This window comes from Pseudomonas sp. AA-38, from assembly GCF_029457475.1.
Taxonomy (GTDB): domain Bacteria; phylum Pseudomonadota; class Gammaproteobacteria; order Pseudomonadales; family Pseudomonadaceae; genus Aquipseudomonas.
The window spans coordinates 5,408,829-5,466,499 of record NZ_CP120359.1 but is presented as its reverse complement, the minus strand read 5'-3'; the positions used below and the strand labels follow the sequence as shown (position 1 = coordinate 5,466,499).

Here is a 57,671-nt window from a genome sequence, read left to right as displayed (position 1 = left end):
TCACCTCCAGTACCGAGGTGATGGCGGCCGAACTCTGTTCGAGGTCGGCGGAGCGGTTCAGCGCCAGTTCGATATCACTCACCAGCCGCTCGATGGCCTGGTTGGACTGGGTCACGGCGTTAGCGCCCTGGTTGGTCAGCTCACTGGAGTGGCTGGCTTCATGCACGGCGCTCTTGGCCAGTTCTGCCATCTGCTGGTTGGACACGTTCATCTGCGTCGCGGCACTGACCATGGACTCCGAGGCATTGACCAAGCCCTCGCTGATGCGCCCGGCCTGCTCGGAAACGGTATTGAGTTGTACGGTCATATCACCCAACGCGCCGGACTGGTTCTTGATGACGCTGATGATGCGTTGCAGGTGTTCGAGGAAACTGTCGAACTCGTTGGCCAGATCGCCTAGCTCATTGCGTGAGGTGGACTGGATGCGCTGGGTGAGATCACCGTCGCCATCGGCTATCTCACGGATGCGGCGGGCGATGTGGCGTACATCGCGGGTCAGTTTCAGGGGCATGTAATAGCCCACTGCCAAGGCGATGACGAAGGCGACGCCGATGACTATCAGCGCGAGCTTCTGGTAGTCGGCGACCCACTCCCTGACGGCGTCTTTCTGCTGGCGGGCATGTGCTTCGACAGTTTCTCCCGCCTTGTCCAGCATGTCGCGCACGGCATCGAAGTATTCGTCCACCTTGACCTTGGTTTGTGGAATCGAGGCCAGGCTCGTCTTCTGGGACGCATCGATGAGGCTCTGACTGCTCTGCACCCAGGCATTGAACAGCGTATCGAAGCGCTCGTAGGGTTGAGTCAGTTGCGGTTCGCGAATCAGATAGCTGCGGTAATCGTGGAAGCGTTGCAGGGCCTGCTGCGTATTTCCCTCGAAAGCGGCGCGGTTATCCTCGAGGTTGCCGTAGCCTGTAGTGATGCGTTGCAGCGCCAACAGTGCCTGATAGAGGTCGCGATCCGCGTTGAGGATCACCGACAGGGCCTCGACGTAAAGCTGCAGGTCGGCGTCGTCCGCCGCTTCGTTCTTGCGCTGCTGGGTATGCTGGCGAAGCTGCTCGCCGGCTTGATCCAGCAGTGCGCGCATGGCCTGGAACTCGTCATCCTGTTGCAAGGTTGTGGAGGTAGCGGACTCCTTGACGCTGGCATTCAGGCTGTTGCTCACATCCAGCCATTGCTTGTAGAGCGACTCGAAATCGGCGAAAGGCTGAGTGACTTCGGGCTCTTCGGCGAGCAGTTCGCGAAACTGCTTGAAGCGATCCCACACCTGCTGGGCATTCTCGGCGAAATCCTTGGCGTTCTCGCTGGCATTGCCCTTGCCCCCGATCAGGTGCTCCTGCGCGATCAGGGCCTGGTAGATGTCACGATCAGCGTTGAGGATCAAGGCCACGGCCTCGAAGTAATTCTCCGCCTGCCGGCGCATGGCGTCCTGCTGCACCTTGCTCATCAGTAGCATCAGCAGCAGCAAACCGACCAGGATCAGCGCCAGCAGGGCTATGGGCAGAATCATCTGTACGCGAATCGAGTGAAGGCGCATCCCGGGCTCCTTGTCCAAATAGAACTGATGGCAGAACGATACCGAGTGAGTCTAGGTAACAGAGTACGAACGTGCTAATCGAGTGCGGAAAGTTCTACATAGACGCTTTCACGCCGCGCTGCGCGGGCTCTGGAGTGTGGGGTGCTCGGACGCGGAGCGTCCTGGGCTGCATTCCCACGCGGAGCGCAGGAACGATCGAACAGGGTAGGGCTCAGCTCCAGACCGCCCCCACCGGCGTATGCGCCGGGTAGTGCGTGGCCACCTGCGCTTGCAGCAGCTCGCCGCAGGCCAGGGCGTCGGTCAGGGCATGGTGCGCGGAGTACAGTGGCAGGCCGTAGCGCAGGCGGCTATCGGCCAGGCGGATGGAGATGCGCTCGCGGCCACGCAGGCGATCCCACCAACTGACACTGCGTTTGGGATGCACCCGGGCTTCCAGCTCCATGGTGTCGATGATGGGGAAGATCAGCCCTTCGCCCAGGTGCTGGCGCAGGGCCTGGTCGAGGAAGTTGCGCTCGATGTTGCGGTAGTGCGCCACCACCACTTTGCCGGCCAGGGCTTCGAGCAGTTCATCCAGCACATGGGCCAGGCGCGGGGCGTGGCGGATGTCGGAATGGGTGATGTGGTGGAAGGTGACCGATTCGGCGCTCAGCTCGCTGGTGGGTTTGACCACCCAGTAACGGGCATCGCTGCAGCGGATGCGTTGCAGGTTCATCGGCACCAGGCCGAGGCTGACGATGGCGTGTTCACGAGGGTCGAGGCCGGTGGTTTCCACGTCCAGCGCCACCAGCGGCACGTCGGCCAGCGGCGTGTCGGCGGCGATGCAGCCGGCGCCGTAGTAGGCGCGCAGCCGTTCGTCCTGGCTGCTGGCAGCCAGCTCGTCGAACAGTTGCGGCCAGTCCTGGTTCTGGTACGCCGTCATTGTGGCCGGGCGAGTGGCTGGGCCGGATAGCGGAAGCGCAGGAACTTCTGCGCGTTGCTCACCACCTGGAAGGCTTCCTTGAGGTGGTGACGCTCGCTGGAGCTGAATTTCTCCGGCTCGACGTAATTGTCCGGCGGGTTGCCGGCTTCCACCTCGCGGGCCTGGTGGCGGATGCGCACCAGGCTGAGGAACTCGAAGGCATAGCGCAGGTGATCCAGGGCCTCCTGGGGCAGCAGCTTGGTGGCGGCGATGGCATCGAGGCGCTCCAGCGAGTTCTGCGCCTTGGAGCCGCAGGCCAGGGCGTGCACGCGGATCAGGTCGGTCAAGGGCGCGGTGCCGCGGCCCTTGAGGTTGATGATGTTCTTCTGGCGGCCGTCGGTTTCCATCACGAAGGTGCGGAAGAAGCCCAGTGGCGGTGTGCGGTTGAGCGCGTTGCGCGCCAGCGCGGCGAGGAAGGCCGGCGTGGCACTGGCTTTCTCTGCCAGCATTTCCTTGAGGTTCTCCACCAGCGCGGTCTTGCCGTACACGCCGTCGAGGTCGAAGAAGATGCTGCTGTTGAGCAGAGTCTCCGGGTTGGGCCGTTCGATCCACTCGCTGAAGTACTGCCGCCACACCTTCAGGGGTTGGCGCCATTTCGGGTTGCTGGCCATGATTCCGCCCTTGCAGTAGGCGTAGCCGCAGGCGGACAGGCCGTTGCTGACGAACTGCGCCATTTCGGCGAAGTAGGGGTCGTGCAGTTCCGGGTTGAAGCTGTCGTCGAGCACCAGGGCATTGTCCTGGTCGGTCAGCAGCAGTTGTTCGTCACGGGCCATCGAGCCGGCGATCATGAAGCAGTAAGGCACTGGCGGCGGGCCGAGCTTTTCCTCGGCGAGAATCAGCAGGCGGCGGGTGAAGGCGCGACCGATGCTGCTCATGGCGCGGCCGACCATGTGTGCGCTGGCGTCGTCGGCGACCATGCGCACGAAGGTGGCGTGCAGATCCGGCAGCAGGCTCTTGAGGCCTTCCACCGAGGTCTTGTTGAAGATGCTGTTGACCAGATAGAGGCTGCTGCGTGACTCGTAGCGAATGACGTCGGCAAGGGAAATCATGCCTACCGGACGGCGCCGCTGCAGCACGGGCAGGTGGTGGATGTTGTTGCGCAGCATGCACAGCATGGCCTCGAACACCGACTCGTCGGCCTGTACGGTCACCGGGCCGGGCGTCATCACCTGGCTCACTGGCGTGTCGCCGGGCAGCCCTTCGGCCAGCACACGGGTGCGCAGATCGCGGTCGGTAAGGATGCCGGCCATCACCTGGTTCTGCTGATCGGCCACCTGTACCTGCGCGGGGTTGGGCCAGCGCCTGGCGGGGTTGACGATGATGACCGAGGACACGCTCTGCTCGCTCATCACCTTGGCCACCTGTTGCACGGGCATGTCCAGCGGCACGCTGACCGGCGAACGGCTGATCAGCTTGCGCACCTTAATCTTCATCAGCTCGCTGGCCTTGCCATGACTGTCCTCCAGGGCCGACTTCAGGCGTGACTGGCCTTCGGCTTCGACGAAGTCGGCGAAGCTGTCGAACTGGTCGCAGAGCTGTTGGAACAGCGGGCCGGGGATGAAGTAGATCAGGCTGTCTTCCAGCGCCCTGGCGCCCAGGCGCACCTTGTTGCCGCGCAGCAGGCCGGCCTGGCCGAAGATGTCGCCTTCGGTCAGGCGGTTGTGCAGCTCGCCGCCGCGGCGATGGATTTCCACCGCGCCGCTGCGCACGTAGTGCAGTTCGTGGATCGGTGCGCCGGCAGCGAGAATTTCGCTGCCGGCCTTGAAGTAGCCCACTTGCACCTGGCGGGCGATCTCGTCGAGGGTCTGTTCCGGCAGGTTGTCGAAGGGGGCGAAGCGATTCAGGTGATCGCGAATCTCGATCAGCTCGATCTGCATGGTGGACCTCGCTGGCAGGTTGATATTCAAGGATAAGGGCATAACGATGGGATGTCCTCCTGCAGTGTCGCGATGAGGACAATGCCTGTCAGTACAGACCAAACAAGGAGGGTATATGCAGCATGCGGGCTTCTGGTTGTGCCTGGGGGCGCTGTTATTGCTTGGCGGCGCCACGGTCTTTTACTACAACCGCCTGGTATTCAACCGCCATCGCGTAGCCGAGGCTGCCAGTGGTATCGACGTACAGCTCAAGCGCCGTTCCAGCCTGATTCCGGCACTGGTGGAGTGCGTGCGCCAATACATGAGTTACGAGCAGGGTACGCTGCAGGCGCTGGTGCAGGAGCGTTCACGCGCGGTGCAACTGGCCGACTCGCCGCTGGGCGAGCGCGCGCCGGTCGAGGCGCAACTGAGTAACCAGTTGCGCCAGTTGTTCGCCCTGGTCGAGGCCTATCCCGAGCTCAAGGCCGATGAGCAGTTTCGCGAGTTGCAGGGCAACATCAGCGAGGTCGAAAACCATATCCAGATGGCGCGGCGCTACTACAACGGTGCGGTGCGCGAACTCAACGTGCTGATCGAGTCGGTGCCGAGCAACCTGGTGGCCCGCCTGTTCACTTTCACTCAGGCCGACTACTTCACGCTGGATGACCCGCGTGACGGTCAGTCGCCGAAGCTGGCGTTCTGAGCGGCGCCCTGGCCGCCGGCCTTGCCAGCGCCACGGCTTTTGCCTCTTCACCACCCTCGAGCAGCTCTTCGGGCGGCGGCGGTTCGTCCGGCGGGGGCTGGTAAAGATCCTCTGACGAATGTCGCGGATGTGCGGCGTTCGCTTTTTCTGTCGAGCCTATTGGAGTAGGGTGCCGCCTCGATTCGCCCAGGCGGATGATTGCGAGTGCCAAGGAGAGTGTCATGTCAGGAAGACTGCGAATTCTGCTGTTGCTGTGCTGCTTCTGCGCCTTCAGTGCGCAGGCCGAAGAGGCCATCCAGAGCTATGACGTGCGTCTGCAGGTCGAGCCCAGTGGCGAGGTGCTGGTGACCGAGCGTATCGCCGTCATCGCCGAAGGGCAGCAGATATCGCGTGGCATCTATCGCGACATCCCTACACGCTACAGCCTGGGCAATGGCTTGCTGCGCAGCACGCCATTGACGCTGATTTCGGCCACGCGTGACGGTCAGCCGGAAACCGTCACGCAACAGGCACTGGAGCATGGCGTGCGTCTGCGCCTTGGGCGCGCCGATATCAGGCTGAACCCTGGCGCTTATGTCTACGAACTGACCTACCGCATGGATGCGCAACTGCAGTTTCACGCCCGCGTCGATGAGCTTTACTGGAACGTCACCGGCAACGACTGGCTGCTGCCGATTCGCCGAGCCAGCGTCGAAGTGGTGCTGCCGGAGGGCGCGCAGATCGAGGCCGCTCATGCCTACACCGGCTACCGGGGTTCGCGTGAAGGGGCCTATGAAGTGCTCGAGCAGCAGGACAATCGCCTGCGGCTGGTGACCACGCGCGAGCTGAAGGTGCGTGAAGGTTTCACCGTCGCCACCGCCTGGCAGGCCGGGTTGGTGAGCAGGCCGAGCTGGTGGCAGAACCTGCTCCGGCTGGTCATCGACAACCTGCGCGACATCCTCTCGCTACTGGCGTCCGTTGGCCTGTTTGGGTTCTACGTCGTGCTCTGGTGGAAGCTTGGCAGAGGCCCACGCAAAGGGCTGGTGATTCCGCTGTTCGAGTTGCCCCGCGGCATCAGCCCGGCCATGGCCGGCTACGTCTGGCATCGCGGCCTGGCGGGCGACACGCGTGGGGTGCGGGCGCTGAGCATCATGCTCACCGATCTGGCCATTCGCGGCTGGCTGCGTTTGCAGCGCAACAGCGAAGGCCTGCTGCTGACCCGAGCAGAGGCGCCAGGGGATGCCATTCGTGAAGACGAGCGGCAGGTACTCAATGCGCTCATCACCAGCGAGGATGGCTCGTTGACCCTGGGTAACCGTTATGAACCACGGCTGACCGCGGCCCTCGACGGCTTGCTGCGCAGCTTCGAGGTGATCGAGCAGAACAACTTCGACCGCCATACTGGCGAGTGGCTGGTCGGTGTGTGCTTCGCCTTCATCGCCGGTTTCATCTCACTGGTGACCGCACCTGCGGATTCCGCTGCGACGAGCAATGCATTCTGGTTGATGGTGGTGGGTGTAGCGTTGGGCGCGTGGGGGGTGTCGTTGCTCCGTTCCGCTCCGGCCGGGGCGGGCATATTGCTCGTGCTCCTCATGCTGGTTTTGGCGATCTGCGCCGCGAGCCAGGTGGGTGGCCCGGCCGTGCTGCTGTGCCTGATTCTCTTCGTCATCGTTATGGTGGCGCGCAAGCTCCTGCGCGCGCCCAGCATCGCCGGGCGGCGTCTGCTCGACGAGCTGGAAGGGTATCGCGAGTACCTGAGCCTGGCCGAACAGGACGTGCTGGATAAAGCCGGCCAGGCGCCGGTCATGAGCATCGCGCACTATGAGCGGCACCTGCCTTACGCCATGGCGCTGGGCGTCGAACGGCAGTGGACCGAGCGCTTCACCCACGAGCTGCGCAAGGGCACCCTTGCACCAGTGGAGGTGGACTATGAGCCACAGGCCTTCACACAGATGATGACCTCAGGCGCGGCGCACGGCCTTGCCTGGAATCTGGACAGGGTGCTGATGAGTTCGTCGACGCCACCGCAGGCGCCGCGCTCCTCCGATGACTTTTCTCATTCTGGTGGCGGCGGCTCTGGCTCCGGCTCGTCCGCATCCCGTGGCGGCGGCTCGTCGGGCGGCGGAGCGGGTGGCGGCGGTGGAGGCGGCTGGTAGCCCTTCAGCTCCAGTTCCAGCGGCTTTCCGCTACCGCATCGTGGGCGTGCAGGCTCTCGGCATGCGCGACCTTGAGGCGGAAGCCGCTGGCCTGCGGCAACTGGCGCAGGGCGCGATGCAGGCGGCGTGCGGCGTCTTCGCAGAACATCAGGTTCTGCCCGTTGGCCAGGGCGAAGGCCTGTTCGTCGGCGCGTTTCACTGCGGTCTGCACGGGGGTGCCGAGCGCCTGTTCGGCGCTGTCGACCAGCGCCAGCAGAGGCAGGTCGTTGCACTCCGGGTTCAGGCGCAGGCGCAGCGTCGCCGTGCTGCGCTGGCTGTGCGGCGTGGCGACGATGCCCTGGGTCGAGCCGAGCCAGTCGAGCACCTCCAGATAATCCAGTGGCTGCTGCGCGAAGCTTTCGGCGAAACGCTGCTGGATCAACTGTCGCGCCAGCGCCGCCGAACAGGGGCAGGTGGACGAGTAGGTGACCTCCACCTGCAACTCGATGCTCACACCACGGCCGTCCTGGCGTGCGTGAAGCTCGAATGGATAGGTCTTCCAGCCATGCAGCGGGCTGACCAGTGCCGGACGCTTGAGCGGCACCTCACCGCGCAGGGTCAGCGAGGCACTGTCGGACAACGCCTGGTGGCTGCCCAGGCAGTCGTCCAGCACTTGCAGCAGCGCTGACACCTTCAGTTCCTGATGCTCCAGACGCTGCGCCGCCAGATACAGGCGCGACATGTGGATGCCACGCGCGCCGGCATCGTCGAGGCTGACGCCGATATCCAGGCTGGCCACCACGGCCTCGCCGGCCAGGCGAACGGGCAGGGCGATGCCGGCCATGCCGACCCAGTCCAGGGCCAGGTCGTGATGGGTGGGTTGAGCGGCGATATCGGGCAAGGTCTGTTCGTTCATCGCAAATCCGTGGGTTGTTCTCAGGATTAAATGTTATGTTATAACAATTGAAACAAGCCAGCCGATTTGCCATGACTCTGATGACCGGGCTTACCCAAGCCGAGCTGCTGGCCCAGCCAGCCGATGACTATATGAACGATGCCCAGCAGCGCTTCTTCCGCGAGCTGCTGCTGGCCCAGCGTGCCGAATTGCAGGCACGCATCGATGACGAGTTCACCCAACTGCGCGAACCCGACAACAGCAGCGACGTGGCCGATATCGGTGCTGCCGAGGAACAACGGCAATGGCAGCTACGCCTGCTGGAGCGGGAAAAGAAGCTGCTGGACAAGATCGACCAGGCGCTCGAACGCCTGGCGCGTGGCGAATATGGCTGGTGTGCCGAAACCGGCGAAGCCATCGGCCTGAAACGCCTGCTGCTGCGCCCGACCGCGACCCTGTGCATCGAAGCCAAGGAGCGCCAGGAGCAGCGCGAAAAACATCAGCGTGACCGTGACTGAACGAGGAATCTCCCCATGAACCCGCGTCTACCCGTAACCGTGCTCTCCGGCTTTCTCGGCGCCGGCAAGAGCACTCTACTCAACCATGTGCTGAAGAACCGCGAAGGCCTCAAGGTCGCGGTGATCGTCAACGACATGAGCGAAATCAACATCGACGGCAGCGAAGTGCAGCGTGACGTCAGCCTCAACCGCGCCGAAGAGAAGCTGGTGGAGATGAGCAACGGCTGCATCTGCTGCACCCTGCGTGAAGACCTGCTCGAGGAGGTCGCGCGCCTGGCCAGCGACGGCCGCTTCGACTACCTGCTGATCGAATCCACCGGCATCAGCGAGCCGCTGCCGGTGGCCGAGACCTTCACCTTCCGTGACGAGCAGGGCCGCAGCCTGTCCGACCTGGCGCGGCTGGACACCATGGTCACCGTGGTCGACGGGGTGAACTTCCTGCGCGACTTCCATGCCGCCGACAGCCTGGCCAGCCGTGGCGAGACCCTGGGCGAGGAGGACGAACGCTCGATCACCGACCTGCTGATCGAGCAGGTGGAATTCGCCGACGTCATCCTCATCAGCAAGATCGACCTGATCAGTCAGGCCGAGCGTGAGGAGCTGATGGCCATTCTGCGTGGGCTCAACACCCACGCCGACATCCAGGCCATGAGCATGGGCCAGATCGCCCTGGACAAGATCCTCGACACCGGCCGCTTCGACTTCGAGCGCGCCTCGCAGGCGCCCGGCTGGCTCAAGGAACTGCGCGGCGAGCACGTGCCGGAAACCGAGGAATACGGCATCGCCTCCAGCGCCTACCGCGCGCGCCGGCCCTTCCATCCGCAGCGCTTCTTCGACTTCCTCTCGCAGGAATGGAGCAATGGTCGCCTGCTGCGCTCCAAGGGCTTCTTCTGGCTGGCCAGCAAATACCAGGAAGCCGGTAGCTGGTCGCAGGCCGGTGGGCTGATGCGCCATGGCCTGGCCGGGCGCTGGTGGCGCTTCGTGCCCAAGCAGCACTGGCCGCAGGACGAGGAAGGCCTGCAGGCGATCATGCAGCACTGGAGCAAAGAGGTCGGTGATTGCCGCCAGGAGCTGGTATTCATCGGCCAGAACATCGACTTCGCCCGGCTCAGCCGCGAGCTGGACGACTGTCTGCTGAGCGATGCGGAAATGGCCGGCGGCCCGGATGCCTGGCGCCTGCTCGCCGACCCCTTCGGCCCCTGGCAGCAGGAGGCGGCCTGATGCACGCGCTGAAACTGCCGCCAGCGCCGCGCCAGGTGCTGGCCGAGGATATCCAGGTGCTCGGCGAGGTGCTGCAAGACGGCGTCAACCTGGCCGTCTGGCAGCGCCGCCTGCCGGCACAGATCGCCGACTTTGCCGAGGCGCTGCTGGCCCAGGGTGAGCCGCTGGCGCAGTCCATGACCCTGGAGCTGGCGCAGGCCGACAGTGAGCCGAACCTGCCCGGCCTGGTGGCGCAATACGCCGATCTGCCGGGCCAGGCGGCCTTTCTCGACGATGTTGCCTGGCTGGTGCGCGCCTATGCCTGCCTGCTCGACGCCCGGCGCATCGGCCTGCGCCTGCGCGCACTGGACAAGGCCATGTGCCCGCGTTTCCACGTCGACCATGTGCCGCTCAGGCTGATCACCAGCTACGCCGGTGTTGGCAGCCACTGGCTGGCGGAGGGCGCCATGCCGCGTAGCGGGCTCGGCCAGGCGGCCGCCGAGCCGCAGGACGCGCGCCTGATCCAGCGCCTGGAGGCCGGACATGTGGCATTGGCCAAGGGCGAGAAATGGCAGGGCAACGAAGGGCGCGGGCTGATTCACCGCTCGCCGCAGCCGCCGGCGGGCGAGCGGCGTTTGCTGCTGACTCTGGACTGGCTGGCCTGAGCGACATCTCTGTCGACGGCGCTCCGTAGGGTGTCGCGGGGCCGCCTAGGCTGTGTGCACCGAGCAACCGTCGTGGTGGTGCGCACGGCGCACCCTACATCTCGTCCGCAGCTTGGATGCCGGGCAAAAAAATAGGCCGGAGCAACTGCCCCGGCCTTAAGCACCAAGAGATCATGCCGACGCGTGACTCGGCACGAGGGTTACATGAGGTACCCGACCGTCATTAGGCGCTCTTTGGGTGACACTTTGATGTCAGGGCTCGATCCATTTGCCCTGGTACTGGTTGGTGCAGGCCGGTTGCAGGTACGCCGCATCGCTGGCCACGCCGTAGTAGTGGATGTCCTGGCGGTACAGCCCGCTGCCAGCCTGGGCTTCCTGGCAGATGCCGTAGGCCCCTTCTGGGCAATGCTCGACAAACTCCACCTCGACCTTCTGGCCCTGTAACTGTGGTTGGCAGAAGCCTTCGCGGAACAGCGTGGCGGGGATGTTGCGGTTCTCCTGGCAGACCTTCACGTCCAGGCGCTCGGCCTGGCTGTGCACCACGCAGGCGTCGGCCAGGGCCAGGCCTGGCAGGAGAGAGAACAGCAACAGCCATGCACGCATCGTATGAGCTTCCTCGAAAATTTCCGGCGAATCTAGCATGCCGCCCCGTTGCAGTCTGTGCATTGAAGCGCCGACCATAGCGGCATGCTCAGCCAAATCCCCACCCATCTGATTGCCGGCCCCTTGGGCGCCGGCAAGACCAGCCTGATCCGTCACCTGCTGGCGCAGAAGCCAGCAGGCGAGCGTTGGGCGGTGCTGATCAACGAATTCGGTCAGATCGGCCTGGACGCTGCCTTGCTGGAGCAAGGCGATGACGGCATCACCCTGGCCGAGGTGGCCGGTGGCTGCCTGTGCTGCGTCAATGGTGCGCCGTTTCAGGTTGGCCTCGGCCGTCTGCTGCGCAAGGCCAGGCCTGATCGATTGCTGATCGAGCCCTCCGGCCTGGGCCATCCGGCGCAGTTGCTGGCGCAGTTGCGTCAGCCCCCCTGGCTCGGGGTGCTGGCCGTGCAACCGGCGTTGATGGTGCTGGACGCCGCTGCGCTGGCGGCCGGTGAGTCATTGCCCGATGTGCAGCAGCAGGCGTTGGGGGAAGTGGGCCTGTTGCTGTTGAACAAGAGCGCAGGCGTGGACGAGGCGACGCGGGCGCGGATTGCTGCGCAACTGCCGCCCGTGCCGCTGTGCTGGTGCGAGCACGGCCAGCTCGACCTGGCCGCGTTGCCGGGGCTGGCGGCGCAGGCTTCGCCCGTCGCGGTGAAGGCCGAGTTACCCAGCGCCGCGCCGGGCCTGGCGCAGATCTGGCGCAACGCCGCCGAGCCGATCTGCCAGGTGCAGGCCCAGGCCGAGGGCTGGAGCATCGGCTGGCGCTGGCACCCGAGCCAGCGCTTCGACCTCGGGCAGGCCAGTCAGTGGCTGCAGACCCTGCCCTGGCGCCGGGCCAAGGCGGTGCTGCAAGGTGCCGACGGCTGGCGCTCGCTCAATGCCGTACAGGGGCAGGCGCTGCAGGGCTGGAGCCCGAGCGAATGGCGCAAGGATTCGCGGCTGGAATTGATCTTCGATCAGGCGCAGGACGCCGAAGCGCTCAGCGCCTCGTTCGCCGCCTGCCGAATTGCCGCGACTGGCTGATACACTCGCCGCGCGTTCGTCGTTGTGGATACCCTTCATGCAACTGTTGCCCTGGTCTCACGCCACCTCTGCCGGTTTCACCCTGCGTGGCTGGCATACGCCGCCCTCGGGCAGGCCGCTGCTGCATTTCCTGCACGGTAACGGCTATTGCGGGCGGGTCTACACACCGATGCTGGCGCTGCTGGCCGAGGATTTCGACCTCTGGCTGTGTGATGTGCAGGGCCATGGTGACAGCGATCACGGCGGCCGCTTTCACGGCTGGAACCGCAGTGCCGAGCTGGCGGTGGAGGCCTTCGAGGCGTTGCGCGGGCCATTCGGCGCGGTGCCGCGTTTCGCTCTGGGCCACAGTTTCGGTGGGGTGCTGACCAGCCTGATCCTGGCGCGCCACCCCAAGCTGTTCCAGCGCACCGTGCTGCTCGACCCGGTGCTGTTCAGCCCGGCCATGATCGGCGTGATGGCGCTCTCGGACGTGACCGGCCTGGCGCAGCGCACGGGCCTGGCGAAGAAGGCGCGCAAACGTCGGCGGCAGTGGCCGGATCGCGCCAGCGCGCATGCCGCGCTGCACGGTCGGGGCATGTTCAAGGGCTGGGACGAGGCGGCGTTCGCTGCCTATATCGAGCACGCCTTGAAGGAGGTCGACGGTGGCGTCGAGCTCAAGTGCCGGCCGAGCCGCGAAGCGGAGATCTTCGGCTCCTTCCCGCGTCGCCTGTGGCCGTCGCTGGCCAAGGTGCGCACGCCCACCGAGGTCATTCACGGTGCGCATACTTATCCTTTCGTCGCCCGTTCGGTGGCGCGCTGGTGTGCGAGCAATCCACAGGTGCGCGGGCAGGTGGTGCCGGGTGGACATTGCTTCATGCAGGAACGGCCGGGCGACAGCGCCGAGCGCGTGGCCAACTTTCTGCTGCAGCGCGGCTGACGTTCTACTGTGCCTTGCGCCGCCAGTCCTCCAGGCGGATGACGTTGCCCTGGGGCTGCACCGATACCGGCTCGGGCTGCGGTTGCAGCACCGGGTGCGGTTCCAGCTCGATACGCCCGAAATGCGCGCCGAACATGCTGATCTGCCCACGCAGCCGCTGCTCGCCGGTGACGGTGAACTCGAAGTCGTAAAGCCGCGCCAGGCGCCGATGCCCCTTGGCGTCGCGCTCGATGGCCAGGCGGCGCAGGGCCACGGCACCGTCGAGCAGTTCCACGTCGAGCTTGGCGCAGTGCTGCTTGGCGAAGGCCAGGGCCCGCTCGCGAATGCCATGGCCGCGCCACAACCAGGCGCAGGCGGCGGCGAAGAGCATCAACAGGAAGACATCGAACAGGCTGATCATGGTGACTCCGGCTCCGGGAGGCAGAGCTTAGCCTATCTGCCTCACAGTTCTCAGCATAGCCACTTGCCCGGCCGTCGGCTCTGCACTAGCGTTTGCACACTCAACACTGAAAAGGATGTCAGCATCATGCATTGCCCCGCCTGCCGTACCACGCGCCTGCAACCGGCCAAGCTCGAAGATGGCCTGCTCGGCCATGGTTGCCCGCAATGCGCAGGTACCCTGGTCAGCCTGCTGCATTACCGCGACTGGGCCGAACGCCAGCCCGAACAGGAAAACCCGTCGGCGTTGACGGCCGAGGAGGTCGTCAGCGAAACCAGCCATGCCCTGAGCTGCCCCAAGTGTGCCAAGCTGATGAGCAAGTTCCAGATCAGCGGCACCCGCGCCAACCGCCTCGATCTGTGCGGTAGCTGCGACGAGGCCTGGCTGGACAGTGGTGAGTGGCAACTGCTCAAGGCCCTGGAGCTGAGCCAGCGCATGCCGGCGATCTTCACCGAGGCCTGGCAGCGCCAGGTGCGTCAGCAGGCCAGCGAACAGGCACGGCGTGAGCGTTTCAGCCGCATCGCCGGCGAAGAGGCCATCGCCCGCGCCGACGACATTCGCGCCTGGCTCAAGGATCATCCGCAGCGGCGCGAGCTGCTGTTCTACATCGGTCACGACTGAGGGCGTTTCATCCGCGCCGCCTCAGGTCGCGCGCATCAGACCATCGCGGCCCGCGACCTTGGCGGTGCAGAGCGCCGCGCTGCAGCAACTGCTCCAGGGTTTCGCCGGGCGCCACTCGGCCAGGCCGATGCGGGCGAACAGTTAGGTCGCGTGCGCCTGCTGCCTGCAGAGCTGGCTGAATTCGCGCAGTACCGCGTCGCCAGTGGTATGACCGTGGTGGTCGTTGATCTGTTTGAAGTGATCCAGATCGAGCATCGCCAGGCACAGTGGCAGGGCGATCCCGGCATTTTTTGCCGGCGCCCTGCAGTGCTGTCTCGATGGTCAGCCTTTTTCCTCGCTCAGCGCCTGATCAGGCTGCGCTCAGAACGCTCGCACCACCTGCGCCCAGACCCGTGGCGTGCGTGACACGTCGCTTTCGGCATCGGCATTGCCGAGACGCCAGGCGGCGACGGTGCTGATCTGCCAGCCGTTGCTCGCCCACTGGGCACCGAGGCCGGCCCCCGAAAGGCTGCGGTGGTTGTCATCCACAGTCCAGGCGTCCTTGTTCAGGCGCACCTCGCCGTGGTCGACGAAGGTGGATAGCTGCCAGGCCGCGGTGAGGGCGTAGCGCAGCTCGACGTTGGCCAGCCAGCCCTGGTCACCGGAGGCCTCGCCCTGAGGATAGGCGCGCACACCGTAGGCGCCGCCCAGATAGAGTTTTTCCGCGCTGTCCAGGTTGCCATCGGCCCACTGGCCCTGGAGTTGGGTGTAGAGACTGAAGCGATCGCTCAGGCGTTGCAGGCGTACCAGGCTCGGATTGAGCTTGTGAAAGCGGCCGCGGGTGCCGGCAGTGGCGTCGTCGGTGCGTTGGGCCTGGGCGCCGTCGAGGGTCAGGCTGCCCTGGCTCCAGCCGAGGGCGAAGCTGTTGAGCCCGCCGCCGAGCAGGTCGTCACGGCTGTTGCCGTTGAGGGTGAGGGTCACGACGCGGGCATGCTTGTCGCTCTTCTCGCCGAACAGGTCGATATCGTCCTTCAGGCGTTTGTCGTCGTACTGCAGTTGGCCGAACAGGCTGAAGTTGCGCGAGCGCACCAGCGGTTGGATGGCGTAGACGCTGGCGATACGTGCATTGCCGTGCGCGCGTAGATCCTCGAAGTCCTGGCCCAGCTCGTAGTCCATGTCCGAATAGGCGGCGCCGAACTGGGTGGACCAGGGGCCGAGCGGCAACTGGTAGGCCACGCGGCCATAGCGCTGATCCTCGTCGCTGCCCATCGCGCGCAGGCTGAGGCGGTCGCCGAGGTTGAGCGGGTTGTTCAGGTTCAGCGTGCCACCCAGACGGTACTGGCCGACGAAGCGGTTGCCGTAGTTGTCCATGTCCACCGATCCGCTGACCAGCGGAGCCCGTTGCAGATCCACCAGCAGGTCGGTGGTGCCGGTGCTGGCACCGGGGCGCAGGGTCGATTTGACCTCCACGCCGGGCGTGTCGCGTAGCAGGAGCAGGCTGCGTTCCAGCGGCTGGCTTTGCACGGCGTCGCCGCGCTGCAGTGCCGACAACGGCGCTAGGGCGCTGCCACCCAGGCCGAGGGTGTTATCGACGTGGATCTCCCCGTAGCGCCCTTCCAGCACGCTAATCTTCACCACTCCGCCTTCGATCTCCTGGGCGGGCAGGTAGGCGCGTGCCAGCGGATAGCCCTGTTCGCGGTAACGGCGGGTGATGCGGTTGGCGGCTGCCTGCAACTGGCCAACGCTCAGTTCCTGGCCCGGCAGATCGGCCAGCAGGCCCAGCAGCTCCTCGCTGCTCAGCGCACTGTTGCCTTCCAGGATGAAGCCATTGACCTGCAGGCGTGGGCCGGCGTCGGCCGCCGGGTCGGCGGGTGTGTCCGGCAGGTTGAGTGGCAGGGACTGTCGAGGTTCGAGCTGCAGGGGCTGCCGGTCGAGGCCCTGTTGCACCTGACCGGCATCCGGTGCGGTGGCGGCAGCGACGGACAGGCTCAGCAGGGAGGCGGCGAGGCCGCCCAGCACTGGGATCGAACGCATCTTCAGATTCCTTCGGGAAGACGAATGCCGTCATTGAGAATATTGAGCTGTGGAGCGTAAGTGGCCGGTGCGAAGAGTGCCGGTGTCACCATCACCAGCGGCCTGTCGTTATCGCTGGCGGACTGCTTGGCGGCCAACTGTGCAGAAGCCACGCGCGGATCGATGGTATTGCTGCTGTTGTTGGGCAAGGTGCCGATAACGCTGAGCTGGCCATCGACGTAGGTGATGTCGTAGTTGCTCAGGCCGCTGCCTTGGGCGTTGCTGGCGACGATGGCATAGCTACCGGCTGTGGCCTCGGCAGCGGCGCCGCTGCTGGCCAGGTTGACGTTGCTGACCTGGTCGCCCGCCACCAGCCCGGCGGTGCTGAAGCCGCTGAGAATCGCCACTTGGCCGGCGGTCTTGCTGGCATTGCTGGCGGTGATGGTCAGGGCTGCCTTGTCGATGGTCAGGGTGCCGTTGCCGTAAGTGATGTCATAGTTGCCCAGCCCGCTGCCTTGGGCGTTGCTGGCAACGATGGCGTAGTCACCCACGCTGGCATTGAATACCGAGCCCTGGCTGGCGAGATCCACGCCGCTGACCTGGTCGCCTGCAATCAGGCCCGAGGAGGTGAAGCCGCCCAGCGAAGCGGTCTGGCCGTAGGTCTTGCTGGCATTGCTGGCGGTGATGGTCAGGGCTGCCTTGTCGATGGTCAGGGTGCCGTTGCCGTAGGTGATGTCGTAGTTGCCCAGCCCGCTGCCTTGGGCGTTGCTGGCAACGATGGCGTAGTCACCCACGCTGGCATTGAAGACCGTGCCCTGGCTGGTGAGATCCAGGCTGCTGACCTGGTCGCCTGCAATCAGGCCCGAGGAGGTGAAGCCGCCCAGTGAAGCGGTCTGGCCGTAGGTCTTGCTGGCATTGCTGGCGGTGATGGTCAGGGCTGCCTTGTCGATGGTCAGGGTGCCGTTGCCGTAAGTGATGTCATAGTTGCCCAGCCCGCTGCCTTGGGCGTTGCTGGCAACGATGGCGTAGTCACCCACGCTGGCATTGAATACCGAGCCCTGGCTGGCGAGATCCACGCCGCTGACCTGGTCGCCTGCAATCAGGCCCGAGGAGGTGAAGCCGCCCAGCGAAGCGGTCTGGCCGTAGGTCTTGCTGGCATTGCTGGCGGTGATGGTCAGGGCTGCCTTGTCGATGGTCAGGGTGCCGTTGCCGTAGGTGATGTCGTAGTTGCCCAGCCCGCTGCCTTGGGCGTTGCTGGCAACGATGGCGTAGTCACCCACGCTGGCATTGAAGACCGTGCCCTGGCTGGTGAGATCCACGCCGCTGACCTGGTCGCCTGCAATCAGGCCCGAGGAGGTGAAGCCGCCCAGTGAAGCGGTCTGGCCGTAGGTCTTGCTGGCATTGCTGGCGGTGATGGTCAGGGCTGCCTTGTCAATGGTCAGGGTGCCGGCGAGCATCTCGATGTCATAGCCGAACTGGCTGGAATACAGGCCCCCGAGGCGCAAGTTATTTCCACTGTAGGTACCGGCGTTGGCACTGTTGGCGGTGTAGACGGCGCTGCCGGAAACCAGGGCCGGGTCGTAGCCGATGGGGAACACCAGGGTACCGGTGCTGCTGGTGGCGGTGCCGTCGTAGGTCTTGCTGGCGTTGCCAGCACTGACGCTGAGGGCGGTCATGAAGCTGCGCAGCAGCGGCGCACTGTGCCCCTCGTACATCCGCCAGGTGGCGCCGGTGCCGCCAGCGTCGTCGATGCTCCAGCCTGCTGCCACGAAGGGCGCCAGGCTGGTGAGCTGGGCGCTGGTCAGCCCCGACACGCCCGTGGCGTTGCCGGCCCCGACGCCCTGGGCCAGGCCGCTGGTGGTGGTGTTCCAGAAGCTGCCGGTGGCGGTGCCGACATTACTGCCCACCAGGCCGCCGACCGCGCCGACGCTGGAACTGGCCGTGCCCGTGGAGTAGACACGCAGCAGGCTGCCGTCGTTGAACCCCACCAGGCCGCCCGCCGTGGCGCTGCCCTGGGCGCTGCCGGTGGCGTAGCTGTCGCGGATGGTGCCGGTGCTGGCGTTGCTGCCGGCCAGGCCGCCGCCATTGAGGCCGCCACTGGCGCTGCCTGTGGTCAGGGACTCGCTGAGGATCCCGGCGTTGGTGCCGACCAGGGCGCCGACATTGCCCGTGCCGGTGACGCTGGTGTCGCTGCTGACCCGCTCGACCACCCCGGTGGCGGCGTTGTAGCCCGCCAGGGCACCAGCGTAGGTGCCACCGGCCACGCTGCCACCTACGAGGTTGAGGTTGCCGACGTAGCCGGCGTTGTAGCCGAACAGGCCGCTGTAGGTACTGCCGGGGCGGTTGATGGCCAGGCCGCTGATGCGGTGCCCCTGCCCGTCGAGCCGGCCGGTGAAGGGGTTGGCGAGGCTGCCGATGGAGAGGAAACCGGTGCCGCTGTTCCACAACGCGCTGCTGGAGGCGTCGATGTCGCTCGCCAGGACGAAGCGGCTGCCCGCCAGGCTGGTGGAAGCCAGACCCTGCAGGCCGTAGACATCGGCGATGCGGTACGGCATGGCGACACTGCCGTCGCCGCCCAGGGCGCGTACGAAGGTGGCGCTGGGGCTGAGGCGGAAGTCGCTGACGCTGAAGCTGGGCAGACTGGCGCCTACCTGGCTCCAGGTGCCGCCAGTGAAATTCAGCACGCCGAGGTTGATGCCGCCGTTGCTGGTCACGGTGCCGGCGGCGGACAGGGTCAGGCTGCCGTTGGCAGCGCCTATGCCATTCCCCAGTACGACGTTGCCGCCATTGCTGGTGCTGAGGGTCAGCCCGGCGGCATCGCCCCAGGTCAGGCGGTCGGCCACGTCGAGGTTGCCACCCGCCGATAGCTGACGGGTGCCGCTGACACTGAAGGCGCCGCCACTGTCGAGGCTCAGCAGGCCGCCGGAACCGAGCTCGGTGTCCAGGCTGTAACTGGCGGCGCTGGCGGCCAGATAGAGGCCGTAGGCGCTGCTGGTGAGGGTGGCGAAGTCGCTGGACGAGAGGAAGGCGAGGTCGGTGTCGGCGTAGCTACCCCGGGCGGCCAGATAGCGGTTGCGGGTTGCCGAGAGGCTGCCTTGGCCGGTGACCAGACGGGCTGCGGAGCCATAGACATCCAGCCCCTGGACGCCGTTGGTGCCGATCACGTCGCCAAAGGCGGCACCGGTGTCGGCGTTGCCGTCCAGGTAGACGATGGCGCCGTTCCCATCCAGGCCGCTGGCGTCGCTGAGGATGTAGTAGTAGCCGTCCGCCCCACTGCTGCCGCTGCCGATGGCCACGCCGCCGGACACGGCAGTCAGGGTTGCGCCGGCCAGGGAGGTGCTGCCGGCATTGCTGAAGGCCTTGCCGCTGATGGCGATGGGCGTGGTGTTGTAGCGCCAGGTGAAGTACGGGTAGAGGTTGGTGCCGGTGCCCCAGAGGGGCGACGAGAAACCGGAAGGCAGCCCGCCCTGGAGCTGTGCGGTGGTGCGCCCGGTCATGCCGCCCGCCAACCCGCCTGCAGTGCCTTGAAGCTGGCCACTGGTCTGGGTGTTCCAGTAGACGTTGCTGATGGCGCCATTGGCGCCGTTGTTGTAGCCGACGAACCCGCCTGTCTGGCTGCCACCGGCGACGTAGCCGGTGGAGTAGCTGTTGGCGATGGTGCCGTTGACGAAATTGACCCCGGCGAAGCCGCCGATGTTGCTGGCGGAGCCCTGGCCGATCACCGCGCCGATGGCGTAGGAGTCGGTGATGCTGCCTTCGTTGTGGCCGACGAAGCCGCCGACCGGCCCCGACGACGCCCTCACCGTGCCGGTGGCGTAGGACTGGCTGATGGAGCCGCCATCGCCGCTGTAGCCGTTGGCGCCCACCAGGCCGCCGACATAGCCGAGGTTTGCGCTCGTGTTGGTGCCGGTGACGTTACCGGTGGCATAGGAGCGGGTGATGCTGCCGCCGTTGACGTTGAAGCCGACCAGGCCACCGACCTGGTAGCCGGCTCCGGTGACATTGCCGGTGGCGGAGGCATCGGCGATGGCGCCGCCGTCGTTGGTGCCCACCAGCCCGCCGGTGTTGGCTTCGCTGGTACTGGTGCCGCTGACCGTGGTGCTGGCCGATGCGTTGCCGAGGGTGCCGCCCAGCATGTAGCCGACCAGGGCGCCGACGCCGTCGTTGCCGGTGACGCTGCCGCCCAGCAGTTTCACGTTGGCCAGGGTCGCATTGGCGGTGTAGCCGAACAGGCCGACATAGTTAGTGGCCGTCCGGTTGATGGCCAGGCCGCTGATACTGTGGCCCTGCCCATTGAAGCTGCCGGTGAACTGCTGTGCGTTGTTGCCGATCGGGCGCAAGCCCGACGCGCCCCACACTTCACCGTAGTAGCCGCCGCTGGCAGCCATGACACTGGCCAGGCTCAGGTCGGTGCCCAGGCGGTAATTGGCTGTCAGGTCCAGCCCCATCAGTTGCAGGGCGTGGGGGGTGAAGAGGGTCGTGGAGTATTCGTTGCGCAGCATCGGCCGGGTATCGCCTTCGAACATCACCCACATGTTGGTGAAGTCGAAGCCGGTGTAGGCCGACTGGTTGCGCACGGCGCTGGTCAGGCCGGTACCGCCACCCAGGGAGCTGGACTGGCCGGTGCTGTTGATGTCCCAGTAGCTGGTGTTGACGGTGATGGTGGGCAGGTAGCCGCCACCGATCAGGCCGCCCGTGGTGGTGTAGCCGGTGACCTTGCCGCTGGCGTAGGTGTTGGTCAGCGTCGCGCTGGAGATCACCTCGCCCAGCAGCCCACCCGCAAACGCACTGGTGTTGCTGACCGTGGCGGTGACCGAGCCGGTGGCATAGGAGTCGGCCATGGCAATGCTCTGCACGCTGCCCGCCAGCCCGCCCACCACGGTCAGGCCAGTCACGTCGGCGGCTGAGGACGAGTAGCGGATGATGCCGTTGTTCACCGTGCCGGCCAGGCCGCCGACGAAGGCCCCGGAGCCGGACACGCTGCCGGTCATGTGGACGTTGCTGAGGGTGCCGCCAAGGGTGGCGGCGATACCGCCGACGTTCATCTGGCCGGTGATGCGGGCATTCGACAGGGTCAGGTCACGGACGTTGCCGCTCACGGTGCGGAACAGCCCGACGTCGCTCTCCGACCCGCGGTTGATGGTCAGCTTGTCGATGCTGTGGCCAAGGCCGGCGAAGTTGGTGCTCGCCCCGTCCAGCGGGTTGAAGCCGGCGCCACCGTTCCAGCCCGCGGTGGCGCTGGCGTCGATGTCGTTGCCCAGGGCGTAGAAGCCCGTGCTGGTGATGTTCTGCAACGCGCCGATGTCATGGATCAGGACGTAGCCGGTGCCCGCCAGGCTGAGGCTGGCGTTGCTGCCGGACAGGGTCACGCGGGCGCCCTTGTTCAGGCTGTAGCTGCCGCTGTAGGACATGGACAGCCCGGCGTTGTTGCCGGTGGCGGTGATGTCCTTGTTGATGATGATGCTGCCGGCGGCGTTGAGCGCCAGCACGGTGTTGGCGTTCCAGCTGATGGGCGCGTCCACGGTGATGTTGCCGGCCTGGCTGCCGCCGACGCCGGTGGTCACCGTCACCCCGGTGCTGGCCAGGGCGTTGGTGAGGGTGGTGACGTTGAGCACGCTGTCGTTGGCGTTGCCGTTGAAGCCGCCCATGCCGGAGCTGGTGGCGTTGGAAATGGTCACGTTGTAGGGGTCGATCAGCCACTCGCCGGTCTTGCCCTTGGGCGCCAGGGTGGTGACCTTCACGTCGTCGGCGATCTGCACGTGCGCACCGCTGGTTTCGATGAAACCGCCGTTGCCACCGTTGGGGGCACTGGCATCGAGGGTGCCGGCCACCTTGACCACGCCACCGTCGAAGTCGCCCATGAGCATGATCTTGCCGTCCTTCTGGCCCAGGGTGCGGGCCTCGATGACGCCGGTGTTGTTGACCACGGTCTTGAGCAGCGCATCGCCTGCGTCGGCGGTGAGCAGCACCTTGCCGCCATCGGCGCGGATCAGCTTGTGGTTCTCCACCAGCGCATCCGCCGCCGCCTCGTCCACCTGCACCTTGAGCAGGCCATCGCCGGCGAAGTCCAGGGTCATGGCATTGCCGGCCGCCAGGGTGACCGAGCCCTGGTTGGCGACGACCACGCCATTGTTGCTTACCGTGCCGCCGAGCAGCGCCACTGCACCCCCGTCGGCCTGGATGCTGCCCTCATTGACCACGGCGGCAGGGCTGCCGTCACCCTTGAAGCGGTAATGGCCCCGGTCGAAGTCCTCGACCGCAATATCCAGGCTCGACGCGACCAGACCACCGACGTTGACGCTGGCGCTCTCGCCGAACAGCACGCCGTTGGGGTTGACCAGGAACACGCGGCCGTTGGCATCGAGCTGGCCCATGATCTTCGAGCCATCGCTGCCCACCACGCGGTTGAGGGCAATGGCGTCGCTGCCGGGCTGATTGAAGGTCACCTTGTTGCCGGCACCGATATCGAAGCTCTGCCAGTCGATGGCCAGCTTGGTGCTGGACTGGTCGATGACCATCTGCTGGCCGTTGGGCTGGTTGATCGTGCCGCTACCGGACACCACCTGCCCTCCCGTGGGCAGGTCAGCGGCGGCTGCCGGGCCGGCCAGCAGCAGGCTGGCCGCCAGCACAGCCCCGGCGCCTTTGCCGCGTCGCCGGGCATGCTCGTCAGCGACGCTCCAGGCGCCATTGCAAGGGTTCCAGACGAGAGCGTAGGCACGGTTCATGACAGCCTTCCTGTGGTTGGCGATGTTTTGCGTTGGATGTGGGCTCGCCCACAGTCTCGCGCACAGCGGCGTTTGTGCGGTCGACGTGAAAGGGGCAATTGGCGAAATTTAAACTGCTGGCAGAATAGGCGCTTGATAGAACTTGCGCCTGGCCAGTTTACAGGGAGGAAAGATGGACGAGGAGTGCGCTGATAGCGATTCGCTCACAGCCATCGCGGCAACCATCGATTGGGAGCTGGCACAGATTGCGCAGCCGCCTCCTGCGGCTCCTCTGACGCCAGCACCGCGTCGGCAGCCGCCGCCGAGTTGCCTGAGCGATCCCCGCATCGCCCGTGCCGTGCGCCTGCTCGAGAGCATTCCGGCAGCGCCTCTAGGGCTGGATGACGTGGCTGCGCATGTCGGCCTCAGTGCCTTTCATTTTCAGCGCTATTTCCTCGAGGTGATGGGCGAGTCGCCTAGCGCCTACCTGCGTCGTACTCGTCTGGATCGCGCGGCGATGAGCTTGTTGATGGGATCGGAGTCGGTCATGCAGATCGCCCTGGATGCCGGCTATGCCAGCCACGAGGCCTTCATCCGTGCCTTCCAGCGACGTTTCGGCAGAGTGCCCACGCAGTATCGTCAATTCGCCCAGGCGCGTCGGCCGCTTCCGAGCCCGGCGCAAAGCGAGCAGGCAGCATTGGTGCGGGTGCAGACGTTGAAGCCCCGACCCTTGCTTTCCATGCGCTTTCACGGCTCCTACGCCGACCGCGAGGCACATTGGCGAACGTTCGGGCATTACCTGCGGCAAGTCGGTTTTCCGTTGCAGGGCGCCCAGGCGTTCGGCATTTCCCTTGATGGTTCACTGGTCACGCCGACCGAGCTAATCCGTTATGACTGCGCCGTGCTCGATCCTGGTTTCGATGCAGCGGGCACGGCCCTGACCACGCAGATCCTGCCCGTTGGTCGCTATGCCACGCTACGCTGCGATGGGGATTACCTGTCCGGTATCGTCAATACCCTGTGCAGCGTGGCGATGGCCTGGCTCCCGGCCTCCGGGGAGCGCTTGCCTCCGGTCAATCACGGCAGCTTCGAGCTGTTCCACCAACCGCCCTGGGAGCAGGAGGGTGGATGGCAATCCTTTACCGTGGCGTTGCCGCTGGCGTGATGCTTCAGGGGTTCTTCTCCTCGCTCAGCGCCTGGTAACGCTGCTGCAGTTCGTCACGAATCTGCCGGCGCTGCTTGGCCTGGCGTTGACGGCGCAGGCCGTCGGGGGTGTCCGGCTGCAGCTCCGGCACCGGTACCGGGCGGCCCTGGCCATCGACCGCGACCATGGTGAAGAAGCAGCTATTGGTGTGGCGCACCGAACGCTCGCGGATGTTCTCGGTGATCACCTTGATGCCGATCTCCATCGAGGTACGCCCGGTGTGGTTGACCGAGGCGAGGAAGGTGACCAGTTCGCCGACGTGCACCGGTTCGCGAAAGATCACCTGATCCACCGACAGGGTCACCACGTAGCAGCCGGCATAGCGGCTGGCGCAGGCATAGGCCACTTCGTCGAGGTACTTGAGCAGGGTACCGCCGTGAACGTTGCCGGAGAAATTGGCCATGTCCGGTGTCATCAGTACGGTCATCGTCAGGTGTGCGGTTCCGGCTTCCATCGTCGCTCCGAGTACGTGTAGGGCTGGTGAGAGTAAGGCCTGCGAACCCTGGGGATGCAAGATTTGCACTAAACTCGCCATTTCCTGTTGCAAGGATGCTATCCATGCCAATCCGTTCGAGACTTCTACTACCGGGGCTGGCGCTGGGCCTCAGCGTTACCGCGCAAGCGACCGATGAATGTGCCACGGCGGTGCAATGCAACCAAGTCGGCAGCGCTGCCTACCAGGCTGGGCGCTATGAGCAGGCCATCGAGGCCTTCGAGCGTCAGTTACGACGTGTCGAGGATGGCGATACGGCACAATTGGAGCTGGCGCTGAACAATCTCATCCTGACCCATCTGCGCGCTGGCGATGCGGGCATGGCGCGGGCCTGGCTGGGCGTGGCGCTGGCCAATAACCTCAGTGGCTCCTCGACCCGCCTGCATCTGGCCAAGGTGGCCGAAGCGCTGGATTACCAGGCGCTGGCGGCCAGCCCGGCCGGACGTTACCTGCGCTACGGTGGCCAGGCGGTGTGGAGCGAGTTGCTGATAACGCCTGATCCACAGGGAGGCTATCGCGCCAGCTTCTTGCCGTTGCGAGCCAGTGCGCGGATAGAGGAATACGGCCCAGCCGCCCTTGGTGAGTTGGACGGACGCTTGCGCGGCGATGGCACCGCGATGACGCTGGAGGACGCCCAGCTCGGCAAGGACTGTGCGGTGCAGCTACTGCGCGAGGGCATCGAGCTGCACGTGCTGGAAGTGTTTGCGGATGGCTGCCAGGACTACGGCGGCATGGGTATCAGTGTGAGCGGGCGCTATATCAAGGTGAGTCGGTGATGCGTGAGAGGATCATTACCGCAATGTTTGGAGCGCATGGGCCGTTGAGCGATGCCGTCGCCGAGTTGCCGTCTTGATCAACAATCAAGGCCCAGGCTGGCGTTAGAATGGCGACCTACTTTTTAGGGCACTACACGGACGTTCCATGCAGCGACATCCCATCACGCCGCGCCAGGACTGGTGCGAGCAAGCTTCGGCGCTCGGCTTTCACTTCCATTCCATCGGCGGTGAGCCCTACTGGGATGAAAGCGTTTGTTACCGCTTCAGCCTGCGGCAGATCGAAGACGATATAGAAGCCCCCAGTGCAGAGCTCGAGGCCATGTGCATGGCACTGGTCGAGGAGGCAGTGGAAAGTGAGGCTCTGCTGCGGCGTATGGCGGTGCCCGAAGCACACTGGACGCTGATCAGAGACAGCTGGCGCTCACGTGAGCCGGCGTTGTATGGGCGCATGGATCTGACCTACGACGGCCAGGGGCCGGCGCGCTTCTATGAGTACAATGCCGATACCCCCACCGGTCTCTACGAGGCGGCCTTCTTTCAATGGGTATGGTTAGAGCAGTGCCGTGAGCGTGGCGTGCTGCCGGAACAGGCAGATCAGTACAACCTGATTCAGGAGGCGCTGATCGAGCGTCTGCAGCGCATTGGCCTGGCAGGCCAACCCTTCCACTTAGCCTGCTGCCGCGACCATATTGAAGACGAGGGTACCCTTACTTACCTGGCGGACTGTGCTAACCAGGCCGGCCTGCAGCCACAGCTGTTATATATCGACGATATCGGCCATTTATCCGGCAAGGGCTTCGTCGATCTGCATAATCAGCCGCTGATCCGGCTATTCAAGCTCTATCCCTGGGAATGGCTGCTTGAGGAGGACTTCTCCCGCCATTTGCTTGAGAGTCGTACACGCTTCATCGAACCCGCCTGGAAGACCCTGCTCTCGAACAAGGCCATATTGCCCTTGCTCTGGCAGCGACATCGCGGCCACCCCAACTTGCTCCCTGCATGCTTTGCCGATGAAGCGGACATGAGTCAGCTAGGACAGCGCTGGGTACGCAAGCCTTTCTTTTCTCGCGAGGGGGCGAATATCCAGGTGGAGAGCGATATCGGGGTGGAGCTCGCTGTGCCGGGTCCCTACGATCAGGGGCCGGCCATTCTGCAGGGCTGGTGCCCGCCGCCCTGCATGGATGGGCAGCACCCTATCATCGGTAGTTGGCTGGTCGGCGGCCAGCCAGTGGGTATAGGTATTCGCGAAGATCGTAGCGCCATCACGCAGGACAGCTCACGTTTCGTCCCGCATTACATCCTTGATTGAGCGCTTGCCCAGCAGTGCTTCGGCGCGCTTCGATGCCTGGTGCTGCAGGCAGAAGCCGGCCAGAGCGCTGGCCAGCCAGGCAACTGCCAGGGCCAATACCGCCATGAATAGAGCGGTCAGCGAGCCAACGGCCAACAGGATCACGAACAGGCAGATACCGATCATGATGCCCGCGATCAGCCAGGCATCCTTACTCCAGAAGGTGCGTAAGTAGGCAAGCAAGGGGAGGGCTCTATAGAGCGGCAGATCCTGTGTCTGTTGCCAGTCGAGCAGCAGCAGATGTTCGGCAGCTATCGGTAGCAGGCGCTCCTGCGGCGATAGTTCGAGGGTGGCTGAATCCTGTGTTGGTGCGCGTGTGCGCGCCAGTTCGGCCAGCGCCTTCAGATCGAGGGTCTCGCCACTGTTCAGGTGCCACAGCCGTTGCCGTCGAGGGCTGAATAGATAGGTTTGTACATAGCTACCGCAGTACAGGTTGTAGACCAGAAAGGCCAACCAAAGAGCGATCCAAACCAGTAGTGTCAGCTCGTAATTGCCTATAGGCCACGGTAGATAATCGAAGGCCAACTGAGCCGCCAGCATCAGCCCGACCAATAGTGGTATCAGGCAGCAAAGCACCAGGGTCAAGCCGTGTATGGCTCCGACCAGCATGACGCTGCCACTTGCCTGATCGACGTGCACGATACGCGGCAGGGTGTCATCGAAGAGTCCCTCTTCGCCTGTCTGTGCAAGGCTCTGCTCATCATTTGCCATCGGTGCGCACCATCAACAATTGCCAGTTCTCGTCCTGCCACAACGGCAGCTCCTCGCTAGGTTGCTGATCGGCTGGTAGCAATACCATCGCGAACGGCGTCTGGGCCAGGGACAGCTCGCCCAACTGCAGGGCAGGTGACTTGCCTCCCAGCAGTATCTCGACCCCAACCAGTGCGCTGATTCCCTCGGTTCTGGGTTGGTCTGCCCACCAGCTCTGCCAGGTATGCAACCCAGCCAGATGCAAGCCGCTCAGCTTGACTCGGCCATCTTCATGTAACGCCAGCAGATCCTTGGGCCAGGGCTCAGGCGCACCCCACTGGTCATCCGGCCTGGCCGGCAAGCGCTGTTGTTGCAGCGTGCCCCAGAGATCTGCCAGTTTTTCCAGCTCGGGCGATTCGGCGGCTGCCAGGGCCTGAATCATGGGTGGCTCTTTGCTCAAGTCTGCGTCGTCGGTGTGATTACTCTGGCGAGTGAGGCTCGTTACCTGCAGACGCAGCACTTGGCCAAGCTCCCAGGCGTGGTCATGAGTCCAGAAGATTGAGGCCGTAATCCAAACCGGCCCTTGCTTGGTCATCTGCATACCGCCGCACTGAGTCAGCGCCCGTGGCGGGGCGGAGGGGCGCACCAGCACCGGCGCCCTGCAGGCAGGCGCGAGGCCAAGAGACTCCAGACTTTCCCATTTAGTGCTGTTCGGTAGACGCACCCGCAGCTTGGCGGGTTTGTCGGCAATGAGCCGGCGCAGTTCATCGAGCAGTGCATTGGCATCACCAATGCTGTCGTCCAGGTCGGCCGCCTGGGTGAGCGAGGAGGAAAACAGGCAGCCGAGCAACAGTCCAATTCGTAACCACATCATTGATTACCCACTGGCCATCGCCATGCTGCTGCGAGCCGTCGCGCCAAACCCGCCACGGCTGGCGCTACCCTGGAAACGTGCTGGCAGCTGATTGCCCTGAAATTGTTGGGTATAGCTGGAAGCCTGCAGGTGGCTGCGGTGCAGGCTGAGTTGACTGCTGAGCTGACGGTTGTTCTGATCGCCTAGATATTGCCCCTGGCTGGTGAACAGACGCAGATTGCGGCCGGTATAGCCGTAGTGAGCACCGTAGTAGTGACTGGCATAGGCGCTGCTGTTGCTGCCGTAGAGGGTTTCTTCGGTCATCCCGAAAATCGGTTGCAGCTCATCGGCACCGACTTCGGCCCAGTCGATGGATTCGCTACCGCGCATTTGCCCGACCAGTGCGCGACTGACGAGAAAGGCTGCTGGTACCGGGCGGGCCAGGCCGTCGTCCCCCAGTGAACAGTTCGTCACTGCGTCAGCCGCGCACCACTCACCTATCTTGCAGTTGTTGTCGATGCGCGTGAACTCGCGTTCACAGGCCGAAAAACTGGCGTAGCTTGGCGCCAGCTGAGTCGTACGGCGCCATGCCTCGTCGCGGAGTTGTCGGCATTTTTCGGTGGGTAGCCCGGTGCTCTGTTCACAGCTTGCCAGGCTCTGGAATACCTGTACGTCACGGTACATCGGATCCCAGGCCAGCAAAACCAGAGGCGTAACCCCCATGAGGCTGAGGGTGAGCACCCCGGCGCGTTTTTGCCGGCGTGCAGCGGTAGGCACTGGGGTGGGATAGGAAGTAGCAGGTGCCAATGGAGCTTCGGCGGTAGACATAAACATTCCATGTTCAAGGTGGAGGGAAGGAATTAGAAGGTTCCAGCACTCTCGGGTCAACCGCCATCGAGCAGGATGTGACACAGTCCCTCAATGGTATTTATCCACCTCCCAGACTCAGGCGTGATTCAGATACCAGCGCCAATCCTGCTCGCCCACCTCCCCCATGAACTGGCGGAACTCGGCCCACTTGATCGCCAGAAATACCTTGAGGAAGTCCTCGCCCAGCGCCTCGCGCGCCCAGCTCGAACCTTCCAGATTGCGCAGTGCGGTGAGCCAGTCGGTGGGCAGGGTTTCTCGGGCCTGTTCATAGCCGTTGCCGACGATGGCTTCGCCTGGATCGATCTGCTCGCGGATGCCCTTGTGGATACCGGCGAGGATCGCTGCCGCGGCCAGGTAGGGATTGGCGTCGGCACCGCAGATGCGGTGCTCGACGTGGCGGCTGCCCGCCGGCCCGCCCGGTACGCGGAACGACACGGTGCGGTTGTTCACCCCCCAGCTCTTGGCCAGCGGCGCGTAGCTGTTGGCCTGGAAGCGGCGGAAGGAGTTGGCGTTGGGGCAGAAGATCGCCAGGGCGTCATTGAGCGTAGCCATCATGCCGCCGATGGCATGGCGCAGCAGCGGCGTGCCCTGTGGGTCTTCCGAGGCCATCAGGTTGTTGCCCTCGGCATCGGCCAGCGACACGTGCATATGCATGCCGCTGCCGGCCAGGTCGCCGAACGGTTTGGCCATGAAGCAGGCCTGTAGCCCATGCTTGTTGGCCACGCCCTTGACCAGGCGCTTGTAGCGCACGCCTTCGTCCACGGCCTGGAGTGCGTCGAAACGGTGCTCCAGGGTCAGCTCCAGTTGGCCCGGGGCGTATTCGGAGATCGCTGTGCGCACCGGCAGTCCCTGTGCTTCGCAGGCGGCGTAGAGATCGTCGAGAAACGGCTGCACCTGCTCCAGTTCGTATACGCCGTAGACCTGCGGCGCCTTCGGGCGCACGCCGTTCATCTGCATGGCCGGCTGTGGGCGACCATTGGTATCGCGCTGCTTGTCCAGCAGGTAGAACTCCAGCTCCACCGCCATCACAGGGTGATAGCCGTCGGCCTTGAGCGCATCGATGGCACGCACCAGCACGTGACGTGGGTCGCCTGGCGTGGCCGGCATGCCCTGGGTCGGGTGCATGCTCACCTGCAGTTGGCCGGTGGGTACCGCGCGCCAGGGTTGCAGGGTCAGGCTGCCGGGCAGTGGGTAGGTCCAGCAGTCGGCATCGGCCACTTCCCAGACCAGGCCGCTTTCCTCGACGTCCTCGCCCTGGATGGTCAGCGAGAGGATGGAACTGGGCAGCGGCCGGCCGTTCTCGTAGATGGCCAGCAGTTCGTCGCGGTGCAACAGCTTGCCGCGTGGGATGCCGTTGGCGTCGATCAGCATCAGTTCGATGCTGCGCACCTCGGGGTGGCGTTCGAGGAAATCGCGGGCTTCCTGGGGGTTGGCGAATCGCATGGTGGTTCTCGCAGAAGATCGTGGGGGCGCGTCTGTGGGGGCATAGGGTGGATGACGCTCTTTTCATCCACCGTTTCACCGAATGTGGTGGATGGATAAAGCGTCAGCTACGCCACCTTACAGGCAGCATTACTCGCGGGCGCCAGGGATGGCCAGCAGCTCGCTGAGGGCCATGTCGAGCGTGGCGATCAGCTTGTCCACGTCATCGGCCGTGGTGCTCGGGCAGCACAGGGTCATGTTGTGGAAGGGGGTGATCAGAATGCCGCGGTTGATCAGGTACAGGTGCAGGGCCATCTGCAGCTCGTCGTGGAAGGCGGCCTCGGCTTCGGCGCCGGTACGCGGCGGGGTGACGCAGAACTGGAATTCGCAGCGCGCGCCCAGCTCGGTCACCGACCAGTTCAGCCCATGCTTGCCGATCAGTTGGCGGAAGCCCTCGGCCAGGCGTGCAGCCAGCGGCAGCATATGGTCGTAGGCGACCTGGGTCATCACCTGTTCCAGGTTGGCGCGCATGCAATGCATGGCCAGGGCGTTGGCCGACAGGGTGGTGCCCATGCCGCTGTGGCCGTGGCCATGACGGCCTTCGCTGGCACGCTGGCGCGCGGCGTTCATCGCTTCTGCCATCTGCGCGCTGCAGCCGAAGATGCCGCACGGTACGCCGCCGGCGATGGGCTTGCCGACCACGAAGAAGTCCGGGTCGAGATTCCACAGCCTGGTGCAGCCACCGATATCGGTGGAGATGGTGTGCGTCTCGTCGATGATCAGCAGGCTGCCGTACTTGCGCGTCAGCTCGCGGCATTTGTGCATGAAGCCGGGGTCGGGCAGCACCATGCCGATATTGGTCATCGCCGGCTCGCACAGCAGGGCGCAGACGTCGCCCTGGGCCAGGGCGGCTTCCAGCGCCTCGATATCGTTGAAGGGGATGGCGCGGCTGTGCTCGGTCAGGTCATAGGCCTGGCCGATCAGACCGGAGCGGTGCACGGTGCGGCCCTCGCGATGGCGCACCATCACGTCGTCGACGGTGCCGTGGTAGCAGCCGTCAAACACCAGCAGGGTCTTGCGCTGCGTGATGGCGCGCGCCCAGCGCAGCACGTAGCGGTTGGAGTCGGTAGCGGTGGCGGTCACCTGCCAGTAGGGCAGGCCGAAGCGCTGGGCCAGCAGCTCGCCGCAGACCACGGCGTCCTCGCCGGGCAGCATGGTGGTCAGGCCGTTGTGCGCCTGCTCGGCCAGGGCGCGGGCCACTGGATCCGGCGAATGGCCGAACATGGTGCCGGTGTCGCCCAGGCAGAAGTCGATGTACTCATGACCGTCCACATCGAAGAAGCGTGCGCCCTTGGCGCGCTCGACGAACAATGGCACGGGCGTCGACCAGTCGGCCATCCAGTGCATCGGCACGCCGCCGTACAGCGAGTGGCGGGCACGCTCGGCCAGGGCCACGGACTTGGGATTACGCTCGAGGAAGCGGGCGCGCTCGCCAGCGGCGAAGGTTTCCACGGCGGTTGGGGCGATACCACTGGCAGTCATGCTGAACACCTCGTTCGATTTTTCGCACATGGTATTTTGTGATCACAAAAATGGCAAGTGATGCTGCTATACGCATTATGAGTTAGTATTTTCCCTGTTATGTGATCACAAAATTGGTCGTGGCTTGCATCCTCGACCTCATCTGATGCCTTGTCCAAGGGAGAACCCCATGCGCGATTGCCTGCTTACCCTGTCTCAGCTTCCAGCCCCGCCACGGAGGATGCTGCAAGCATGAGCGACAATTTGCAGCAACAGCTTTACCAACGTATTCGCGAGAGCCTGCTGGCCGGGCGTTTCCAGCCTGGCGAGCGGCTGAAGATCCGTGACCTGGCCGCGCAGTGGGGCACCAGCCCGATGCCGGTGCGCGCCGCCCTGCAGCGGCTGGTGGCCGAGGGAGCGCTGGAGGGGGAGCAGCAGCGCTCGGTGCGCGTGCCGGCCATGACCCGCGAGCGCTACGAACATCTCTTTCAGGTGCGCCTGGCGCTGGAGGGGTTGGCCGTCGAGCTGGCCACGCCGCGCATGAGCGCTGACGACCTGGCCCTGCTGCGCGACTGTGTACAGCGCATGGACGCGGCCATCGAGCAGCGCCGGGTGCAGGACTATCTGGACGCCAACAGCCAGTTCCACCTGCACCTGTACGCGGCCTGCGGTAACCCGGTGCTGCTGCGCACCATCGAGTCGCTGTGGCTGCAGATCGGCCCCTTCTTCAATCGCCTGTTCACCGAGGCCGATCTGTCCTTGCGGCTCAACGACTTTCATGAGGAAGCCTTCGCCGCCCTCGAAGCCGGCGATGCCAAGGGCGCCCGTCAGGCCCTCGAGCAGGATCTGCTCTATTTCGCCCGCTTTCTGCTCAACCTGCTGGAACTGGAACAGGCTCGCTGAGTGCGAGCGCTCTGTGTGTGCAGGCCCGCTGCCCTATACTTCCGCCACGGTTCATTCAAGGACAGGATTCATGCTGGATTACAGCGGCAAGCGGTTTCTGATAGTCGACGACTTTTCCGACTTCCGCAGTTCGGTCAAGGCCATGTTGCGCGAGATGGGCGTCAGGGATGTGGACACGGCCGACCGGGGCGAGCAGGCCATCGCCATGTGTCGGCACAAGCGCTACGACATAATCCTCCACGACTACAACCTGGGGGCCGGCAAGAACGGCCTGCAGACCCTGGAAGAGTTGCATGCGGCGCGCCTGATCAGCCACCAGTGCATCTTCGTCATGGTCACCGCCGAGAGCAGCCAGGCCATGGTGCTCAGCCTGCTCGAGCACGAGCCGGACGCCTACCTGACCAAGCCCTTCAACCGTGCCGGCCTGACCCAGCGGCTGGACAAGCTGGTGGAGCGCAAGACCCTGCTCAAGCCGGTGCTGCAGGCGCTGGACAAACGCAACCCGGCGGAGGTGCTGAGCGCTTGCGAAACCCTGGCCAGCCAGGACAAGCGCCTGCAGCCCCTGTGCCTGAAGTACAAGGCAGGTGCCCTGCGCGAACTGGGTCGGCAGCAGGAGCTCGAACGCCTGCTGCAAGCGGTGCTGGCCGACCGCGCCATGCCCTGGGCCTACCAGGCACTGGGCAACCTGCTCAACGAGCGGGGTGATCTGGCGCGCGCCAAGGACACCTTCGAGCAGGGCCTGAAGGCCTTCCCCATGCAGCCTGGCCTGTATGATGGCTTGGCCGGCGTGCTGGAAAAACAGGGCGATGCCAAGCAGGCGCAGCAGGTGCTCGAAGAGGCCGTGCGCCTTTCGCCGCTGGCTCTGCCGCGGCAGATGCAGCTCGGCAAGCTGGCCATGCACAACGAAGATTTTGCCGGTGCCACCAAGGCCTATCGCAGCGCCGTGGAGCAGGGCAAGAACTCGCGCCTGAAGAGCCCGGAGAACTACCTGGCCCTGAGCCAGGCACTGATGGCCGACACGGGCGAGGAGACACTGAGCAAGCGCGCCCAGATGGAGATCAGCCAGGTGCTCGGCGAGCTGGGCAGCCAATACGCCGCTGACAAGACCGTGCAGGTGCGCAAGCGCCTGATGCAGGCGCGCAGCCTGCAGAAATCCAACGAACCGGCACGCGCCGCACAACTGGCCGCCGAAGCCGCCGCCGAGCTGCAGCAGGTTGAGGCCTTCCTGCCGGCCGAGGTGGCCCTGGGCATGGTCGAGCAGTTCCAGCAGCTTGGCCAGCAGGAAGCCGGTGCGAAGTTGCTCAAGGACTGTCTGGAAATTCATGGCGATGACGCCGGGGTGCTGGAAGCGGCGGCTCGCCTGACCGATGACCAGAGCGTATTCGTCATCAGCAAGGAGGCCACCGACCTCAACCGCCAGGGCGTGCAGGCCTACAAGCAGGGCCGCACCGACGAGGCGCTGGCGCTGTTCCGCCGGGCTCTGGGGTTGCAGCCGAAGAACATCAGTATTGCCCTCAACACCGCCCAGTCGCTGCTGCGCCTGGGCCTCGAACAGCCCTCGCAGCCCTGGCTCGAGGAGGCGCGTAGCTGCCTCGACGGGGTCAGCATGATCGCCCCCAGCGATACGCGCTATGCACGTTACCAGCAACTGCGCAGCCGGGTGTTCGACACATGAGCGGGCTCGATCTCAGCACCATCATCGCCTCCACCGTGCATGACATGAAGAACTCCCTGGCGCACCTGGGCCAGGCCCATGCGCGCTGGCTCGCCAGGCTGCCGGCCGAGCTGCAGAACATGCCCGAGCGCGGAGTGATCGAGTACGAAGCGGCGCGCCTGAACGGCATGCTGGTGCAGTTGCTCGGCCTGTACAAGCTGCAGGTCAATCAGTTGCCCCTGTACCCGGCACACCATGAGCTGGACGACTTCATCCAGGCGCAGTTGGCGCGTTATCAGGATGTGCTCGACAGCCGAGGTATCCAGGCCCGTGGCGAGGTCAGCGAGTTCGACCTGATGGGCTTCTTCGACCAGGAGCTGCTGGGTTCGGTGCTAGGCAATGTGATCGCCAACGCCACGCGCTACGCCCGCAGCGCCTTGCTGATCAGCGCCAGCGAGCAGGCGGGTGAGCTGCTGCTCTACGTCAACGACGATGGCGCCGGTTATCCCCAGGCGATGCTCGAGCGCCAGGGCGACTACATTCTCGGCCTCAGCCAGAGCAGCGGCAGCACCGGGCTGGGCCTGTACTTCGCCGCGCGCATCGCGCAATTGCACCAGCGCGATGGCCGCCAGGGGCGAATCGAGCTGAGCAACGGCGGCCCGCTGGGCGGCGGTGAGTTTCGCATCTACCTGCCCTGAGCCCCGCCTGCTGCTGCACGGTGGGTTTCAGCTTTCCAGCCAGACGTCGCGGCACCAGTGCCAGACCGAATCCCAGCTCTCGTCGGTCAGCTCGCCTTCGTCGCCGTCCCACAGCCACACCTGGCCTTCCACGTCCACCGCGTAGTAATCGCGGCCGTCCTGGCACAGCGGCACCAGATCGCGCGGCAGGCCGAGATCCCAGGCCACCGACGCCACTTCCGGCAAGTAGGTGTGCGAGTGCGGGTCGCTGGCAGTCACCGGCTCCAGACGGCCGTAGACCACGTCGCTGACCTTGAGCAGGAACTCGCGCAGCTCGAAGGGCAAGTGGATGAGGATCTGCTCCTGGATTTCCACCAGGGTTTCCTCGTCCGGCAGCTCCAGCGGCACCGGTACCGGCTCGTTGAGTTCGCGTAGCTGATCGATGACTTCTTCCACGGCGGCGGCTCCTCATAGGGTGGGGTCGGCTTTATACAGTAGCTGGCCGTTGCAATGAAAACATGTCGGTGTCACGGCATACCGGCGCTTTTCGTGGAGCGCTCTCATGACACCTCTTGCCTGGCACTGTCTGCATCACAGTGAATTCGACACGGCCTACGGGATTGGCAATAAGGTGTGGGTTGTTCTGTGCCTGTTCCGAATTGCCGCGTTTTTGTTGATGTTTTTGGTTTCGCCCTCCCGGGCGAGTCACTTTTGGGGCAAAAGTAACCAAAACCTCCGCCCGGTCATCCGGCCCTCGCTGCGCGAGGGTTCGTTCACTCCATCGCCGTTCCAGAGGCCCGCCGCGGTGGGCCATCCCTGGCCCATCGCGGCTCTCGCGACATCCATGTCGCTCAACCTCTTCCACGGCGATTCCGCTCACCCTCCTGGGCGGGCTCTGCACGCGCCTGAACCCGAGGTAACCCAGAATTAGCATGGAGTGCTTGAGTATGAGGTCAGCCTTAGGGCTGACCTGAATGTCGGCTGCAAGCCGGCAAGCTATTCAAGCGAATGAAACTATGCGAATGAAAGTTTTGGTTTAACTCGACGACCCATCGCAACTTCACTGCTACCAGAGCACGCCGGGCATGCCCGGAGCCAATATACGCTCAGGCGCGCTAACTCCCCCTTCAGGAGGCCGAACGCAGGCATTGCGCAGGGGGCGAGCGGCATGGATGCCGCGAGATACCGATGGCGGCCCCGCTTAAAGGGCCAGGGATGGCCCTTTAAGCCGACCCCGGAGCGGTGCCGGAGTGAGGGGAGTCGAGCGAAGCATGACGGGGACGCCTAGTTCCGGATGGCGGGGGTGCGTTTCTTTTGCTTACTTTTCTTTGCGCTGGGCGGCAATCCGAGTTCAAAGAAAAGTGAGTCGCCCGAGGGGGCGAAACCCGGACTATCTGAAAACATCCAAAGCGACGTCCAGAACACCAACACAAGCCAACACACAAACTTGCCAGTCCTGTATCAAAACCGCCTTCCCCAGCATTTCGCACAGACCATAAAAAACCCCGGGAAAGTCCCGGGGTTCTGGGTGACGCGCTGCGCGATCAGTTCTGGCGGATGCCGGCGATCAGCCAGGGCTGGTTGTCGCCCTGGGCACGCTCCAGGCGCCAGCTTTCGCTGAACGGCTCGCCCTGGTCGAAGCGCGAGGTCTTCGATACACCGCTGAAGGTCAGGGTGGCGATGGTCTTCTCGGCGTTGTCGTCGACGCCATCGAGTTGCACCTGCAGGTCATCGACATAGGTGGACTGGAAGCCGTCACCCAGCTCGGCGCGCTCGCGCTTGAGAAATTCCAGCAACTGCGGGGTGACGAACTCGGCGATCTTGTCCATCTCGTTCGCATCCCAGTGCTGCTGCAGGTTCATGAAGTGCTCGCGGCCGGCGGCCAGGAAGCTCTGCTCGTTGAACCAGGCCGGGGCGTTGATCACCGGGCGCGTTGCGGCGGCACTGCTGCCACCGAAGATCGAGGTCGGCGCGGCGGCATTGCTCGGCATTTCACGCTGGTACGGAGCGCCGCCAGCGGCTGCGGCCTGCGGCTGCTGGCGTGCACGACGAGCAGCGAGGAAGCGGAACAGCAGGAAGGCGATCAGACCGAAGATCAGCATGTCCATGATCTGCAGGCCCTCGAAGCCGTCACCCATGAACATGGAGGCCAGCAGGCCACCGGCGGCCAGGCCGGCCAGCGGGCCGAGCCAGCGCGAGGCGCCGCTGGCGGCAGCGGCGGGTTGCTGACGGCCAGGGGCCTGGGCCGCCGGTTGCGCCGGGGGCGTGGCCTGGCGGGTCTGGTGGCTGGGGGCGGAGCCGAACGACTTGCCGCCGCCGAAGCGCTTGGCATGGGCCTCGAAGCTGAAGGTCAGGGCCAGGCAAAGCACCATGGCGATACTGAGGAAACGCTGCATCAGGGTCTTCTCTCTTGATAGGGAACGCTGCGCCGCATCTTGCACGGGGCGCTCTGGGTTGGCCAGGTACAGAATGTTTCTGGCTTTTGCTTGTAGCGCTGGCCTGCCCCAGTGGCAGGCCATGAAAGGGCTCAGCGCCAGTCGTACAGCTCTTTCTCCGTCAGGGCCTGCATCGAGCTGGCCAGTGCCTGGAAGGCTTTCATCGAGGCCCAGATGCGGCCGTTGAGCTCGCTCTGCGCGGCCAGCTCGCCGAGTACCTGGTCGGTTTCGTGCTGCATGGCCTGCAGCACGGGATCGGGGAAGCGTTTGAGCAGGGTGCCGCTCTTTTTCAGCTCGTCCAGGGCCAGGGCATTGTTGAACACGTAGTCATCCATCATGTCCAGGGTGGCGGCGCGGGCGGCCTCGGTGACGATGGCCTGCAGGTCGGCCGGCAGGGCGTCGAAGGCCTTCTGGTTGATCAGCAGCTCGAGCACCGACTGTGGCTCCTGCCAGCCCGGGTAGTAGTAATACTTGGCGGCTTTCTGCAGGCCGAAGGCCAGGTCGTTGTAGGGGCTGACCCAGTCGGTGGCGTCGATGGCGCCGGTCTGCAGCGCGGTGAAGATCTCGCCGCCGGGCAGCACCACGGTGGTGGCGCCGAGGCGGCTCCAGACTTCGCCGCCGAGGCCCGGCATGCGGATCTTGAGGCCTTTGATGTCGTCCAGGCCGTTGATTTCCTTGTTGAACCAGCCGCCCATCTGCATGGTGCTGTTGCCCGCGGTCAGCGGTTTGACGCCGAAGGGGGCGTAGGCCTCGTCCCACAGCGCCTGGCCACCGCCGTGGCTGAGCCAGGCGTTCATCTCCAGGGTCGACAGGCCGAAGGGCACGGCACCGAAGAACTGCGCGGCGGGCACCTTGCCCTTCCAGTAGTAGGGCGTGCCGTGGCCCAGCTCGGCGGTGCCACGGGAGACGGCGTCGAACACTTCCAGCGCCGGCACCAGCTCGCCAGCGGCGTAGACCTTGATGGTCAGACGCCCGGCACTCATAGCGTTGATGCGTTCGGCCAGACGTTCGGCGGCGGTGCCGGTGCCGGGGGCGTTCTTCGGCCAGGTGGTAACCATCTTCCAATGGAAGGTCTGCGCGGGCGCAGCGGCCTGGTTGGCAGGTGCGGAATCGTCCTTGCAGCCGATCAGGCCGAGGGCGAGCAGAGGCAGGAGCAACAGAGAACGAAGACGCATGGGCAGTTATCTCTAAGAAAAACGGGGCCTGTTTCGGCCCCGTTCGGTTGGCTTAACGCCAGTTGTACAGCTCTTTCTCGGTCAGCGTCTGCATGGCGCTGGCCTGTTCGAGGAAGGCTTTCTGCGAGGCCCAGATGCGGCCGTTGAGGTCGTTCTGCGCCGCCAGGCTGCTCAGCACCGCCTCGGACTCCTTGCGCATGGCCTGCAGCACGTCATCCGGCAGGCGCTTGAGCTGCACGCCTTCTTGCTTGAGGTTTTGCAGCGCCTTGGCGTTGTTGAACACGTAGTCATCCATCATGTCCAGGGTGGCGGCGCGGGCGGCCTCGGTGACGATGGCCTGCAGGTCGGCCGGCAGGGCGTCGAAGGCTTTCTGGTTGACCATCGCCTCGACCACCGCCTGCGGCTCCTGCCAGCCCGGGTAGTAGTAGTACTTGGCCGCCTTGTGCAGGCCGAAGGCCAGGTCGTTGTACGGGCCGACCCAGTCGGTGGCGTCGATGGCGCCGGTCTGCAGGGAGGTGAAAATTTCGCCGCCGGGCAGGTTGACGGTGATCGCGCCGAGCTTGCTCCAGACTTCGCCACCCAGGCCCGGCATGCGGATCTTCAGGCCCTTGATGTCATCCAGGCTGTTGATCTCCTTGTTGAACCAGCCGGCCATCTGCATGGTGGTGTTGCCCGCAGCCAGGGGTTTCACGCCGTAGGGCGCGTAGGTCTCTTCCCACAGCGCCTGACCGCCGCCGTGGCTGAGCCAGGCGTTCATTTCCAGGGTGGACAGGCCGAACGGCACGCTGCTGAAGAATTGCGCGGCCGGTACCTTGCCTTTCCAGTAGTAGGGGGTGCCGTGGCCCATCTCGGCGGTGCCGCGCGAGACGGCGTCGAACACTTCCAGCGCCGGTACCAGTTCGCCGGCGGCGTACACCTTGACGGTCAGGCGTCCGGCGCTCATGGCGTTGATGCGCTGGGCCAGGCGCTCGGCGGCGGTGCCCAGGCCGGGGAAGTTCTTCGGCCAGGAGGTGACCATCTTCCAGTGGATGGTTTCTGCCGGCTTGGCAGCGGCTTGTTCGCTGCCGGCCTTGTCGTCCTTGCAGCCAACCAGGCCGATGGCGGCCATCAGGGCCAGAGCGGCGCCGAACAGATTGCGGCGTTTCATCGAATCGTCTCCAGAGTAGGGATCAGCGGCCACCAAGGGCCGGGTCGTTACAGGGTGCCTCTAAAAACGTAGGCGAGGCAGCAATGGCAACGCAGATAGTTTTTAGAGGTGCCCTACAGGGCTTCGAGCTTGGCATAAGCCAGCATCAGCCACTTGCTGCCTTCATTTTCGAAATTCACCTGTACCCGCGCCTGGGCGCCTGCCCCCTCGAAGTTGAGGATGGTGCCCTCGCCGAACAGGCTGTGGCGCACACGCTGGCCCAGGCTGAAGGGCGTCTGCGGCACGGCGCTGCCGGCGAACAGGCTGCCACCTGTCATCGAGCCTGTGCTCACCGGGCGGCTGACGCTGCCCGACAGGCGCACTTCCTGGATCAGCGGTGCGGGTATTTCGCGGACGAAGCGCGACACCTTGTTGTAGGTCTCGCTGCCGTAGAGACGCCGGGTTTCGGCGTAACTGATCACCAGCTTGTGCATGGCACGGGTAATGCCGACATAGGCCAGGCGGCGTTCTTCTTCCAGACGGCCCGGTTCTTCCAGGCTCATCTTGTGCGGGAACAGACCCTCTTCCATGCCCACCAGGAATACCAGGGGGAATTCCAGGCCCTTGGCACTGTGCAGGGTCATCAGTTGAATGCTGTCCTCGTTCTCGGCGGCCTGGGTGTCCCCGGCTTCCAGCGAGGCGTGGGTGAGGAAGGCCTGCAACGGGCTCAGTTCCTCGTCCTCGTCGTTCTCGAAGGCGCGCGCGGCGCTGACCAGTTCCTCCAGGTTCTCCACCCGGGCCTGGCCCTTCTCGCCCTTTTCCGCCTCGTGGTAGGCAAGCAGGCCGCTTTGCTCGATGACCACCTGGGTCATCTGGTGCAGGGGCATGGCCAGCACCTTGTCGGCCAGGCCATCGATCAGCTCGATGAAGGCCGCCAGCGCCGCCGAGGCGCGGCCAGGCAGGGCCTTGGCCGCCAGCATCAGGCGGATCGCCTGCCACATGTGCACCTCATGGACGCGGGCGTATTCGCGGATGGTCTCGATGGTCTTCTCGCCGATGCCACGCGCCGGCACGTTGATGATGCGCTCCAGCGCCGCGTCGTTGCCGCGGCCGTCGAGCAGGCGCAGGTAGGCCATGGCGTTCTTGATCTCGGCGCGCTCGAAGAAGCGCTGGCCGCCGTAGATGCGGTAGGGGATCTTCTCGCGCAGCAGCGCTTCTTCCAGCACCCGCGACTGGGCGTTGGAGCGATAGAGAATGGCGATTTCGCTGCGCTTGAGGCCTTCCTTGCGCAGGGCGTCCTCGATGCTTTCGACCACGTAGCGTGCTTCGTCGTGCTCGTTGAAGGCGGCGTACAGGCTCAGTGACTCGCCGTCGCCGACGTCGGTGCGCAGCTCCTTGCCGAGCCGCCCCTGGTTGTTGGCGATCAGCGCGTTGGCGGCGTTGAGGATGTTCGCCGTGGAGCGGTAGTTCTGTTCCAGGCGGATGATCTGGGTGTCGGCGAAGTCCTGGTCGAACTGCTGGATGTTCTCGATCTTCGCCCCGCGCCAGCCATAGATCGACTGGTCGTCGTCACCCACCACCATGAGGCTGTCGCCGCCCTGGGCGAGAAAACGCAGCCAGGCGTACTGTACGGCGTTGGTGTCCTGGAACTCGTCCACCAGAATATGGCGGAAGCGCCGCTGGTAGTGCTGCAGGATGCCGCCGGGATTGTCGCGCCAGAGGTCGAGGGCGCGCAGCAGCAGCTCGGCGAAATCGATCACCCCGGTGCGCGCGCAGGCCGCCTCGTAGGCTTCGTAGATGCCGCGCATGGTGGCCAGGAAAAGGTCACCGCTGGCCTGAATGCCTTGCGGGCGGATGCCTTCGTCCTTCTGCCCGTTGATGAACCACTGCGCCTGCTTGGCCGGCCAGCGCTGCTCGTCCAGGCCCAGGTCACGGATCACCCGCTTGATCAGGCGTTGCTGGTCGTCGGAGTCGAGAATCTGGAAGTTCTCCGCCAGCCCGGCTTCCTGCCAGTGCGCGCGCAGCAGGCGGTGGGCCAGGCCGTGGAAGGTGCCGACCCACATGCCGGCCGGGTTGTGGCCGAGCATGTCCTCGATGCGGTGACGCATCTCGGCGGCGGCCTTGTTGGTGAAGGTAACCGAAAGAATGGAGTGGGGCGACGCGCCCATCGCCTGGATCAGGAAGGCGATACGGTGCACCAGCACGCGGGTCTTGCCCGAGCCGGCACCGGCCAGCACCAGTTGGCGGCCGAGTGGGGCGGCCACGGCTTGCACCTGGGCGTCGTTGAGCGAAGCGAGGAGGAGTTCGGGGTCATTTTGCATCGCGGCATTTTAGGGTCTGATGACGTTTCATCGCTACCGCTGCAACGCGGCTTGCGCTGAAACGTCAACAGACCCTATGGGGACAGGGGAGGGCAAACCGCTTCGACGAGGCGGTTTGCCAGGGCCTGTGCGCGGGGTAGACTGCGCCCTTCAATGGATCTGAGGGAGTCGCGATAGCCATGTCGACTGGTGACAGCCCGTTGTTGGGCATTGACCTGGGCACCACCAACAGCCTGATCGCCGTCTGGCGCGAAGGGCGTGCGCAGCTTATCCCCAATGCCCTGGGCGAGGTGCTCACGCCCTCGGCGGTGAGTCTGGACGAAGATGGCAGCATCCTCGTCGGCGCTGCGGCGCGCGCGCGGCTGACCACCCATCCACTGCGCAGCGTGGCCGCCTTCAAGCGCTACATGGGCAGCGACAAGCGCTTCACCCTCGGTGAGCGCCAGTTCACCCCGGAAGAACTCTCGGCACTGGTGCTCGGCTCGCTCAAGGCCGATGCCGAGGCCTATCTTGGCGTGCCGGTGACCCAGGCGGTGATCTCGGTGCCGGCCTATTTCAGCGACGAGCAGCGCAAGCGCACGGCATTTGCCGCCGAGCTGGCCGGGCTGCGCGTCGAGCGCCTGATCAACGAACCGACCGCCGCTGCCATGGCCTACGGCCTGCACGAGCAGCAATTCGAGCGCACCCTGATCTTCGATCTGGGCGGCGGCACCTTCGACGTCACCGTGCTGGAGTACGCTCTGCCGCTGATCGAGGTACATGCCTCCACCGGCGACAACTTCCTCGGCGGCGAGGACTTCACCGAGGCCCTGCTCAAGGCCTGCCTGGAGGACTGGGGGCTGAGCCGCAGCGAGCTGCAAGGCCAGGAGCTGGCCAGCCTCGAAGATGCCGTCGAGCAACTCAAGCGCCGCCTCGCCGAAGGCCCGCAGAGCCTGGACTGGCAAGGTCGCCAGTGGCAGCTAGATGAGGCCCGCGCGCAGCAGATCTGGGCGCCGCTCTTGAGCCGCTTGCGCCAGCCCATCGAGCAGGCCCTGCGCGACGCCCGCCTCAACCCGCGCGACCTCGACAGCCTGGTGCTGGTCGGCGGCGCCACGCGCATGAGCGTGGTGCAGCAACTGGTGGCCACCCTGTTCGGCCGCCTGCCTTATCGCCACCTCGACCCGGACACCATCGTCGCCCTCGGCGCTGCCGCCCAGGCCGCGTGCAAGGCCCGCGACCAGGCCATCGAGGAGGTCATCCTCACCGACGTCTGCCCCTACACCCTGGGCATCGCCTCGCGGCGCAGCGACGAGCAGCCCGGCGCCTTCTCGCCGATCATCGAGCGCAACACGGTGATCCCCACCTCGCGGGTGCAGCGCTACTACACCACCCACGCGCAGCAGGAACACATCCGCATCGAGATCTACCAGGGCGAGCGCCCCTGGGTGCGCGACAACATCTTCGTCGACGCCTTCGAGGTCAAGCTGCAGCAGACCGGGCAGGTGCAGGCGCTGGACGTGCGCTTCAGCTACGACATCAATGGCCTGCTGGAAGTGGACGTGACCCTGGAGAACGGCCAGCGCCACGGCCATGTCATCGACCGCAGCCCCACCGGCCTGAGCGAGGAGGCGCGCGCCGCCAGCCAGGCGCGCCTGGCCGGGCTGAAGATCCACCCGCGCGACAGCCTGCCCAATCGCACCCTGCTGGCCCGCCTGGAGCGCGCCTGGATGCAGAGCCTGGGGGCCGAGCGTGAGCAGATCGGCCAGTGGCTGGACGAGTTCCAGAGCCTGCTCAGCGCCCAGCAGGAGCAGCCGATCAGGGCGGCGCGGCAGCGCCTGGAGCAGCAGTTGGAGGCGCTGCGCTTCTAGCTGGTCGGCCCGCTGAACCCATTCAACTGCCGCAGTCGCGCCTGCAGCCCTTGCTCGGCCTGCACGCGGCTGCCGCTGGGCGGGCCGTAGCGGTTGGGCAGCGGGTCGCCGGGCCAGAAGAACAGCACCACCGAGATGTACGGCATGAAGAAGCTGCCGGTGAGCAGCATCAGCAGCGTGCCGACGCCACGGTTCATGTCGTGCAGGCGGCGCAGCAGGCAGGTGATCAGCCCCAGCAGGGTCACCCCCAGCACCGCCAGGGCCAGATCGCCGCTCAATTTGTCCGCCAGCAGGCTCAACGGTAGGCCCGCGCCGAGCAGCGCCAGCGTCTGCACGGTGAAATTGAGCCGATTCAGGCGCTTGCCCAACTGCCAGAAGCGCCATTGCGCGCGCCAGTCATTGGGCGCGTGACGAGGCATCATGCGCTCGCAACGCGACAGCAGCAGGGTGATGGCCAGGCGCACCGCAGGGGGTGTCACGGCGCTGTCCTTGGCCTGTTGCAGTGAGCGCAGCAGGCCGGAAGCCGGCACCCGTGGCTTGGACGGCTGACACACATCGCGCATGGCCTCGAAGAGCGCCTGCATGGTGCTGAACAGCAGGCCGTTGTCCTTGCAGATCGATTGCGCCAGTGCTTCGGGCTGACCTTTGACCAGCCCTTCACGGAAGGCATCGAACCACAGGCCCGGACAGGTGAAGCCTTGCAGCCGTTGCAAGGCCAGCTCGCGCAGTTCGCGCCGCAGGTCGGGGTCGTGGTAGAGCAGGGCGTCGACGATCATCTGCCCTAGCGGGTCGCCCGCCAGCTCATCGGCATGGCGTTGGGCACAGGCCTCGATACGCTCGACCGAGGGCAGGCGGCGGCTGCCCAGGATGAACTCCAGGCTGACCAGTTCGGCGGCGATCAGCCCTTGCAGAGGGTCGCGCTCGTCGAGGCCGTCGAGCCATTGCCGGGGATGGGCGTGGGCGTCGAGCCAGAGCGTCTGCACGGCATCGGCCGGATGGTCGGTCGTGGTGGGCAGGCGGCTGCCGCGCTCTGTCAGTCGTTCCAGCCAGCGCTGAGGTTGCTCCAGCAGGCCGGCCAGCCACAGGGTCTGGCGCTGCAGTTGCCAGCGCGCGCCTGCTTCCGTGGGCAGCGGCGGCAGGTAGCGTCCTGTCTGCTGCAGGCCGAGTTGCAGCTTCAAGGTGGCGGGCAATGACCAGCTCGGCAATGGCGCCAGCAGATGATGCAGGCGCTGCAAGGTTTCCGGGGCTGGGTGGCGCAAGCGCCGCAGCCAGCTCAGCATCTGCGCGCGGGCGGCGGTGTTTTCCTGCAGCGTGCTGGGCAAGGCAGAACCAGGCGTAGCGAGCTTCTGCTGCAGCACCTTGGCGGTGGCAGACTCGCGCAGCCACTGCAGATGTTGCCGGGCATGGTGGGCAAAGCCTTGCGCCAGGATGGCGTCCAGCGGGTGTCCGCCCACAGGCAGGCAGAGCAAGGGCTCGAGGTCGGCCTCGTCGCCGCGTTGCAGCAGCCAGGCCTGACGATAGAGCAGGGTGAGCGGCGTCTCCGGCGCGTCGAGCAGCTCGGCCAAGAACGGCCATTCGCTGTCGCCCAGTTGCCAGGCGACGAAGGTGCGCGCCAGAGCCGGCAGCTCGGTGCTGGCGGCGCGCTGCCAGCGGGCCAGGGTCTGCGGGCTCTGCGCCGGTTCGGCGTAGCCCTGGTGGTAGTCGTCGAGGGCGTACTGGCTGCCCAGCTCCTGCTGGCTGCGGTCGCAGGCCAGGATCAGCAGTGGCAGGCGCTCGGGGGCATGCTGGGCGCTCCAGGCCAGCAACCAGGCGGCGGCTTCGGGCAAGTGCAGTTCGCGCCACAGGCGGCACCAGAGGTCGAGGGCATCCAGCTCATGCTGCTGCATCTGCAGCGCCAGCAGGTAGAGGTTGTCGAGGTCGTCGGGGGCCTCGGCCTGGCGCGCCTGGTAATACGCCAGGGCTTCGCCGAGGGCGACACCGGCCAGAGTGCACTGGCGATACAGGCCAGGGTAGTAGGCCGGGTCGGCCGGCATCGGCAGGCACAGGTGCAGCGCGCACCAGCCGCGCAGCTCCGGCAAGGGGCGGTTGTCGAACAGATGGTTGAGGGTGCGCGTGTACCAGAGGGTTTCCACCTGGGCGTGGGCGGGCCAGGCGGACAGGCTGGTGAGGTCGAAGGGGTCGGCTTCGGCGATGCGCTGGAGGAAGTGGTCGAGCGCTTCGGCCTCCTCGAACGGCAGTTGCATCAGGCGCTTGGCCCAGGCCATGCGCTCACTGAGGATGCTCACGCAGGCATGCCCCAGCGGCCCGTTGCTCAGCAGCAGGCCGCGCAGCCTGGTGTCGACACCATCCAGCTCTTCCAGCGGCAAGCGATCGAGCAGGCGGCAGTAGTCGTGCCAGGCATCGGGCTGGAAGCGCCGCTGCGGATCCTGCAACAGATCGACGAAGGCCTCTATGGCCGCTTCGCTGGCGCTGGGCGGTGCAGCGGGCGTGCTGACCGCCGAGACGCCCTCGCGCGCCTGGCGCAGGGCCTCTTCGTAGGCGTTGCGCAGGGCCTGGAAGCCTTCGGGGTCGCGCTCCGGGTGCACGCCAGGCAGCAATGCACGGTAGGCGTTGCGGATGAGGGTCTGATCCTCTGTCGGCTCCAGGCCCAGGTGTTCCCAACAACTCATGACCAGTCGAACGCCTCCAGCGATTCGGGTTTCTCGGGCAGCTCCAGTTCCATGTCCCAGGGCAGTTCGTCGAAGCCGGCAGCCGGGCTCAGGGCCAGTTCGCGTACCATGGCGCGGTGCGCGGGCTCGCTGCCTTGGCGGCTCAGGCTCAGGGACTGCTCTTTTGCCTCCTCGTGACCCAGGCAGTTCCAGTAGGCACGGCCGATGACGAAGCCGGCCATGTAACTGTGCCAGCTCTGGTAGTAGTAGCGCGCGCGCAGGCTGAAGCGGCTGTGCAGCCAGAGATTTTCTTCGAGGTTCAGCCAGCCGTTGAGCTGACCGATGCGGGCGAGAAAGCTCATGCGCCCCAGATCCCAGGCACGGATGCCGGCGGCGCCGCAGACCATGCTGGTTTCGGCGACGAACTCATAGGCCACCCGTTGCGCCGGCTGCAGGCTGTCGAGCAGGGCCTGCCATTGGCTCGGCAGCAGGCGGGCATGTTCCCAGTAGGCGCTGCTGAGTTCGCGGGCGTGGCCGTCGTCGGTCATGCGCTGGATCATCGCCAGCAGGTCGGCGCGCTCGGCGATATCCCAGGATTCCTTGAGATCGACGAATTCATTGTCGGGATAGAGGCTGGCCAGGGCATAGTCCGCTCCGGCATGGCGGTTGACGGCGACCATGGGCGCGGAAAGGGCGAAGAGCCAGCGTTGCTGTAAGTCTTCCATAACGGTTCGGTCAGGCATCCTCGAGGCGTGAGGCGCTCATCCTAGGAGCTGTGGCAGGCCTCCCGCAAGCGTCTGCAGCAGGGGTTTTAGGCGACGACTGGCGAGTCAGCGGACAAGCGGCTTTAGCATGGGTGGCCAAGTGCAATCATCCCGTCGAAAGTTGGGGGCGAGCCTGTGAAATTGCCCACATCTTGGTTGGGCACAGCGTCTGTCTCGGGTATTCTGCCGCCATGTCAGGGTTCTGGCTGCTGTGTGCATTCGGCACAGCCCCTAGGCAGCTATTACAAGAACATCGCCTATGACCGCCACTACTAGCGCCGTAGTACAAGAGGTGACGCTGGATCCGTCTCAGGTCGAGCGTCAGTTCGTCACGGATATCGCCGTCGAGCGTACGCGCCTGCTCTATCAGGGCTCGCGTCTACCTACATTACTGATGCTGCTGGTCGGTCTGTCCGGCACCAGCTTGCTATGGAATCTGCAGGATGCCGTCCTGCTCGGTGTCTGGCTGGGCTGGTTGCTGTTGCTGGTGCTGTTGCGCCTGACCCAGGTGAAAGCGTTCAACACGGCCCTGCCGACCCGCCAGGCCGATCCTTACTGGCAGCGTATCTTCCTCTTCGGCGCCGGCCTTTCGGGCTTGACCCTGGCCTTCGCCGTGATCGTCCTGGTGCCGGCCGACGTGTTCTACCAGCAGGCGCTGGTCTATGGTCTGATCGCCGCCGCCATCCTCTCCGCCAGCGTTGCCTATGCCGTCAGCCTGCCGGCCTTTCTCACCTTCGCGCTACCCTGCATGGTGCCCTCGACGGCCTTCCTGCTGCTGGCGGGCAATCGCATCCAGCAGGGCTGGGGCCTGCTCAGCATCATCCTGTTCCTGGCCCTGCTGATCGTGGCCTGGCAGGTCAACCGCCTGGTGCAGCGCGGCTTGCTGCAACGCTTCCAGAACCAGGCGCTGATCGCCAATCTGGAACATGCCAAGCGCCGTGCCGAAGGCCTCAACGAGGAGCTGGCGCGTGAGGTAGAGCAGCGTCGTCGTGCCGAGCGCGAGTTGCGTCGTGCCCATGGCGAGCTGGAGCGACGCGTGGCCGAGCGCACCCTGGAGCTGGACGAGGCGACCTACGCCCTGGGCAAGAGCCAGGCACGCCTGGCCCTGGCGCTGGAGGCCAGCGAACTGGGGTTGTGGGACTGGGAGCTGGAGAGTGACCAGGTACACCACACCCACCTGCGCGAGTTGTTCGGCCTGGAACCGGAGCAGGTGCAGGTGATGCTGCGCGACCTCACGCCACGCCTGCATCCCGATGACCTGCCGGTGTTGCGCCGGATGCTCATCGAGCACCTGAAAGGGCGCAGTGAGGATTACCACATCGAATACCGCGTGCGTCATGCCGACGGCCACTGGGTGTGGGTCGAAGACCGAGGTCGCGCGGTGGAGCGCGACAGCGCCGGGCGCGTGCTGCGCATGCTCGGCACACGACGTGACGTCAGCGAGCGACGCCAGCAGCAAGAGCAGCAGCGCCTGGCGGCCATGGTGTTCGAGGCCGCCAGCGAGGGCATCTGCATCCTCGATGCGGATTTCCGTTTTCTCGCCGTCAACCGTGCCTTCAGCATCGTCACCGGCTACAGCCGTGAAGAGGTATTGGGGCGCAAGGTCATCAGCCTGCTTGGCAGCCGCGAGATGCGCCGCCAGTACCCGACGATTCTCCAGGAACTCGACAATAACGGTAGCTGGCAGGGCGAACTGATCGAAACGCGCAAGAGTGGCGAGCTCTACCCGCAATGGCTGCAGCTCAACCTGGTGCACGATGCTGCGGGCCGGCGCAGCCATATCGTCGGTTTCCTCGCCGACCTCACCGCGCGGCGTGAGGCCGAGGAGCGCCTGCGTTACCTCTCGCACTACGACGAGCTGACCGGCCTGGCCAACCGCAGCCTGTTCCGCGAGCGTCTGCACGAGGCCAGCCAGCGGGCTCGCCAGACGGGGCGCAGCATCGCCTTGCTGCATATCGATCTGGATCGCTTCAAGGTGCTCAACGACAGTCTCGGGCATGAGGTGGCCGATCAGTTGCTGCGCCAGATCAGCCGCCGCCTGACCCATACCGTGCCGGAGGCCGATTGCATCGCGCGGCTGTCCGGTGACGAGTTCGCCATCATTCTCGATGCCTACAGCAGCCTTTCCGGCCTGGCACGCATGGCCAGCCGCCTGCTGGCCAAGCTGCGCGTGCCGATGACCGCCGGTGGCCACGAACTGGTGGTCAGCGCCTCGCTGGGCATCAGCCTGCTGCCGGACTATGCGCGCGAGATCGGTGCCCTGATCAGCCAGGCCAACATGGCCGTGCAGCATGCCAAGCACCTCGGTGGTAACACTTTCCAGTTCTTCACCGAGAACCTGCAGGCTTGCACCCTGGAGCGGCTGCAACTGGAAAACCGCCTGCGCCGGGCGATCGAGGATGGGCAGCTAGAAGTCTTCTATCAGCCCAAGCTGGATCTGCGCGATGACAGCCTCAGCGCTGCCGAGGCGCTGGTGCGCTGGCGCCATCCCGAGCATGGGGTGATCTCTCCGGGCGAGTTCATCGGCCTGGCCGAGGAAACCGGGCTGATCATGCCCATCGGCGAGTTCGTCCTGCGCCAGGCCTGCCGCCAGGCACGCGCCTGGCAATTGCAGGGGCTGGCCAACATTCGTGTGTCGGTCAACCTGTCGATGCACCAGTTGCGCCAGGGCAACCTGACCAGCCTGGTGCGCCAGGTGCTCGATGACACCGGCCTGGAGCCGCACTGGCTTGAGCTGGAACTGACCGAGAGCCAGATGCTCGACAACGTCGACAGCGTCATCTCCACCTTCCAGCAACTGCGCGACATGGGGGTGAAGCTGGCCATCGACGACTTCGGCACTGGCTACAGCTCGCTCAGTTACCTCAAGCGCTTCCCGGTGGACTACGTGAAGATCGATCAGACCTTCATCCGCGACCTCTCGCCCGGTGGCGAGGATGCGGCGATCACCCGCGCCATCATCGCCATGGCCCACAGCCTGGAACTCAAGGTGGTGGCCGAGGGCGTGGAAACCCAGGCGCAGATGGACTTCCTCAAGAGCCAGGGCTGCGACGAGATCCAGGGCTATCTGATCAGTCGGCCACGCGATGCCATCGCCTTCGCCGAGCTGTTGAGTGCGCAACTCGACTCAGCGTTGCACTGAGAACGTTTCCTCTCTACCCAACGTGCCTCGAGGCACGTGCGCCAACTGACGCAAAGATGGCTGCATCCGGCGCCCGCGCGCGCGATGCTGCAGACTCAGCCGTGAAGAAGGAGCCTAGCGATGCACAAAGCCCCATCCCTGAATATGGCTCAGCGTCTATTGCTGGCTTCGCAGAGCATGGCGCCCTTGGCGCTGAAGAGCGCCTTGGCGCAGCGGCTCGGTCCCGAGCAGACAGCGTTGCTGGCGCCGTACATGCCGGCCGAGCAATTGCGCGAGTTGATCCTCAACCTGCCGGTACCCTTCATTGCCCGCGCCATCATCCACCTCGACCCCCAGACGATTCTCGAGACCTACCTCAGCCTGCCGGACGAATTGCACCTGGAGGTAGCGCGCCAGCTCTGCGCCGACGGGGCTTTCGCCACCGCTGCCCGCTATGCCGAATGCCTCTCGCCGCGCCAGGTCAAGGTCTTGATCTATGGCATCAACGATGCCGAGCACATCCTGCAGATCGCCCGTTACATCGTCGATATCGGGCTCATCGTGCAGAGCCTGCGCACCTTCTCCACCCAGTACCTGTGCCGCCTGACCGAAGCGGCCTGGGCGGACGACAATGTGGCGATATCCGCACTGGTGCTTGGCGGTCTGCCACTGGCGCGCCAGGCAGACATCTGCGACCACCTTCCAGCTCAGGTGCGCGAGCCTCTGCTGCCACTGTTACTGGCCGCCAACCCCGAGCTGCACGAGCGCTTGCCCGAGCACCTGCAGCAGGCCTGAGGGCACCTCTAAAAACGTAGGCGAGGTAGCCAGCGAAATACCCATGGCGGCCCCGCAAAAACAGCCGTAACGACCAGCGGGAGTAACAGCCGAAGGCTGACCCGAAGGGCGAACGCAGTGAGTCAAGAAGCACTGGGCCCGCACTCGGGTTTACCTGTTGTAAATGAGCATTTTTGACGAGGGCGCCTAGCCTGGGCTCGCACGCGAGGCTGTTTTTAACGCAGCGATGGCAACGCACGACTGCATGGATGCAGGAGGTAGAGCGACGCAGGAAGCCAAAGCCGAGGTAGTTTTTAGAGGGGCCAGGCTCACTTGGCGAACAACTGGCCGATGTCCTTGAATGCCTTGAACTCCAGGGCATTGCCGCAAGGGTCAAGGAGGAACAGGGTGGCCTGTTCGCCGACTTGCCCCTGGAAGCGTACGTAAGGCTCGATGACGAACTTCGTCCCACGGCTGCGCAGGCGCTCGGCCAGCGCTTGCCAGTCGTCCCAGGCCAGTACCACGCCGAAATGTGGCACCGGCACGTCGTGGCCGTCCACCGGGTTGCTCGCGGCCGCCTCCTGATAGGCCATCTTCGGCGCCTCGTGGATCACCAACTGGTGGCCGAAGAAATCGAAATCCACCCAATGCGCACTGCTGCGGCCTTCGGCGCAGCCGAACAGCTCGCGGTAGAAGTGCCGCGCGGCGGCCAGGTCATGAACGGGAATCGCCAGGTGAAAGGGTGCAAGGGCCATCACGGATTTCCTCTGTTGGGTTTTCGGCCCAGCCTACCAACAGCGAAATCGATCGAAAGCGAATATTCTTGCTTGCAAGCTCAAATATTTTCGATCAATGGGGTGGCGATGCTGCGCGAACTGAAAACCTTCATCACCGTCGCCCGCCTGGGCACCTTCGCCGCCGCCGGCCAGCAGGTGGGGCTGACGCAATCGGCGGTCAGTGCGCAGATGCGCGTGCTCGAGCAGCACCTCGGTGTGCGCCTGTTCGACCGCAGCGGCCGCGCTGCCGTGCTCAATGCAGCGGGGCGCCATGCGTTGCCGCTGGCCGAGCAGATGCTCGCACTGTACGCGCAGATGGCGCTGCCACAGGCAGCCGATCAGTGGCAGGGCGAGCTGCGTGTCGGCGCCATCGCCACCTTGCAGACCGGCTTGCTGGCCGAGGCGCTGCCGCGTTTTCGCCAGCTCGCGCCGCTGGTCGAGCTGAAGCTGGTGCCAGGAGTATCGCTGCAATTGTTCAGCCAACTGGATGCCGGCGAACTGGATCTGGCCTTGCTGATCAAGCCACCTTTCGCCCTGCCCAAGGAGGTGCTGGAAGTGCCCCTGGCGCGCGAGCCCTTCGTGCTGATCGCGTCCTTGCACGTGAAGGGGGACGAGCCGCTGCAACTGCTCGCCGAACAGCCCTTCGTGCGTTACGACCGCACCTCCTTCGGCGGGCGCCAGGTGACCCGCTTTCTCCGCGAGCAGCGCCTGAACGTGCGCGAGGCCCTGGAGCTGGACGAAGTGGAGGCCATCGTGCGTCTGGTGGAGAACGGCATGGGCGTGGCGCTGGTACCGCGCGCCGGCCTGTGGCTGCAGCGGCCGACGCAGGTGCGGGTGATCGAGTTGGGCGAACTGAGTTTCCACCGTGAACTGGTAGCCCTGGTGCGCCGGGCGCAGCGTCAGCCCGCACTGGATTGTCTGCTGCACTGTCTTGATGCGACGAATTGAAAATGGTTCTCAATAAAAATAAGATGCATTTCCCTCTCGCCCAAGACCAGGGATGCACGATTGTCGGACTTGGATCTCAAAGGCCTGTTCCAGAAGCACGCCAAGGCCTTGCACAGCTTTCTGTTGAGCAAGAGCCGTGACCCGCACCTGGCTGCCGACCTCACTCAGGAAAGCTTCCTGCGCCTGGCCGAGCAGCGTACCGGCGAGCGCATCGACAATTCGGCGGCCTATCTCTACCGCACCGCCAGCAACCTGCTGATCGACCACCAGCGCCAGCAGATCCGGCGCAAGACCGATCTGCTCGGCGAGGACGTGCTGCATGAGGTCGAGGCCGCCGGCAGCTCGCTGGACGACATCACCGCCGCGTCCCAGAGCGTCGAGCGCCTGCAACGCGCCATCGCCGAGCTGCCGCCACGCACCCAAGCCATCTTCCGCCTCAACCGGATCGACGGCCTGACTCACGCTCAGGTAGCGCAGACCCTGGGAATTTCCGACAGCTCGGTGCAAAAGCACCTGGCCCGTGCCCTGGCGCATGTGATGGCGTGCCTGGACGACGAGCGGGCATGACGGAGCATTACGGTAAGATCCACCGTCGCGCGTCATTACCTGAAAGGGGCCTGCGCCGCCCAGCCCGCAACGACCCATAACGAGATCCGAGAGTGAGCCTGATTAGCCAAGAACCACAGCAGCGGAGTGTCCGCGAGGTGGCCGCCGAGTGGGCGGTGCTGCTGGCCGATGCCCCGCTCGACGACGCCCAGCGGCAGGCGCTGCAACAATGGTTGCAGGCCGATGCCGGGCATGTCGAAGCGCTGGCCGTGGCCCAGCGCACCTGGGCCGCTTTGGGTCGCTTACCGGCCACGCCGCCCATGGTTGCCGTTGCGCCCGGCCGGCGCGCTCGACCGCGCCGGCCTGCGCGCCTGCGCCGCTGGGGGGCGGCGGCTTGTCTGGCGCTGCTGCTCGGCGGGTTGGGTCTGGGCCAGAGCGAACGGCTGCTCCTGCCGCTGCTGGCCGATCAGCACACCGCCGCTGGCGAGGTGCGCAACCTGCTGCTGGAAGACGGCAGCGAAGTAACCCTGGACAGCGCCAGTGCCATCCGCCTGGATTACTCCAGCGGCCAGCGCCGGGTCGAGCTGCTCGCCGGGACGGCGGTCTTCCAGGTCGCGCCGCAGGCCGACCGCCCCTTCGTCGTCGCGGCGGCCGGCGGCAGCGTCCAGGCCCTGGGTACGCGCTTTCTGGTGCAGCGCGAAGCGGACGAAACGCGGGTGGGCGTGCTCGAACATGCCGTGCAGGTGAGCGCCAAGGGGCAGCAGCGGCGCCTGGAGGAAGGTCACAGCCTGCGCTACGACGCCCAGGGCCTGCATGACCTGGCGCTCGACCTGCCGCGCACCACCAGTTGGCAACGGGGGCTATTGATCTTCGACCGCCAGCCGCTGGGGCAGGTGATCGAACGGATCAACCGGTATCGGCCGGGTCATATCTTCATCGGTGATGATGCGCTGGCGCAGCGTGAGGTCAGTGGGGTTTTCCGCCTTGACGGGCTGGACGCCGCCTTGGCCACCCTGACGCGGGAGATGCATCTGCAGCATCGTGAGTTGCTGGGAGTCAGTCTGCTCTACTGAGGCCGGTGCGGCTCGCTCGAAAACGGTGGTGAGGGTTGGTTGTTCGCGGAGTTGCGAGTTGATACCGGACTGGCAATACGGTGTGGGTTGTTCTGGTGTCTGTTCCGAATTGCCGCGTTTTTGCTGATGTCTTTGGTTTCGCCCTCCCGGGCGAGTCACTTTGCGGGCAAAGTAACCAAACCCTCCGCCCTTTCATCCGGCCCTCGCTGCGCGAGGGTTCGCTCACTCCATCGCCGTTCCAGAGGCCCGCCGCGGTGGGCCATCCATGGCCCATCGCGGCTTTCGCGGCATCCATGCCGCTCAACCTCTTCCACGACGATTCCGTTCGCCCTCCTGGGCGGGCTCTGCACGCGCCTGAACCCGAGGTAACCCAGAATTAGCATGGAGTGCTTGAACAAGGGTCAGCCTTAGGGCTGACCGAGCTGCCGGCTGAAAGCCGGCAAGCTGTTCAACGCATGAAACTGCGCGAATGAAACTATTGGTTTAATTCAACCGCCACATCGCGACTTCACAGCCGCCAGAGCACGCAGGACTAGCCTGGCACACCTGTTCGTTCAGGCGCGCGAATGCCCCCTTCAGGAGGGTGAGTGGAATCGTTGTGTAGAGGGTTGAGCGGCATGGATGCCGCGAGAGCCGCGACTGGCCAGGGATGGCCCTTCGTCGGTGGGCCGCATCCGGTCGGGCCCTCGGAGCAATGATGGAACGAACGAACCCCGGCGCAGCCGGGGCCGGATGGCGGGGGTGCGTTTCTTTTGCTTACTTTTCTTTGCGCAGTTCAAAGAAAAGTGAGTCGCCCGAGGGGGCGAAACCCGGAATATCTGAAGACACCCAAAGCGGCGTCCAAGACACTCAACGAACCAACACACAAACTTGCCAGTCCGGTATCAATCAAGCATCTCCCCTCACCAGAAACGAACCATCCAAAAATTTCCAGATTGCCTTACTGACTTTCCCTGCATCGCGCGTCTTTGTTGTTAGTGATTTTCATTACCAACAAAAGAATGGAGTCAGTCGTGAGTCATAGTCGTCGCGTAGTACCCCCCACCCGGCGCCGGGGCGGCTCGCTGCCGCTGCTTGGCGGTGTCGCGTTGGGGGTTGCCATGGCCATGAACGGCCTTGCCTTCGCTGCCCAGCCGGCAGCCGAGGCGGCCAGCACCCAGCATCAACTGGTGGCCTTCGATATCGCCGCCCAGCCGCTGGATCGCGCCGCCCTGGCCTTCGCCGAGCAGGCCGGGGTGCAGGTGTTCTTCGACAGCGCGCGCCTGCAGGACTTGGCCAGCACGCCGCTGAAAGGGCGCTACTCGCTCGATGAGGGCCTCCGCCGCCTGCTCGGCAGCGCGCCGGTGGACTACCGCTTCGACGGCTCGCAGCAGGTCACCCTGATCCGCCGGGGCGTGGGCGCCGAGCAGGCATTGCAGTTGCAACCCACCAACGTGCAGAGCCAGTGGCTCAGCGAACGCCAGGAAACCTACCTCAAGCCGCGCTCGGTGGCGGTGATCGACCGCGAGCAGATCGACCGGCGCCCGCCCCGGCATGCCGCCGACATGCTGGAGGAAACCTCCGGCGTCTACACCGCCGTCAACCAGCGCGACCCTGGCCTGTCGGTGAACATCCGCGGCGTGCAGGACTATGGCCGGGTCAACATGAACGTCGACGGCATGCGCCAGAACTTCAGCGTCAACGGCCACCAGCAGCGTAACGGGGTGATGTTCGTCGATCCCGAATTCATCTCCAGCGTGGAGATCGACAAGGGTACCAGCGCCGGCATGGGCGGCGCCGGGGTGCTGGGCGGCATCGCTTCGTTCAACACGGTCGAGGCGCGCGAGTTTCTCGGTGAAGGCAAGGAATACGGTGGTCGCCTGCGCGGCGGGCATGGCATCGGCGAACTGGGCAATGGCACCTACTTCAACGGTAGCGCCCTGTTCGCCTTCGGCAACGAGATAGGCGACGTGCTGCTGGGCGTCAGCGAGCGTCACTTCGGTGACTATCGCGCCGGTACCAATGACAAGGACAACCTCGGCAGCGAGATCCGCATTCGCACTATCGCGCCGCGCGCCTGGGAGGACTGGCTGGAGTCCGAAGTGGGGGAAATGGACAGCGTGACCCGCTCGCGCCTGTTCAAGCTGGGCTTGAACCTGCCGGCGGATCAGCGCCTGCAACTGAGTTACATGGAGTACGACACCGACAGCAAGGATGCCTGGGCCTATATCGCTGATGACAACCAGAGCACCTATTACCGCCGCCAGGGTACCAGCGACGTGATCGCCCGCAACACCGCGCTGGACTACAGCTACAGCCCCGACAACGACCTGATCGATTTCAAGGCCAAGCTCTATTACGTCAGCACCCGCCAGGATCGCTGGAATGCCGGCAGCGCGGCCAGCCCGGGCAGCGGCAACTGGTACCCCGACTACAGCGACAAGTACCGTACCGATACCTGGGGCCTGCAACTGCAGAACACCTCACGCTTCTACCTGGGCGACGCGCACCAGTTCGCCTTCACCTATGGCAGCGAACTGTTCCGCGACAGCTTCAAGCCCTCGACCGCACGTACCCCCTCGACCAACGAAACGGCCTACCCCTATATCAAGGGCGCCACGCCGGAGGGCGAGCGGACTCTGGCCAGCCTGTTCGGCCAGGTGATCTACGACTACGAGCAGTGGCTGACGCTCGATGCCGGGCTGCGCTACGACCGCTATCGCCTGGAGGGCGACACGGGCCTGACGGCGTGGATGCTGCCCGAGGGCCAGTTCACCGCCAGCAACAATGTGGAGCGCTCGCTGATCTATGAGGTGGATCGTGAGGAGGGGCGTTTTTCACCGACCCTGGGCGTCGCGATCAAACCGGGGGTGGACTGGCTGCAGCTCTACACCCGTTGGGGCAAGGGCTGGCGTCCACCGGCAGTGACCGAGGCCTTCATGTCCGG

Annotated in this window: 43 protein-coding genes and 1 pseudogene (2 of these 44 cut by a window edge); 21 read left to right on the top strand and 23 right to left on the bottom strand. The window is 65.1% G+C overall.

Annotation, left to right across the window (positions count from 1 at the left end; all coding sequences use genetic code 11):
• The 3 genes from PVE35_RS25095 to PVE35_RS25085 all read right to left on the bottom strand — a co-directional run.
• A protein-coding gene (locus tag PVE35_RS25095; protein ID WP_277373342.1) for a methyl-accepting chemotaxis protein crosses the window boundary here: on the bottom strand, positions 1–1,534 show its 5' portion. Its footprint begins 494 nt before the window's first position; only the first 1,534 of its 2,028 coding nucleotides appear in the window; it begins with the start codon at positions 1,532–1,534; its stop codon lies off the left edge, out of view.
• A 211-nt stretch (positions 1,535–1,745) separates the two neighbouring features.
• Positions 1,746–2,453: a 3'-5' exonuclease gene (locus PVE35_RS25090; protein WP_268180029.1), complete on the bottom strand. Its 708-nt coding sequence runs from the start codon at positions 2,451–2,453 to the stop codon at positions 1,746–1,748.
• Positions 2,450–4,369: a DUF294 nucleotidyltransferase-like domain-containing protein gene (locus tag PVE35_RS25085; RefSeq protein WP_268180027.1), complete on the bottom strand. Its 1,920-nt coding sequence runs from the start codon at positions 4,367–4,369 to the stop codon at positions 2,450–2,452. Before PVE35_RS25085 ends, PVE35_RS25090 begins: the two co-directional genes overlap by 4 nt.
• A 115-nt stretch (positions 4,370–4,484) precedes the next feature.
• Between PVE35_RS25085 and PVE35_RS25080 the strand changes: the two genes are divergently transcribed.
• Entirely contained in the window at positions 4,485–5,051 is a 567-nt protein-coding gene (locus PVE35_RS25080; protein ID WP_268180025.1) for a LemA family protein, read from the top strand.
• 221 nt (positions 5,052–5,272) lie between these two features.
• Positions 5,273–7,186, top strand: coding sequence for a DUF2207 domain-containing protein (locus tag PVE35_RS25075; protein WP_277373341.1), 1,914 nt, complete (start codon positions 5,273–5,275; stop codon positions 7,184–7,186).
• A gap of 4 nt (positions 7,187–7,190) precedes the next feature.
• Here the strand turns inward: PVE35_RS25075 and folE2 are convergent, their stop codons facing one another.
• A complete protein-coding gene (gene folE2 / locus PVE35_RS25070) occupies positions 7,191–8,081 on the bottom strand; it encodes a GTP cyclohydrolase FolE2 (RefSeq protein ID WP_268180021.1) in 891 nt (296 codons plus the stop codon).
• A gap of 71 nt (positions 8,082–8,152) precedes the next feature.
• Here folE2 and dksA point away from each other — a divergent pair, with 71 nt between their 5' ends.
• Genes dksA through PVE35_RS25055 form a run of 3 tightly spaced genes read left to right on the top strand, consistent with a single transcriptional unit; the run spans position 8,153 to position 10,443 of the window.
• Positions 8,153–8,578 carry an RNA polymerase-binding protein DksA gene (gene dksA, locus PVE35_RS25065; protein ID WP_268180019.1) on the top strand — a complete coding sequence of 142 codons (426 nt, stop codon included), beginning with the start codon at positions 8,153–8,155 and terminating at the stop codon, positions 8,576–8,578.
• Between the two features lie 15 nt (positions 8,579–8,593).
• Complete coding sequence (gene zigA / locus PVE35_RS25060; RefSeq protein WP_268180017.1) at positions 8,594–9,799, top strand: zinc metallochaperone GTPase ZigA; 1,206 nt, start codon at positions 8,594–8,596, stop codon at positions 9,797–9,799.
• Positions 9,799–10,443 (top strand): DUF1826 domain-containing protein, encoded by a 645-nt coding sequence (locus PVE35_RS25055; protein WP_277373340.1) that lies wholly within the window; start codon positions 9,799–9,801, stop codon positions 10,441–10,443. Before zigA ends, PVE35_RS25055 begins: the two co-directional genes overlap by 1 nt.
• Before the next feature lie 252 nt (positions 10,444–10,695).
• Here the strand turns inward: PVE35_RS25055 and PVE35_RS25050 are convergent, their stop codons facing one another.
• Complete coding sequence (locus tag PVE35_RS25050) at positions 10,696–11,046, bottom strand: NADH:ubiquinone oxidoreductase (RefSeq protein ID WP_268180014.1); 351 nt, start codon at positions 11,044–11,046, stop codon at positions 10,696–10,698.
• An 84-nt stretch (positions 11,047–11,130) separates the two neighbouring features.
• On the opposite strand from PVE35_RS25050, the gene PVE35_RS25045 reads away from it, so the two are divergent.
• Both PVE35_RS25045 and PVE35_RS25040 read left to right on the top strand, forming a co-directional pair.
• Entirely contained in the window at positions 11,131–12,108 is a 978-nt protein-coding gene (locus PVE35_RS25045) for a CobW family GTP-binding protein (protein WP_277373339.1), read from the top strand.
• A 37-nt stretch (positions 12,109–12,145) separates the two neighbouring features.
• Positions 12,146–13,024 carry an alpha/beta hydrolase gene (locus tag PVE35_RS25040; protein WP_268180010.1) on the top strand — a complete coding sequence of 293 codons (879 nt, stop codon included), beginning with the start codon at positions 12,146–12,148 and terminating at the stop codon, positions 13,022–13,024.
• Positions 13,025–13,028: 4 nt separating this feature from the next.
• On the opposite strand, the gene PVE35_RS25035 is transcribed toward PVE35_RS25040, so the two are convergent.
• Positions 13,029–13,424, bottom strand: coding sequence for a DUF3301 domain-containing protein (locus tag PVE35_RS25035; protein WP_268180009.1), 396 nt, complete (start codon positions 13,422–13,424; stop codon positions 13,029–13,031).
• 126 nt (positions 13,425–13,550) lie between these two features.
• On the opposite strand from PVE35_RS25035, the gene PVE35_RS25030 reads away from it, so the two are divergent.
• Positions 13,551–14,084, top strand: a complete 534-nt coding sequence (locus PVE35_RS25030; RefSeq protein ID WP_268180007.1) for a zf-TFIIB domain-containing protein — start codon at positions 13,551–13,553, stop codon at positions 14,082–14,084.
• A gap of 174 nt (positions 14,085–14,258) precedes the next feature.
• On the opposite strand, the pseudogene PVE35_RS25025 reads toward PVE35_RS25030, so the two are convergent.
• From PVE35_RS25025 to PVE35_RS25015, 3 genes and pseudogenes are all read right to left on the bottom strand, one after another.
• Positions 14,259–14,360 (bottom strand): annotated as a pseudogene (locus PVE35_RS25025) (diguanylate cyclase); the annotation flags it as partial.
• Between the two features lie 84 nt (positions 14,361–14,444).
• A complete protein-coding gene (locus PVE35_RS25020; RefSeq protein ID WP_277373337.1) occupies positions 14,445–16,097 on the bottom strand; it encodes a ShlB/FhaC/HecB family hemolysin secretion/activation protein in 1,653 nt (550 codons plus the stop codon).
• A gap of 2 nt (positions 16,098–16,099) precedes the next feature.
• Positions 16,100–22,801 (bottom strand): MBG domain-containing protein, encoded by a 6,702-nt coding sequence (locus PVE35_RS25015; RefSeq protein ID WP_277373336.1) that lies wholly within the window; start codon positions 22,799–22,801, stop codon positions 16,100–16,102.
• 172 nt (positions 22,802–22,973) lie between these two features.
• On the opposite strand from PVE35_RS25015, the gene PVE35_RS25010 reads away from it, so the two are divergent.
• Positions 22,974–23,945: an AraC family transcriptional regulator gene (locus tag PVE35_RS25010; protein ID WP_277373335.1), complete on the top strand. Its 972-nt coding sequence runs from the start codon at positions 22,974–22,976 to the stop codon at positions 23,943–23,945.
• 4 nt (positions 23,946–23,949) lie between these two features.
• On the opposite strand, the gene PVE35_RS25005 is transcribed toward PVE35_RS25010, so the two are convergent.
• Positions 23,950–24,438 (bottom strand): acyl-CoA thioesterase, encoded by a 489-nt coding sequence (locus tag PVE35_RS25005; RefSeq protein ID WP_277373334.1) that lies wholly within the window; start codon positions 24,436–24,438, stop codon positions 23,950–23,952.
• Between the two features lie 104 nt (positions 24,439–24,542).
• Here PVE35_RS25005 and PVE35_RS25000 point away from each other — a divergent pair, with 104 nt between their 5' ends.
• Both PVE35_RS25000 and PVE35_RS24995 read left to right on the top strand, forming a co-directional pair.
• The gene (locus tag PVE35_RS25000; RefSeq protein ID WP_277373333.1) at positions 24,543–25,253 is read left to right on the top strand and encodes a tetratricopeptide repeat protein; all 711 of its coding nucleotides are present in this window, start codon (positions 24,543–24,545) and stop codon (positions 25,251–25,253) included.
• Between the two features lie 145 nt (positions 25,254–25,398).
• Positions 25,399–26,562: a glutathionylspermidine synthase family protein gene (locus PVE35_RS24995; protein ID WP_277373332.1), complete on the top strand. Its 1,164-nt coding sequence runs from the start codon at positions 25,399–25,401 to the stop codon at positions 26,560–26,562.
• Here PVE35_RS24995 and PVE35_RS24990 read toward each other — a convergent pair.
• The 5 genes from PVE35_RS24990 to PVE35_RS24970 all read right to left on the bottom strand — a co-directional run bounded on the left by PVE35_RS24990 (position 26,530) and on the right by PVE35_RS24970 (position 31,978).
• A complete protein-coding gene (locus tag PVE35_RS24990; RefSeq protein ID WP_277373331.1) occupies positions 26,530–27,312 on the bottom strand; it encodes a hypothetical protein in 783 nt (260 codons plus the stop codon). The two genes, PVE35_RS24995 and PVE35_RS24990, sit on opposite strands and share 33 nt — an antisense overlap.
• On the bottom strand, positions 27,302–28,162 hold the full coding sequence (locus PVE35_RS24985; RefSeq protein WP_277373330.1) for a hypothetical protein: 861 nt from the start codon (positions 28,160–28,162) through the stop codon (positions 27,302–27,304). Before PVE35_RS24985 ends, PVE35_RS24990 begins: the two co-directional genes overlap by 11 nt.
• 6 nt (positions 28,163–28,168) lie before the next feature.
• Positions 28,169–28,972, bottom strand: coding sequence for a DUF1190 domain-containing protein (locus PVE35_RS24980; RefSeq protein ID WP_277373329.1), 804 nt, complete (start codon positions 28,970–28,972; stop codon positions 28,169–28,171).
• Positions 28,973–29,089: 117 nt separating this feature from the next.
• The gene (locus PVE35_RS24975) at positions 29,090–30,457 is read right to left on the bottom strand and encodes a glutamine synthetase family protein (RefSeq protein WP_277373328.1); all 1,368 of its coding nucleotides are present in this window, start codon (positions 30,455–30,457) and stop codon (positions 29,090–29,092) included.
• A gap of 129 nt (positions 30,458–30,586) precedes the next feature.
• Positions 30,587–31,978, bottom strand: coding sequence for an aspartate aminotransferase family protein (locus tag PVE35_RS24970; RefSeq protein WP_277373327.1), 1,392 nt, complete (start codon positions 31,976–31,978; stop codon positions 30,587–30,589).
• A 231-nt stretch (positions 31,979–32,209) separates the two neighbouring features.
• On the opposite strand from PVE35_RS24970, the gene PVE35_RS24965 reads away from it, so the two are divergent.
• From PVE35_RS24965 to PVE35_RS24955, 3 genes are all read left to right on the top strand, one after another.
• Positions 32,210–32,860, top strand: a complete 651-nt coding sequence (locus PVE35_RS24965; protein ID WP_277373326.1) for a GntR family transcriptional regulator — start codon at positions 32,210–32,212, stop codon at positions 32,858–32,860.
• Between the two features lie 70 nt (positions 32,861–32,930).
• Positions 32,931–34,535 carry a tetratricopeptide repeat-containing response regulator gene (locus tag PVE35_RS24960; RefSeq protein WP_268179992.1) on the top strand — a complete coding sequence of 535 codons (1,605 nt, stop codon included), beginning with the start codon at positions 32,931–32,933 and terminating at the stop codon, positions 34,533–34,535.
• Positions 34,532–35,212: a HAMP domain-containing sensor histidine kinase gene (locus PVE35_RS24955; protein WP_277373325.1), complete on the top strand. Its 681-nt coding sequence runs from the start codon at positions 34,532–34,534 to the stop codon at positions 35,210–35,212. The genes PVE35_RS24960 and PVE35_RS24955 overlap by 4 nt, the downstream gene beginning before the upstream one ends.
• A gap of 27 nt (positions 35,213–35,239) precedes the next feature.
• On the opposite strand, the gene PVE35_RS24950 is transcribed toward PVE35_RS24955, so the two are convergent.
• The 5 genes from PVE35_RS24950 to uvrD form a co-directional block, all read right to left on the bottom strand.
• Entirely contained in the window at positions 35,240–35,647 is a 408-nt protein-coding gene (locus PVE35_RS24950) for an SMI1/KNR4 family protein (RefSeq protein WP_268179988.1), read from the bottom strand.
• Between the two features lie 1,088 nt (positions 35,648–36,735).
• A complete protein-coding gene (locus tag PVE35_RS24945; protein ID WP_277373324.1) occupies positions 36,736–37,587 on the bottom strand; it encodes a TIM44-like domain-containing protein in 852 nt (283 codons plus the stop codon).
• 131 nt (positions 37,588–37,718) lie between these two features.
• Positions 37,719–38,801, bottom strand: coding sequence for a TRAP transporter substrate-binding protein (locus PVE35_RS24940; RefSeq protein WP_268179982.1), 1,083 nt, complete (start codon positions 38,799–38,801; stop codon positions 37,719–37,721).
• Positions 38,802–38,853: 52 nt separating this feature from the next.
• Positions 38,854–39,948: a TRAP transporter substrate-binding protein gene (locus PVE35_RS24935; protein WP_277373323.1), complete on the bottom strand. Its 1,095-nt coding sequence runs from the start codon at positions 39,946–39,948 to the stop codon at positions 38,854–38,856.
• Positions 39,949–40,061: 113 nt separating this feature from the next.
• A complete protein-coding gene (uvrD, locus tag PVE35_RS24930; RefSeq protein ID WP_277373322.1) occupies positions 40,062–42,248 on the bottom strand; it encodes a DNA helicase II in 2,187 nt (728 codons plus the stop codon).
• A 179-nt stretch (positions 42,249–42,427) separates the two neighbouring features.
• Here uvrD and PVE35_RS24925 point away from each other — a divergent pair, with 179 nt between their 5' ends.
• The gene (locus PVE35_RS24925; RefSeq protein ID WP_268179977.1) at positions 42,428–44,095 is read left to right on the top strand and encodes a molecular chaperone HscC; all 1,668 of its coding nucleotides are present in this window, start codon (positions 42,428–42,430) and stop codon (positions 44,093–44,095) included.
• Here PVE35_RS24925 and PVE35_RS24920 read toward each other — a convergent pair.
• Positions 44,092–46,764 (bottom strand): DUF805 domain-containing protein, encoded by a 2,673-nt coding sequence (locus tag PVE35_RS24920; RefSeq protein ID WP_277373321.1) that lies wholly within the window; start codon positions 46,762–46,764, stop codon positions 44,092–44,094. The two genes, PVE35_RS24925 and PVE35_RS24920, sit on opposite strands and share 4 nt — an antisense overlap.
• A complete protein-coding gene (locus PVE35_RS24915) occupies positions 46,761–47,468 on the bottom strand; it encodes a DUF1266 domain-containing protein (RefSeq protein WP_277373320.1) in 708 nt (235 codons plus the stop codon). Before PVE35_RS24915 ends, PVE35_RS24920 begins: the two co-directional genes overlap by 4 nt.
• A 298-nt stretch (positions 47,469–47,766) precedes the next feature.
• Between PVE35_RS24915 and PVE35_RS24910 the strand changes: the two genes are divergently transcribed.
• Both PVE35_RS24910 and PVE35_RS24905 read left to right on the top strand, forming a co-directional pair.
• Positions 47,767–50,649 carry an EAL domain-containing protein gene (locus PVE35_RS24910; RefSeq protein ID WP_277373319.1) on the top strand — a complete coding sequence of 961 codons (2,883 nt, stop codon included), beginning with the start codon at positions 47,767–47,769 and terminating at the stop codon, positions 50,647–50,649.
• A gap of 120 nt (positions 50,650–50,769) precedes the next feature.
• Complete coding sequence (locus PVE35_RS24905) at positions 50,770–51,423, top strand: hypothetical protein (protein ID WP_268179970.1); 654 nt, start codon at positions 50,770–50,772, stop codon at positions 51,421–51,423.
• A gap of 308 nt (positions 51,424–51,731) precedes the next feature.
• Here PVE35_RS24905 and PVE35_RS24900 read toward each other — a convergent pair whose 3' ends face one another.
• Entirely contained in the window at positions 51,732–52,157 is a 426-nt protein-coding gene (locus PVE35_RS24900) for a VOC family protein (protein ID WP_268179968.1), read from the bottom strand.
• Positions 52,158–52,265: 108 nt separating this feature from the next.
• Between PVE35_RS24900 and PVE35_RS24895 the strand changes: the two genes are divergently transcribed.
• From PVE35_RS24895 to PVE35_RS24880, 4 genes are all read left to right on the top strand, one after another.
• The gene (locus PVE35_RS24895) at positions 52,266–53,126 is read left to right on the top strand and encodes a LysR substrate-binding domain-containing protein (RefSeq protein ID WP_277373318.1); all 861 of its coding nucleotides are present in this window, start codon (positions 52,266–52,268) and stop codon (positions 53,124–53,126) included.
• 60 nt (positions 53,127–53,186) lie between these two features.
• Positions 53,187–53,693, top strand: a complete 507-nt coding sequence (locus tag PVE35_RS24890; RefSeq protein ID WP_268179964.1) for an RNA polymerase sigma factor — start codon at positions 53,187–53,189, stop codon at positions 53,691–53,693.
• A gap of 98 nt (positions 53,694–53,791) precedes the next feature.
• Positions 53,792–54,745, top strand: a complete 954-nt coding sequence (locus tag PVE35_RS24885; RefSeq protein ID WP_277374936.1) for a FecR domain-containing protein — start codon at positions 53,792–53,794, stop codon at positions 54,743–54,745.
• A 1,100-nt stretch (positions 54,746–55,845) separates the two neighbouring features.
• Positions 55,846–57,671, top strand: partial view of a TonB-dependent receptor gene (locus PVE35_RS24880; RefSeq protein WP_277374935.1) — the 5' portion only. It continues 856 nt past the right edge of the window; 1,826 of the gene's 2,682 nt are visible here — the first part of the coding sequence; the start codon lies at positions 55,846–55,848; the stop codon falls past the right edge of the window.

Coding starts and splice junctions, on each gene's coding strand:
- PVE35_RS25090 (WP_268180029.1), bottom strand. CDS start 2,453: ATGACGGCGTACCAGAACCAGGACTGGCCGCAACTGTTCGACGAGCTG.
- PVE35_RS25085 (WP_268180027.1), bottom strand. CDS start 4,369: ATGCAGATCGAGCTGATCGAGATTCGCGATCACCTGAATCGCTTCGCC.
- PVE35_RS25080 (WP_268180025.1), top strand. CDS start 4,485: ATGCAGCATGCGGGCTTCTGGTTGTGCCTGGGGGCGCTGTTATTGCTT.
- PVE35_RS25075 (WP_277373341.1), top strand. CDS start 5,273: ATGTCAGGAAGACTGCGAATTCTGCTGTTGCTGTGCTGCTTCTGCGCC.
- folE2 (WP_268180021.1), bottom strand. CDS start 8,081: ATGAACGAACAGACCTTGCCCGATATCGCCGCTCAACCCACCCATCAC.
- dksA (WP_268180019.1), top strand. CDS start 8,153: ATGACTCTGATGACCGGGCTTACCCAAGCCGAGCTGCTGGCCCAGCCA.
- zigA (WP_268180017.1), top strand. CDS start 8,594: ATGAACCCGCGTCTACCCGTAACCGTGCTCTCCGGCTTTCTCGGCGCC.
- PVE35_RS25055 (WP_277373340.1), top strand. CDS start 9,799: ATGCACGCGCTGAAACTGCCGCCAGCGCCGCGCCAGGTGCTGGCCGAG.
- PVE35_RS25050 (WP_268180014.1), bottom strand. CDS start 11,046: ATGCGTGCATGGCTGTTGCTGTTCTCTCTCCTGCCAGGCCTGGCCCTG.
- PVE35_RS25045 (WP_277373339.1), top strand. CDS start 11,131: ATGCTCAGCCAAATCCCCACCCATCTGATTGCCGGCCCCTTGGGCGCC.
- PVE35_RS25040 (WP_268180010.1), top strand. CDS start 12,146: ATGCAACTGTTGCCCTGGTCTCACGCCACCTCTGCCGGTTTCACCCTG.
- PVE35_RS25035 (WP_268180009.1), bottom strand. CDS start 13,424: ATGATCAGCCTGTTCGATGTCTTCCTGTTGATGCTCTTCGCCGCCGCC.
- PVE35_RS25030 (WP_268180007.1), top strand. CDS start 13,551: ATGCATTGCCCCGCCTGCCGTACCACGCGCCTGCAACCGGCCAAGCTC.
- PVE35_RS25020 (WP_277373337.1), bottom strand. CDS start 16,097: ATGCGTTCGATCCCAGTGCTGGGCGGCCTCGCCGCCTCCCTGCTGAGC.
- PVE35_RS25015 (WP_277373336.1), bottom strand. CDS start 22,801: ATGAACCGTGCCTACGCTCTCGTCTGGAACCCTTGCAATGGCGCCTGG.
- PVE35_RS25010 (WP_277373335.1), top strand. CDS start 22,974: ATGGACGAGGAGTGCGCTGATAGCGATTCGCTCACAGCCATCGCGGCA.
- PVE35_RS25005 (WP_277373334.1), bottom strand. CDS start 24,438: ATGGAAGCCGGAACCGCACACCTGACGATGACCGTACTGATGACACCG.
- PVE35_RS25000 (WP_277373333.1), top strand. CDS start 24,543: ATGCCAATCCGTTCGAGACTTCTACTACCGGGGCTGGCGCTGGGCCTC.
- PVE35_RS24995 (WP_277373332.1), top strand. CDS start 25,399: ATGCAGCGACATCCCATCACGCCGCGCCAGGACTGGTGCGAGCAAGCT.
- PVE35_RS24990 (WP_277373331.1), bottom strand. CDS start 27,312: ATGGCAAATGATGAGCAGAGCCTTGCACAGACAGGCGAAGAGGGACTC.
- PVE35_RS24985 (WP_277373330.1), bottom strand. CDS start 28,162: ATGTGGTTACGAATTGGACTGTTGCTCGGCTGCCTGTTTTCCTCCTCG.
- PVE35_RS24980 (WP_277373329.1), bottom strand. CDS start 28,972: ATGTCTACCGCCGAAGCTCCATTGGCACCTGCTACTTCCTATCCCACC.
- PVE35_RS24975 (WP_277373328.1), bottom strand. CDS start 30,457: ATGCGATTCGCCAACCCCCAGGAAGCCCGCGATTTCCTCGAACGCCAC.
- PVE35_RS24970 (WP_277373327.1), bottom strand. CDS start 31,978: ATGACTGCCAGTGGTATCGCCCCAACCGCCGTGGAAACCTTCGCCGCT.
- PVE35_RS24965 (WP_277373326.1), top strand. CDS start 32,210: ATGAGCGACAATTTGCAGCAACAGCTTTACCAACGTATTCGCGAGAGC.
- PVE35_RS24960 (WP_268179992.1), top strand. CDS start 32,931: ATGCTGGATTACAGCGGCAAGCGGTTTCTGATAGTCGACGACTTTTCC.
- PVE35_RS24955 (WP_277373325.1), top strand. CDS start 34,532: ATGAGCGGGCTCGATCTCAGCACCATCATCGCCTCCACCGTGCATGAC.
- PVE35_RS24945 (WP_277373324.1), bottom strand. CDS start 37,587: ATGCAGCGTTTCCTCAGTATCGCCATGGTGCTTTGCCTGGCCCTGACC.
- PVE35_RS24940 (WP_268179982.1), bottom strand. CDS start 38,801: ATGCGTCTTCGTTCTCTGTTGCTCCTGCCTCTGCTCGCCCTCGGCCTG.
- PVE35_RS24935 (WP_277373323.1), bottom strand. CDS start 39,948: ATGAAACGCCGCAATCTGTTCGGCGCCGCTCTGGCCCTGATGGCCGCC.
- uvrD (WP_277373322.1), bottom strand. CDS start 42,248: ATGCAAAATGACCCCGAACTCCTCCTCGCTTCGCTCAACGACGCCCAG.
- PVE35_RS24925 (WP_268179977.1), top strand. CDS start 42,428: ATGTCGACTGGTGACAGCCCGTTGTTGGGCATTGACCTGGGCACCACC.
- PVE35_RS24920 (WP_277373321.1), bottom strand. CDS start 46,764: ATGAGTTGTTGGGAACACCTGGGCCTGGAGCCGACAGAGGATCAGACC.
- PVE35_RS24915 (WP_277373320.1), bottom strand. CDS start 47,468: ATGGAAGACTTACAGCAACGCTGGCTCTTCGCCCTTTCCGCGCCCATG.
- PVE35_RS24910 (WP_277373319.1), top strand. CDS start 47,767: ATGACCGCCACTACTAGCGCCGTAGTACAAGAGGTGACGCTGGATCCG.
- PVE35_RS24905 (WP_268179970.1), top strand. CDS start 50,770: ATGCACAAAGCCCCATCCCTGAATATGGCTCAGCGTCTATTGCTGGCT.
- PVE35_RS24900 (WP_268179968.1), bottom strand. CDS start 52,157: ATGGCCCTTGCACCCTTTCACCTGGCGATTCCCGTTCATGACCTGGCC.
- PVE35_RS24895 (WP_277373318.1), top strand. CDS start 52,266: ATGCTGCGCGAACTGAAAACCTTCATCACCGTCGCCCGCCTGGGCACC.